52 protein-coding genes and 1 pseudogene (1 of these 53 cut by a window edge) are annotated in these 56,302 nt (G+C 68.4%); 20 read left to right on the top strand and 33 right to left on the bottom strand.

Annotation, left to right across the window (positions count from 1 at the left end):
• Positions 1-440 precede the first annotated feature (440 nt).
• Positions 441-923 carry a flavodoxin FldA gene (gene fldA, locus EJ105_RS11210; RefSeq protein WP_029557161.1) on the top strand — a complete coding sequence of 161 codons (483 nt, stop codon included), beginning with the start codon at positions 441-443 and terminating at the stop codon, positions 921-923.
• Positions 902-1,360: a DUF2023 family protein gene (locus EJ105_RS11215; protein ID WP_250166395.1), complete on the top strand. Its 459-nt coding sequence runs from the start codon at positions 902-904 to the stop codon at positions 1,358-1,360. The genes fldA and EJ105_RS11215 overlap by 22 nt, the downstream gene beginning before the upstream one ends.
• A gap of 165 nt (positions 1,361-1,525) precedes the next feature.
• Here EJ105_RS11215 and EJ105_RS11220 read toward each other — a convergent pair whose 3' ends face one another.
• Complete coding sequence (locus tag EJ105_RS11220; RefSeq protein ID WP_024277543.1) at positions 1,526-1,885, bottom strand: hypothetical protein; 360 nt, start codon at positions 1,883-1,885, stop codon at positions 1,526-1,528.
• Positions 1,886-2,176: 291 nt separating this feature from the next.
• Between EJ105_RS11220 and EJ105_RS11225 the strand changes: the two genes are divergently transcribed.
• The 3 genes from EJ105_RS11225 to EJ105_RS11235 all read left to right on the top strand — a co-directional run bounded on the left by EJ105_RS11225 (position 2,177) and on the right by EJ105_RS11235 (position 5,020).
• The gene (locus tag EJ105_RS11225) at positions 2,177-2,926 is read left to right on the top strand and encodes a transaldolase family protein (RefSeq protein ID WP_038193115.1); all 750 of its coding nucleotides are present in this window, start codon (positions 2,177-2,179) and stop codon (positions 2,924-2,926) included.
• 232 nt (positions 2,927-3,158) lie between these two features.
• Complete coding sequence (locus EJ105_RS11230; protein ID WP_250166396.1) at positions 3,159-4,295, top strand: Ppx/GppA phosphatase family protein; 1,137 nt, start codon at positions 3,159-3,161, stop codon at positions 4,293-4,295.
• Positions 4,292-5,020 (top strand): RlmE family RNA methyltransferase, encoded by a 729-nt coding sequence (locus EJ105_RS11235; RefSeq protein ID WP_250166397.1) that lies wholly within the window; start codon positions 4,292-4,294, stop codon positions 5,018-5,020. Before EJ105_RS11230 ends, EJ105_RS11235 begins: the two co-directional genes overlap by 4 nt.
• Here EJ105_RS11235 and EJ105_RS11240 read toward each other — a convergent pair.
• On the bottom strand, positions 5,017-6,456 hold the full coding sequence (locus tag EJ105_RS11240) for an MFS transporter (protein ID WP_250166398.1): 1,440 nt from the start codon (positions 6,454-6,456) through the stop codon (positions 5,017-5,019). The two genes, EJ105_RS11235 and EJ105_RS11240, sit on opposite strands and share 4 nt — an antisense overlap.
• A gap of 172 nt (positions 6,457-6,628) precedes the next feature.
• Here EJ105_RS11240 and EJ105_RS11245 point away from each other — a divergent pair, with 172 nt between their 5' ends.
• Positions 6,629-6,883 (top strand): hypothetical protein, encoded by a 255-nt coding sequence (locus tag EJ105_RS11245; protein WP_250166399.1) that lies wholly within the window; start codon positions 6,629-6,631, stop codon positions 6,881-6,883.
• Positions 6,884-6,918: 35 nt separating this feature from the next.
• Here the strand turns inward: EJ105_RS11245 and EJ105_RS11250 are convergent, their stop codons facing one another.
• The gene (locus EJ105_RS11250; protein ID WP_250166400.1) at positions 6,919-7,932 is read right to left on the bottom strand and encodes an NAD(P)H-quinone oxidoreductase; all 1,014 of its coding nucleotides are present in this window, start codon (positions 7,930-7,932) and stop codon (positions 6,919-6,921) included.
• 142 nt (positions 7,933-8,074) lie between these two features.
• On the opposite strand from EJ105_RS11250, the gene EJ105_RS11255 reads away from it, so the two are divergent.
• On the top strand, positions 8,075-8,257 hold the full coding sequence (locus tag EJ105_RS11255) for a DUF1192 domain-containing protein (protein WP_250166401.1): 183 nt from the start codon (positions 8,075-8,077) through the stop codon (positions 8,255-8,257).
• Positions 8,258-8,547: 290 nt separating this feature from the next.
• Positions 8,548-8,949 carry a hypothetical protein gene (locus tag EJ105_RS11260; RefSeq protein WP_250166402.1) on the top strand — a complete coding sequence of 134 codons (402 nt, stop codon included), beginning with the start codon at positions 8,548-8,550 and terminating at the stop codon, positions 8,947-8,949.
• Positions 8,950-9,047: 98 nt separating this feature from the next.
• Here the strand turns inward: EJ105_RS11260 and rpmE are convergent, their stop codons facing one another.
• Positions 9,048-9,272, bottom strand: a complete 225-nt coding sequence (gene rpmE, locus EJ105_RS11265) for a 50S ribosomal protein L31 (protein ID WP_024277552.1) — start codon at positions 9,270-9,272, stop codon at positions 9,048-9,050.
• A 97-nt stretch (positions 9,273-9,369) separates the two neighbouring features.
• Here rpmE and EJ105_RS11270 point away from each other — a divergent pair, with 97 nt between their 5' ends.
• Positions 9,370-11,184: an ABC transporter transmembrane domain-containing protein gene (locus EJ105_RS11270; RefSeq protein WP_394042102.1), complete on the top strand. Its 1,815-nt coding sequence runs from the start codon at positions 9,370-9,372 to the stop codon at positions 11,182-11,184.
• Positions 11,185-11,187: 3 nt separating this feature from the next.
• Here EJ105_RS11270 and EJ105_RS11275 read toward each other — a convergent pair whose 3' ends face one another.
• The 15 genes and pseudogenes from EJ105_RS11275 to EJ105_RS11345 all read right to left on the bottom strand — a co-directional run bounded on the left by EJ105_RS11275 (position 11,188) and on the right by EJ105_RS11345 (position 30,150).
• Positions 11,188-11,688, bottom strand: coding sequence for a GNAT family N-acetyltransferase (locus EJ105_RS11275; RefSeq protein WP_250166403.1), 501 nt, complete (start codon positions 11,686-11,688; stop codon positions 11,188-11,190).
• A 179-nt stretch (positions 11,689-11,867) separates the two neighbouring features.
• A complete protein-coding gene (locus EJ105_RS11280) occupies positions 11,868-12,467 on the bottom strand; it encodes a DUF2239 family protein (RefSeq protein ID WP_250166404.1) in 600 nt (199 codons plus the stop codon).
• Positions 12,468-12,544: 77 nt separating this feature from the next.
• Positions 12,545-12,910 carry a DUF1850 domain-containing protein gene (locus EJ105_RS11285; RefSeq protein WP_250166405.1) on the bottom strand — a complete coding sequence of 122 codons (366 nt, stop codon included), beginning with the start codon at positions 12,908-12,910 and terminating at the stop codon, positions 12,545-12,547.
• Positions 12,911-12,913: 3 nt separating this feature from the next.
• The gene (locus EJ105_RS11290; RefSeq protein ID WP_250166406.1) at positions 12,914-15,043 is read right to left on the bottom strand and encodes a TRAP transporter permease; all 2,130 of its coding nucleotides are present in this window, start codon (positions 15,041-15,043) and stop codon (positions 12,914-12,916) included.
• A gap of 100 nt (positions 15,044-15,143) precedes the next feature.
• Positions 15,144-16,121: a TAXI family TRAP transporter solute-binding subunit gene (locus EJ105_RS11295; protein WP_024277558.1), complete on the bottom strand. Its 978-nt coding sequence runs from the start codon at positions 16,119-16,121 to the stop codon at positions 15,144-15,146.
• Positions 16,122-16,251: 130 nt separating this feature from the next.
• On the bottom strand, positions 16,252-17,430 hold the full coding sequence (locus tag EJ105_RS11300; RefSeq protein WP_250166407.1) for an NnrS family protein: 1,179 nt from the start codon (positions 17,428-17,430) through the stop codon (positions 16,252-16,254).
• Between the two features lie 33 nt (positions 17,431-17,463).
• Positions 17,464-18,495 carry a GTP 3',8-cyclase MoaA gene (gene moaA / locus EJ105_RS11305; RefSeq protein ID WP_250166408.1) on the bottom strand — a complete coding sequence of 344 codons (1,032 nt, stop codon included), beginning with the start codon at positions 18,493-18,495 and terminating at the stop codon, positions 17,464-17,466.
• A 222-nt stretch (positions 18,496-18,717) separates the two neighbouring features.
• Positions 18,718-19,335 (bottom strand): annotated as a pseudogene (locus tag EJ105_RS11310) (carbonic anhydrase); the annotation flags it as partial.
• Entirely contained in the window at positions 19,322-19,711 is a 390-nt protein-coding gene (locus EJ105_RS11315; protein ID WP_250166410.1) for a hypothetical protein, read from the bottom strand. The gene EJ105_RS11315 and the pseudogene EJ105_RS11310, both read right to left, overlap by 14 nt.
• 9 nt (positions 19,712-19,720) lie before the next feature.
• The gene (locus EJ105_RS11320) at positions 19,721-20,563 is read right to left on the bottom strand and encodes a peptidylprolyl isomerase (RefSeq protein WP_250166411.1); all 843 of its coding nucleotides are present in this window, start codon (positions 20,561-20,563) and stop codon (positions 19,721-19,723) included.
• Between the two features lie 5 nt (positions 20,564-20,568).
• Complete coding sequence (gene narI / locus EJ105_RS11325; protein ID WP_250166412.1) at positions 20,569-21,342, bottom strand: respiratory nitrate reductase subunit gamma; 774 nt, start codon at positions 21,340-21,342, stop codon at positions 20,569-20,571.
• Between the two features lie 11 nt (positions 21,343-21,353).
• The gene (gene narJ / locus EJ105_RS11330; RefSeq protein ID WP_250166413.1) at positions 21,354-22,073 is read right to left on the bottom strand and encodes a nitrate reductase molybdenum cofactor assembly chaperone; all 720 of its coding nucleotides are present in this window, start codon (positions 22,071-22,073) and stop codon (positions 21,354-21,356) included.
• On the bottom strand, positions 22,073-23,623 hold the full coding sequence (gene narH / locus EJ105_RS11335) for a nitrate reductase subunit beta (protein ID WP_250166414.1): 1,551 nt from the start codon (positions 23,621-23,623) through the stop codon (positions 22,073-22,075). The genes narJ and narH overlap by 1 nt, the downstream gene beginning before the upstream one ends.
• Complete coding sequence (locus EJ105_RS11340; RefSeq protein ID WP_250166415.1) at positions 23,620-27,363, bottom strand: nitrate reductase subunit alpha; 3,744 nt, start codon at positions 27,361-27,363, stop codon at positions 23,620-23,622. The genes narH and EJ105_RS11340 overlap by 4 nt, the downstream gene beginning before the upstream one ends.
• A gap of 84 nt (positions 27,364-27,447) precedes the next feature.
• Entirely contained in the window at positions 27,448-30,150 is a 2,703-nt protein-coding gene (locus EJ105_RS11345; protein WP_284145412.1) for a nitrate/nitrite transporter, read from the bottom strand.
• Between the two features lie 300 nt (positions 30,151-30,450).
• Here EJ105_RS11345 and EJ105_RS11355 point away from each other — a divergent pair, with 300 nt between their 5' ends.
• Together EJ105_RS11355 and EJ105_RS11360 are read left to right on the top strand one after the other, a co-directional pair.
• Entirely contained in the window at positions 30,451-31,143 is a 693-nt protein-coding gene (locus tag EJ105_RS11355) for a helix-turn-helix domain-containing protein (RefSeq protein ID WP_029557186.1), read from the top strand.
• 287 nt (positions 31,144-31,430) lie between these two features.
• A complete protein-coding gene (locus EJ105_RS11360; protein WP_250166416.1) occupies positions 31,431-32,702 on the top strand; it encodes an MFS transporter in 1,272 nt (423 codons plus the stop codon).
• Between the two features lie 3 nt (positions 32,703-32,705).
• On the opposite strand, the gene EJ105_RS11365 is transcribed toward EJ105_RS11360, so the two are convergent.
• Positions 32,706-33,959 carry a lytic murein transglycosylase gene (locus tag EJ105_RS11365; protein ID WP_394042095.1) on the bottom strand — a complete coding sequence of 418 codons (1,254 nt, stop codon included), beginning with the start codon at positions 33,957-33,959 and terminating at the stop codon, positions 32,706-32,708.
• Positions 33,960-34,133: 174 nt separating this feature from the next.
• On the opposite strand from EJ105_RS11365, the gene mtnC reads away from it, so the two are divergent.
• Complete coding sequence (gene mtnC, locus EJ105_RS11370) at positions 34,134-34,811, top strand: acireductone synthase (protein WP_250166418.1); 678 nt, start codon at positions 34,134-34,136, stop codon at positions 34,809-34,811.
• Positions 34,812-34,846: 35 nt separating this feature from the next.
• Positions 34,847-35,176, top strand: a complete 330-nt coding sequence (locus EJ105_RS11375; protein WP_250166419.1) for a 2Fe-2S iron-sulfur cluster-binding protein — start codon at positions 34,847-34,849, stop codon at positions 35,174-35,176.
• 52 nt (positions 35,177-35,228) lie between these two features.
• Here the strand turns inward: EJ105_RS11375 and EJ105_RS11380 are convergent, their stop codons facing one another.
• From EJ105_RS11380 to EJ105_RS11400, 5 genes are all read right to left on the bottom strand, one after another.
• A complete protein-coding gene (locus tag EJ105_RS11380) occupies positions 35,229-35,579 on the bottom strand; it encodes a hypothetical protein (protein ID WP_250166420.1) in 351 nt (116 codons plus the stop codon).
• 17 nt (positions 35,580-35,596) lie between these two features.
• A complete protein-coding gene (locus EJ105_RS11385) occupies positions 35,597-36,061 on the bottom strand; it encodes an RNA-dependent RNA polymerase family protein (RefSeq protein WP_250166421.1) in 465 nt (154 codons plus the stop codon).
• 85 nt (positions 36,062-36,146) lie between these two features.
• A complete protein-coding gene (locus EJ105_RS11390; RefSeq protein ID WP_250166422.1) occupies positions 36,147-36,782 on the bottom strand; it encodes an FMN-dependent NADH-azoreductase in 636 nt (211 codons plus the stop codon).
• Position 36,783: 1 nt separating this feature from the next.
• Positions 36,784-37,221, bottom strand: a complete 438-nt coding sequence (locus EJ105_RS11395; protein WP_250166423.1) for a GNAT family N-acetyltransferase — start codon at positions 37,219-37,221, stop codon at positions 36,784-36,786.
• Positions 37,221-37,694 carry a carboxymuconolactone decarboxylase family protein gene (locus EJ105_RS11400; RefSeq protein ID WP_250166424.1) on the bottom strand — a complete coding sequence of 158 codons (474 nt, stop codon included), beginning with the start codon at positions 37,692-37,694 and terminating at the stop codon, positions 37,221-37,223. The genes EJ105_RS11395 and EJ105_RS11400 overlap by 1 nt, the downstream gene beginning before the upstream one ends.
• A 65-nt stretch (positions 37,695-37,759) precedes the next feature.
• On the opposite strand from EJ105_RS11400, the gene EJ105_RS11405 reads away from it, so the two are divergent.
• Entirely contained in the window at positions 37,760-38,308 is a 549-nt protein-coding gene (locus EJ105_RS11405; RefSeq protein WP_250166425.1) for a MarR family winged helix-turn-helix transcriptional regulator, read from the top strand.
• Between the two features lie 119 nt (positions 38,309-38,427).
• Complete coding sequence (locus EJ105_RS11410) at positions 38,428-39,177, top strand: haloacid dehalogenase type II (RefSeq protein ID WP_250166426.1); 750 nt, start codon at positions 38,428-38,430, stop codon at positions 39,175-39,177.
• A gap of 57 nt (positions 39,178-39,234) precedes the next feature.
• On the opposite strand, the gene uraD is transcribed toward EJ105_RS11410, so the two are convergent.
• From uraD to EJ105_RS11435, 5 genes are read right to left on the bottom strand one after another with little or no spacing between them, the layout of a single operon-like run.
• Complete coding sequence (gene uraD / locus EJ105_RS11415) at positions 39,235-40,113, bottom strand: 2-oxo-4-hydroxy-4-carboxy-5-ureidoimidazoline decarboxylase (RefSeq protein ID WP_250166427.1); 879 nt, start codon at positions 40,111-40,113, stop codon at positions 39,235-39,237.
• 14 nt (positions 40,114-40,127) lie between these two features.
• Positions 40,128-40,931, bottom strand: a complete 804-nt coding sequence (locus EJ105_RS11420; protein ID WP_029557200.1) for an ABC transporter permease — start codon at positions 40,929-40,931, stop codon at positions 40,128-40,130.
• Positions 40,932-40,940: 9 nt separating this feature from the next.
• On the bottom strand, positions 40,941-41,798 hold the full coding sequence (locus EJ105_RS11425; protein ID WP_250166428.1) for an ABC transporter permease: 858 nt from the start codon (positions 41,796-41,798) through the stop codon (positions 40,941-40,943).
• A 2-nt stretch (positions 41,799-41,800) separates the two neighbouring features.
• Complete coding sequence (locus tag EJ105_RS11430) at positions 41,801-42,844, bottom strand: ABC transporter substrate-binding protein (protein ID WP_250166429.1); 1,044 nt, start codon at positions 42,842-42,844, stop codon at positions 41,801-41,803.
• A 2-nt stretch (positions 42,845-42,846) separates the two neighbouring features.
• Positions 42,847-43,953 (bottom strand): ABC transporter ATP-binding protein, encoded by a 1,107-nt coding sequence (locus tag EJ105_RS11435; protein WP_250166430.1) that lies wholly within the window; start codon positions 43,951-43,953, stop codon positions 42,847-42,849.
• 132 nt (positions 43,954-44,085) lie between these two features.
• Between EJ105_RS11435 and EJ105_RS11440 the strand changes: the two genes are divergently transcribed.
• The 3 genes from EJ105_RS11440 to EJ105_RS11450 all read left to right on the top strand — a co-directional run bounded on the left by EJ105_RS11440 (position 44,086) and on the right by EJ105_RS11450 (position 49,972).
• Entirely contained in the window at positions 44,086-45,033 is a 948-nt protein-coding gene (locus tag EJ105_RS11440) for a LysR family transcriptional regulator (RefSeq protein WP_250166431.1), read from the top strand.
• 144 nt (positions 45,034-45,177) lie between these two features.
• Positions 45,178-47,724 carry an AsmA family protein gene (locus EJ105_RS11445; RefSeq protein WP_250166432.1) on the top strand — a complete coding sequence of 849 codons (2,547 nt, stop codon included), beginning with the start codon at positions 45,178-45,180 and terminating at the stop codon, positions 47,722-47,724.
• A 127-nt stretch (positions 47,725-47,851) separates the two neighbouring features.
• A complete protein-coding gene (locus EJ105_RS11450) occupies positions 47,852-49,972 on the top strand; it encodes a 3-hydroxyacyl-CoA dehydrogenase NAD-binding domain-containing protein (protein WP_250166433.1) in 2,121 nt (706 codons plus the stop codon).
• Between the two features lie 78 nt (positions 49,973-50,050).
• Here the strand turns inward: EJ105_RS11450 and EJ105_RS11455 are convergent, their stop codons facing one another.
• Entirely contained in the window at positions 50,051-51,244 is a 1,194-nt protein-coding gene (locus tag EJ105_RS11455; protein WP_250166434.1) for an acetyl-CoA acetyltransferase, read from the bottom strand.
• Positions 51,245-51,259: 15 nt separating this feature from the next.
• A complete protein-coding gene (locus EJ105_RS11460; protein ID WP_250166435.1) occupies positions 51,260-52,720 on the bottom strand; it encodes a 3-oxoacyl-[acyl-carrier-protein] synthase III C-terminal domain-containing protein in 1,461 nt (486 codons plus the stop codon).
• A 158-nt stretch (positions 52,721-52,878) separates the two neighbouring features.
• Here EJ105_RS11460 and EJ105_RS11465 point away from each other — a divergent pair, with 158 nt between their 5' ends.
• Entirely contained in the window at positions 52,879-54,114 is a 1,236-nt protein-coding gene (locus EJ105_RS11465) for an NAD(P)/FAD-dependent oxidoreductase (RefSeq protein ID WP_250166436.1), read from the top strand.
• A 244-nt stretch (positions 54,115-54,358) separates the two neighbouring features.
• On the opposite strand, the gene EJ105_RS11470 is transcribed toward EJ105_RS11465, so the two are convergent.
• The gene (locus tag EJ105_RS11470; protein ID WP_250166437.1) at positions 54,359-55,033 is read right to left on the bottom strand and encodes a TetR/AcrR family transcriptional regulator; all 675 of its coding nucleotides are present in this window, start codon (positions 55,031-55,033) and stop codon (positions 54,359-54,361) included.
• A 490-nt stretch (positions 55,034-55,523) separates the two neighbouring features.
• Here EJ105_RS11470 and EJ105_RS11475 point away from each other — a divergent pair, with 490 nt between their 5' ends.
• Positions 55,524-56,302: the 5' portion of a phenylacetate--CoA ligase family protein gene (locus EJ105_RS11475; protein WP_250166438.1), read on the top strand. Its footprint extends 547 nt past the window's final position; only the first 779 of its 1,326 coding nucleotides appear in the window; it begins with the start codon at positions 55,524-55,526; its stop codon lies beyond the right edge, outside the window.

The following is a 56,302-nucleotide window of genomic DNA, read 5'->3' on the forward strand; positions in this document are numbered from 1 at the left end:
GCGAGACGACCGTGACGCCGGCGGACCCTGAGATGCCCTCGGTCGGCAAGACCCTCCACGTCGCAAGGTCCCGCCGGCGTCCCCGATCCCAATCCCAAGGGATCGACAACGCAACATGCAATCCACGCCGGGCCGACCGGCCGATACCCGGTGAGGTGTTCCCGGCTCGGCCATGACGGCGCGGCGAGATGGTCCGGCTGCCAAAAGACCTTCTCTTCAGCAAACCTCCCTCGCAGCCCCTGCGTCACCGCTCGATACGCGCACCATCGAGGCATTCCAATGTCGGGCGCCCCCTGTTGTCTTCCGTGAAACCTTGATGCCATGATGTTCATGCGATGCATTTGCATCGTCGATGACTGTTTTAGAGGTGGCCGGAGCCTCGCATCATTCGCGAAGTCTGCGGCGCGTTATTTTGAATCATTCCATAAAGAGACGAGGACATGATCGTTAACGTGATCTTCGGCTCCGACGGCGGAGCCACCAAGGGCGTTGCGTCCCGGATTTCCAAGAAGTGCCAGGGCCGCGCGGTGGACATCAAGACGGCGAGCCCGGCCGATTTCGAGAATTGCGAACTGCTCATCCTCGGCTCGCCCACCTATGGCGACGGCACGCTCCAGACCGACTGGGAGGAGCATATCGACAAGCTCCGCGGCGCCCGGCTGAAGGGCAAGAAGGTGGCCCTGTTCGGCACCGGCGATCAGGAGAGCTATCCCGGCTCCTTCGTGGACGCCATGGGCATCCTCTATGACGAGGTGACGGCGCTGGAGGCGGTGGTGGTCGGCTTCACCGACACCAAGGGCTACGACTATCTCAACTCCACCGCCGAGCGCGACGGCAGGTTCGTCGGCCTCGCCCTCGATCAGGACACCCAGTCCGGTCTCACCGACAAGCGAGTGACCGCATGGCTCAGCACCATTCTCTAGAAGTTGCCTGCGATCCGCCGCACGAGGCGGAGGCCGGCTGGCCGCCCGCGCCGGTGCGCCTTGCGGTGCCGGAGGAGGCAGGCGCCATGCAGCGCCTGTTTCACCATCATCTCTACGAGCTGGGGCGGGGCGTGCGGCCGCTGTTCCTGATGACGCTGGCGACACGAGAGCTGCCGCCGCTTCTGGCGCGGCTGGAGCGGGCCGGCATCGACCATTTCGTGCAGCAGGTGAGCCCGGCCAAGGCCAATCTCTTCTTCGGCCGCGACGCCTTCGTGGCGGTGGCGCGGGCGTTCGTCACCCGGCCGCTCAACGCCCTGACGGCGGAAGAGGACTTCATGCTGGGGACCCTGCTCGGCTACGACCGCGAGCAGCAATGCCGCCGCTACCTCACCCGCTCCGGTCGCGGGATGGACCGGCCGGCGCTGGCGGCGGAATAAGTCTCTCTTCCTGTGTCATCGCCCGGCTGGTCCGGGCGATCCACGGTATGGCTGGTTCCCGTCTTCGGCCATCGCACAAGCGGAGCGATGGATCGCCCGGACAAGCCACGGGACATGACGGCTAAAGGCGATCGCGTTCCGGCCGGCGAAGGCCGCGCGCTCCCCTCAGACCGCGCCCTCGGCATGGCGGGTCGCGAGCGGCAGGGACGCGGTGGCGAGGAAGGAGCGGTAGCGCCGCCGGGCATCCATGGCGGTGCCGTTGTCGGAGATGGCCGCTTCCTGCAACTCCGCCAGCGCCCAGGGGGTCGGCTCCACAGGCACGGCGACGATGGCCGGCGCGGCGCGGGTGGTGATCTCGATCACGTCGTGGGGGGTGAGGGCCTGGAGGGCATGGGCGGCAAGCTGGCGCTGGTAGGCCCGCCGCTCGGGCGACAGCTCTTCCCACGGCTCCAGCAGCGGATAACGCTGCTGCGAATAGGCGTGCATCGCCCGCGCCATCCGCTCCACCATGTCCGTCGAGACCATGCCCGCCCCTCGATGCCCTGACCCTTTGGGTGTGACGGTATCAAGGTGCGCAACCCGAGCGCGTCCCCGTCCTTCCGTCACCGGGAGGATGACCCGGCGGTTCTTTCACGGAGGTTGCCGCCGGTCCGGCTGACACCGCGCATTCGACTCATGGTGAACACCCCCTTAACGTCACCGATACCCCTCCCGGCAACCTCGGGTGACACCCGGTTCGAATTGTGAGTCCGGGCGGTGTCCAATTCGCCGCAAACGGCCTATAGGATGGCCGAAATCGTCAAGGGAGCCGAAGAGATGTCCGTGAAGCTGAGCGACCTGAAGGTGAAGCTGTTCACCGACGGCGCCGACAAGGCGCAGATCGTGGAAATGGCGAAGCAGCCCCACATCGCCGGCTTCACCACCAACCCCTCTTTGCTGCGCAAGGCCGGCGTAACCGATTATGAATCCTACGCCCGTGACCTCGTGGCGGCGGTGCCGGACCGGCATATCTCGTTCGAGGTCTTCTCCGACGACATCCCCGAAATCCGCGCCCAGGCCCGCGTCATCGCCACCTGGGGCGAGCATGTGCATGTGAAGCTCCCGGTCTCCACGACCCGCGGCGAAACCTTGTACGAACTGGTGCGGGACCTCGTTCAGGACGGCGTGAAGGTGAACCTCACCGCCATCTTCGACGTGCCCCAGGTGGACGAGGGCGTGAAGGCCCTGGCCGGCGGCGCCCCTTCCATCATCTCGGTTTTCGCCGGCCGGCTGGCCGACCTCGGCATCGACTACAAGCCGGCGATTTCCCGCGCTGTCGAGCTGTCCCGCGCCACGCCGAACGTCGAGGTCATCTGGGCCTCCACCCGCGAGGTGTGGAACGTGATCGAGGCGGACGAGATGGGCTGCCACATCATCACCGCCCCCGCCGACGTGCTGAAAAAGCTGCCGGCGCTGGGTTCGCGCACCGCCGCCGAGCTGTCCCTGGACGCCGTGAAGGCCTTCCGCGCCGACGCCCTCGCCGCCGGCCTGACCCTCGATCTCAAGGGCCGCGCCGCCGCGGAGTGAGTTTTCACCCCCGCCTGATTACGAACAGGGCACGCCGCGGCATTGCGCAGCAGCGTCGCGCTGTTACACTGGCCGCAAGGCGCAGCCGGCCGCGGACCTTCGCGGCTGGCCTGAGCGCACGGGACCGCCTTGCGGCGAGGGACAGGACATGAGGGACGAGACGCACGGGCCCGCCGGGGGTCCGGAGCAGTCTTGCCGTAGCGGAAACGTTGCCGAGGCAACGGATTCTCCGTTGCGTGCGGGGACGGGTGATGGTCCGAAGGACCAGCCTCCTGCCGCCCGCCCTTGCGCCACTGCCGCTCCGTCTCAGGATCGGCGGACCGAATCGCGGGCACCGAGCCCGCACGGCATTTATGCCGCCATCGACCTCGGCACGAACAATTGCCGCCTCCTGATCGCCCGCCCGACGGCCCGCAGCTTCCGCGTGGTGGATGCCTTTTCGCGCATCGTCCGCCTCGGCGAGGGGCTTGGCGCCTCCGGCCGGCTGTGCGACGGCGCCATGGAGCGGGCGCTGGGCGCGCTTGAAATCTGCGCCACCAAGATGGATCTGCGCGGCGTCACCCGCGCCCGAATGGTGGCGACCGAAGCCTGCCGGTCCGCCGTCAACGGCGAGGATTTCTGCTCCCAGGTGGAAGCGCGCACCGGGCTGACGCTGGAGGTGGTGGACCGCCGCACCGAGGCGGGTCTCGCTGCCACCGGCTGTGCGCCGCTGGTGGACCCCTCCTGCGAGGGGGCCGTATTGTTCGACATCGGCGGCGGGTCCACGGAAGTGGTCTGGCTCGGCCGCCGTTCGGCCGGCGATGACGGCCCGCCCCGCGCGCGCATCCGCTCCTGGGTCTCGCTGCCGGTGGGCGTCGTCTCCCTGTCGGAGCGCCACGGCGGCGTGAAGGTATCGCCGGACGTATTCCACACCATGGTGGACGAGGTGTGCGCCATGCTCGATGGCGTGCGACAGAGCTGGGGCGTGCGCGCTCCCGCCCGGCTGCATCTTCTCGGCACCTCGGGCACGGTGACGACGGTCGCGGGCATCCATCTCGGTCTCGACCGCTACGATCGCGCCCGTGTCGACGGGGCCTGGCTCGGCGCCAGCCACATCGAGCAGGTGGTCGAGCGGCTGATGACCATGAGCTTCGAGGAGCGGGTCGCCAATCCCTGCATCGGCGCCCAGCGCGCGGATCTCGTGCTCGCCGGCTGCGCCATCATGGAGGCGGTGCGCCGTATTTTTCCCGCCGACCGGCTCCGGGTGGCCGATCGCGGGCTGAGGGAGGGGATGCTGGTGCAGATGATGCGGGCGGACGGCGTGTGGCGGAACGGCCGCTCGGCTGACGGGTTCCATGCGAACGCGCCGAACGGAAGCCGCCCAGCGTGACCACCCCACCCCGCGGGCCGGACGGCCGGCCGTTGAAGGTGCGCGTCAAGACCTCGCGCGGCCGCACCACATCCCAGCAGAAATGGCTTCAGCGCCAGCTGAACGACCCATATGTGGCCCGCGCCAAGCGCGAGGGTTGGCGTTCGCGCGCCGCGTTCAAGCTGATCGAGATAGACGAGAAGGTGAAGCTCCTGAAGCGGGGCATGCGCATCGTCGATCTCGGCGCAGCTCCGGGCGGCTGGAGCCAGGTGGCGGCGCAGAAGATCGGCCTGGAGCAGGGGCAGGGCAAGATCGTCGCCATAGACTTGCTGGAAATGGACGCCATTCCCGGGGTTGCCTTCGCCCAGATGGACTTCCTCGCCCCCGACGCCCCGCAGCGGCTGATGGAGATGCTCGGCGGGCAGGCGGACTTCGTGATGTCCGACATGGCGGCCAACGCCACGGGCCACAAGAAGACCGACCATTTGCGGATCGTCGGCCTCGTGGAATTGGCGGCGGACTTCGCCCGTCAGGTGCTCGCGCCCGGCGGGGCCTTCCTCGCCAAGGTGATCCAGGGCGGAACCGAGGGCACGCTGCTCGCCAACCTCAAGCGGGATTTCGCGCTGGTGCGCCACATCAAGCCTGCTGCCAGCCGCGCCGATTCGGCAGAACTGTATGTCCTCGCCACCGGCTTCCGGGGAAAAGCCGATGCAGGGGCGGAAGAAAGCGACGAGGCGGAGAGTTAGTCTGGCGGCACTTCGCTGCGCGGGTCGTCCAGGTCCGGCTTGCGGGCGGTGAGTGAGGCGCCCGCATCCTTCGGCAGGGGAATGAAGAAGAAGATGCTGAGCGCGCTTACCGCCGCCACCACGAGGAAGGCAGCGGAGAAGTCGCCCTGCGTCACCGCCACCTCGCCACGGGACGCCCGCATGGTTTCCAGCACAAGTCCCGCTACGGCGACGCCGAAGGAGAGCGACACCTGCTGCGCCACGCTGGCGAACGAGGTGGCCCGGCTCATCTCGTCCGGCTCGACATCGGCATAGCTCAGCGCGTTCAGCGCGGTGAACTGCAGCGAGCGCAGGAAGCCCCCGACCAGCAGCAGCGACGCGATGAGCCAGTGTGGCGTCAACGGCGTGAAGGCGGCATTGATCGCGATGAAGCCACTGCACAGGAACACGTTGGCGAGGAGAACCCGTTTGTAGCCGATCCGCCGCAGCAGTTTGGCGGCGGTGAACTTCATGGCCATCGCCCCGGCTGAGGCGGTGAAGGTGAGCAGGCCCGAGGCAAAGGGCGAAAGGCCGAATGAGAGCTGCAGCATTAGCGGCAGCAGGAAGGGCATGGCACCGATGCCCACGCGGAACAGGGAGCCGCCCACCACGCCGGCGCGGAAGGTGCCGTGGCGCAGCAGCTTCAAATCCAGCACGGCGTGTGGTGTGACCCGCGCATGGCGGACATAGAGAAACAGGAAGAACGCCCCCGTGGTGCCGATGGTGAGCGCCGCCCACTGCGGCACCAGCACCTCCTGCCCCAGCACGGCGAAGCCGAAGACGAGGCCGGCGAGACCGACGCCCGACAGGATCAGGCCCTTGAGGTCGAGCGGCGGTACGTCCTCCTCGCGCACGTTCTCGATGAAGCGGGTGGCGAGGAACACGCCCAGCACGCCGATCGGCACATTGATGAAGAAGATGAGGCGCCAGTCGAAATAGGTGGTGATGAAGCCGCCCAGCGGTGGGCCGAAGACTGGGCCCAGCAGGGCGGGAATGGTGAGCCAGGCGAGGGAAGAGACCAACTCGGACTTGGGCACCGAGCGCAGGATGACGAGCCGCCCCACCGGCACCATCATGGCTCCGCCCATTCCCTGGATGATGCGGTAGAGCACGAAGTCCGCCAGCGACGACGACAGCCCGCACAGGATCGAGCCGATGGTGAATATGACGATCGCGGAGCGGAAGACCGTGCGCGCGCCGTAGCGGTCGGCGGCCCAGCCGCTGGCCGGGATGAAGACGGCCAGCGAGAGCAGGTATGAGGTCAGCGCCAGTTTCAGCGCCACGGGGTCCTCGCCGAGGTCGGCGGCGATGGCGGGCAGGGAGGTGGCGATGACGGTCGAGTCCACCTGCTCCATGAAGAGCGCGCAGGCGACGATGAGCGGGATCAGGATCTGAGGCGGGAGCGCCTTGAGCTGCATCGGCTTACCCTTGGGCCGGCCCGTTCGGGCTCCGGCGTTTCCCCTTCCCCGCAATAGGCGGAGGAGACGCCCGGATCAACCAGCGTTCGGCGCATGGTCTCGCCCCGATCCTTGCAGCACGGGCAGGGCACACCATATGGACATCGGGCCTCAAGGAGGGCCCGGGAAGGCCATGATCTACATTCTCGCCGCTCTGCTGCCGCCCGTCGGTCTGCTGGTGAACGGGCAGCCCATCTCGGCCATCATCAATCTGGTGATGATCGTGCCCTGCATCCTGCTCGGGCTGGTTTTCCCCTTGATGTTCCTCGTGCCCTCGGCTCATGCGGTGATTGCGGTGCACATGAAGCGCACCGATCGCCGCCAGCGGGAGGTTCTGGAGGCCATCCAGCGCTCGGGCGGCGTACCGCCGCGCGACTGGCGCCCCTGAAGGCAGAGGCGGGGACGCCCCCGCCTTCTCTGGGACTATTCCACCACCAGAACGATCTTGCCCACGTGCGCGCTCGCATCCATGCGGGCGTGCGCTCCGGCAGCGTCCGTGAGGGGGAATGTCTCGTCCATCACCGGACGGTACTTTCCGGCGGCGATCAAGGGCAGCACATGCTCGACGATGGCTGCGGAGATGGCCGCTTTCTCGGCGACCGGGCGCGAGCGCAGGGTGGAGCCGGTGTGGGTGAGGCGCTTCAGCATGAGGCGCATGAAGTCCACCTCGGCCTTCGCGCCCTGCTGGAAGGCGATCTGCACGATGCGGCCGTCCTGCGCTGCTGCTTCGTAATTCTTCTGGATGTAGGGACCGCCGATCATGTCGAGGATGACGTTGGCGCCCTTGCCGGCGGTGAAGCTCTTCACCTCGGCGACGAAATCCTGCGTCCTGTAGTTCACCGCGAGGTCGGCACCGAGCTTCACGCAGGCAGCGCACTTTTCGTCCGATCCGGCGGTGACGACCACGCGGGCACCGAGCGCCTTGGCCAGCTGGATCGCTGTGGTGCCAATGCCGCTCGCTCCGCCGTGCACCAGCAGCGTCTCTCCGGCTTTCAGCCCACCACGGTCGAACACGTTGCTCCAGACGGTGAAGACGGTCTCAGGCATGGCCGCTGCCTCGGCCATGGAGAGACCTTTGGGAACCGGCAGGGTGGTGGCCTCATGGGCGGGGCAATATTCCGCATAGCCGCCGCCGGTGACGAGGGCGCACACCTTGTCGCCGATCTTGTAGGTGCTCGCACCCTCGCCCAGCGCCACCACGGTGCCGGCGATCTCCAGTCCCGGAATGTCGGAGGCGCCGGGCGGCGGCGGGTAGAGCCCCTTGCGCTGCATCACGTCCGGCCGGTTGATGCCTGCTGCCGCAACCTTCACCAGCACCTCTCCCGGCGCGGGCTTCGGCACCGGCCTGGGGCCGGGCACCAGCACTTCGGGACCGCCGGGGGCGCTGACGGTGATGGCGGTCATGGTCTCGGGCAGGGGGACAGCGGCGCTGGACATGGAAAGCTCCGGTGGGGCACCCGGCACGAAGCTCTTCCCAGCCCGGCCACGGCGCGCAAAATAGGGCGATCATACAGGAGGCACCCGCGCCTGAGGCAGCGGCGGTCGCCGCGGAGAATAGGGAAGGGGAGGAGCAAAGCCAATGGATGAGGAGATCAAGCCGAAGCCCGTCGATCCCTTGGCGGTCGCCGACGTGTCGCGTCTGTCGGTGGACGAGATCGAGGCGCGCATTGTCACGCTGAAGGCGGAGATCGCGCGGCTGGAGGCGGCGCTCGCCTCAAAGCGTGCCTCACGCGCGGCGGCGGATGCGGCGTTCAAGCTGTAGGGACGGAAATGGCAGTTGGACCCTGCGCTTGCGCCGGGGCCTTTAGCGCGGAATGGGCGCGGCTAGCCGGTTAGCATTAACGCGGCGTTAATATCCGGCGCGCATTCTGATGTTGTCCGTCGGAAAAGATCCTCCCCGGACTTCTGGCAGCTCTCCCTGTCGGACTGCGAGCCGCCGCAAGGCGGCTCTTCTTTGGCCAGCCCCCGATATCCCCAGTCTGATCAGTGCAGTTCCCCTTTACGGGGATGCCGGCGCTGCGCTTCATGCCGGTCCAGTCACAGGAGCGGCCGGTGGACGAGGCGCGGGACAAGAGAGACGGGATGACGCGAGGCTTCGAACGCCTCGCCGCGGCCGAGATACGCCTCGCCGGGTCTGCTCTCTCCGCAGCCGACCGCGAAACCCTCGCGCGCCTGCGCTCGGATATCGCGGCAGGTCTTGTGCTGCTGCTCAGCCGGGCAGATGGCTGCATCTCCCGGGCCGAGATGGCGGCCGCGGCAGCGCCGCTGAAACTGGTCCTTCCCGCAAACGTGATCGGGCGCCTGCCGGCCGCCGCGCGTCTCGCTGCGCTGGAACTTGTCGCCCTCGCCGAGGCGGTCAGCGCCGGACTCGCGGTGGCACAGGCGGCCGCGCCCCAAAACGAAAAGCCGCGACGGCGGCAGGACCGCCCGCGGCTTGAACTCGTCATTCCCTGAGCCGGTCCCCTTGCGCGAACCGGTTGTGCGCTTGCGTCGCTGCGGCGGAGGCGCGCAGCTTCGCAGCGGCAGCGAGGGACCTGAAGGCCCCTCCGGCCTCAGCCCTTGAGGAGCGCGCCGAACTTGTTCTTGAAGCGGGACACGCGGCCGCCGCGGTCCATCAGCTGCTGGCTGCCGCCGGTCCACGCGGGATGGGTGCGCGGATCGATGTCGAGCTGGAGGGTGTCCCCCTCCTTGCCGTAGGTCGACCGGGTCGTGTACTCGGAACCGTCCGTCATCACCACCTTGATGAAGTGGTAATCGGGGTGGATGTCGCTCTTCATTGGTTCAATCCTTTATCGCCACGCCCGCCCCGCCGGGGGAGGCAGCGTCAATTTCGGTTCCTGACGGAAGTGGCGGGTCTATAGCCGAGTGGATGCCTTGACACAAGCCGACACCTCATCTGCCCCTGTCGACAGCCCCGAAACCCGCGCCGACGCTGAGAAGCGCAGGCGCGACCTGAAGCCGCTGGCGGGCCTTGCACCCTATCTGAAGCGGTATCGCGGCCGGGTGGCGGGGGCGCTCTGTGCGCTGCTGGCCGCTGCGCTCGCCACGCTCGCGCTGCCCATCGCGGTGCGGCGCATGATCGATTTCGGCTTCGCCGAGGACCATGCGGGGCTCGTGGACCAGTATTTCGGTGTGCTGGTGGCGGTGGCCGCGGTGCTCGCGCTCGCGTCCGCCTGCCGATACTACCTCGTCACCACCCTCGGCGAGCGGATCGTTTCGGACCTGCGCACGGCGGTGTTCGCCCGCCTCGTGACGCTGGACGGCGCCTTCTACGATTCGGCCCGCTCGGGCGAGCTCACCTCCCGGCTTACTGCCGACACCACGCAATTGAAGTCCGCGGTTGGCGCCTCCGCCTCTACGGCCCTGCGCAATCTCATGATGTGCATCGGCTCGGTGGCGATGATGGTCGTGACGAGCCCCCGCCTCTCCGGCCTCGTGCTGGTGGCCATTCCCATCATCGTGCTGCCGTTGATGGCTTCAGGCCGCAAGGTGCGCCGTCTGACCCGGCAGGCGCAGGACACCCTCGCCGATGCGTCCGCCTATGCCGCCGAAGCGCTGAACAGCATGCGCGCGCTGCAGGCGGCGAGTGCCGAGGGCGTGGCGCGGCAGCGTTTCGACGGCGCTGTGGAAGAGGCCTTCGGTGCCGCCCGGCAGGCGACCCAGGCCCGCGGCTGGCTCACTGGTATCGCCATCTTTCTGGTGTTCGGTTCGGTGGTGGCGGTGCTGTGGGCGGGTGCCCAGTCGGTGCTGGCCGGCACGATGACTTCGGGCGCTCTGGGCCAGTTCGTGCTCTATGCGGTGCTCGCTGCTGCCTCTCTCGGCAACCTTTCCGAGACCTGGGGCGAGATGTCGGCCGCCGCCGGCGCTGCCGAGCGCATCGGCGAACTGCTCAAGGTCGAGCCTCAGGTGCGCCCGCCGGCTCGCCCGGTGTCGCTACCGGGGCGGGTGAGCGGTGCCATCCGCTTCGACGAGGTGTCCTTCTCCTATCCCACGCGGCCCGATCAATCGGCGCTCGCTGCCATCGCCTTCTCCATCCGGCCGGGGGAGCGGGTGGCCCTCGTCGGCCCGTCAGGGGCTGGCAAGAGCACCGTGTTCCAGCTGCTGGAGCGTTTCTACGACCCGCAGGCCGGGCGCATCCTGCTCGACGACATCGATATCCGCGAGGCGGATCCCGTCGCCGTGCGGCGGCAGATGGCGCTGGTGCCGCAGGAGGTGGCCATCTTCGCCGACAGCGTGCGGGCGAACATCCGCCTCGGACGCCCCGAGGCCACCGACGCCGAGGTGGAGGAGGCCGGCCGCGCAGCGCTGGTGGATGAATTCGTCGCCCGCCTGCCGCAGGGCTGGGACACCATGGTGGGCGAGCGCGGCGTGATGCTTTCCGGTGGCCAGCGGCAACGCATCGTCATCGCCCGCGCCATCCTGCGCGGCGCGCCCATTCTCCTGCTCGACGAGGCCACGAGCGCCCTCGATGCGGAAAGCGAGACACTGGTCCAGACCGCGCTGGAGCGGTCGATGGAAGGGCGGACCACCTTGGTCATCGCCCATCGCCTTTCCACGGTTCTGTCGGCCGATCGCATCCTGGTGATGGAAGCCGGTCGCATCGTGGACGAGGGCACCCATGCGGAACTGGTCGCCAAGGGCGGCCTCTACGCACGCCTCGCGCAGCTCCAGTTCCACGCGGCGGCGTAGGCCTCAGGCGCCACGCCACTCCATCCGGTACGTCAGGCGGCCGGACATGGGATTGGCGCCTTCGGAGACGATGGCGAGCCCCATCTTCTCGTAAAAGCGCACGGCGCGTGGGTTGTCCTGGTTCACGTCGAGGGCGACGAGGGCAGGGGAGAGCCGGCGCGCCTCCGCCATGAGCGCCTCGGCCGCGCCCTTGCCCCAGGCGCGAGGCGCTACTGCGAGCTGGTCGAGATAGCCCGTGCCGGGATGGATGACGACGAAGCCGGCGACGGGGCCGTCCTTGTGCCCCTCCCGTGCCACGCGGATCAGCGCGCCGCCGGCGGCCAGGCTATCCAGATGGCTTTCCAGCCAAGGCAGGCGTGCGGGAAAATCGATATCGGGCATCGTCTTCGCCCAGGTCTCCACCCACAATTGCGCCATGGCTGGCCGGTCCTGAGGCGTCGCCGCAGCGAGAGCGTAGGCAGGAACGGGCTCTTGGGGCGGTTCTTGGGCGGTCTGGTCGGACATGGCGGCTCCGGCGGTTGCCCCACACTGCGCCTGTCCGGTTGCCGTCGCTTTAATGCCTCCGCGGTTCAGGCCGGCAGCGGTTTCTCGATTAAAGGAAAGCAGGCGTGAATCGCGCAGTGCCCCCGTTCGGCGGTCGGCCTCCCGTGTGGGTCCCAGATGGGTGGTGACTGGCGCGGGGATCAGTCCGCCTCCGGCTCGTTGACCGCGTCGAAGGCGAGGCGGATGGCGTGGTCGCGCACGTCGGGCGGCCAGCCGGCAGTCGTCTGCTCCAGCCCTGCCCGGTCGTCGGCAAACAGGGCGCGGGTGGCCTCCTCGTAGCCGGGGAGGTCGCCGGCCAATGCCTGCATGAAATGATAGGCCGCGGTCTGGGCTGCGCGCCGGTGCTGCTGCGGTGCGCCTCGCCGCCGGGCCTCATCCACCAAGCGGCGCAGCGTCGCTGAGGCGCCGCTCGGCTGGGCGGCGAGCCAGTCCCAGTGCCGCGGCAGCAGCGTCACCTCGCGTGCGACGACGCCCAGCTTCGGACGGCCGCGGCCCTTGCCGGGTGCCTTGGGCTCGGTGGCATCCGGTGTGGAGGGGGCATCGAGGCGGGCGAGGATTTCGGGATCGCTGCCGCGCAGGTCGAGATCGATGAGCCGCCCGGTGGCATCGTCGAAGACGAGCACGCTCTCTCCGGCCTCGGTTGCCGCCTTCGCCGCCAGCGCCACGTCGGCGAGGGGACCACGCCGGAGGAGGCGCGTTCCGGCAAAGGCGGTGCATGGTCTGGCGGGGGAGGGGGACACGGGTAGACTCCTGCTTTGGGCAGGAAAATACCCGGATGAAAATATCTGTCCAGCCCGATCATCCGGCAGCCAGCGGCTTATTCGCAGATGGTCAGAGTCACCGGATCAGCATCGGGCGGCACCAGTTCGGCCATGGAGTGGCAGGTGCCGGCGATGCAGACCTGCCAATCGGCCGTGGCGCCGGAGCGGCGCAGGATCACCTCCCGCTGCGGCGCCAGTGTGGGATGGGCGACGTAGAAGCCGCCCTTCAGCACGGCGCCCTCCGGCGGCTCCATACCGGCGCCCGAGCCTTGGACACGCACCTCGGTGAGCATGAGGCCGTCGGAGGTGGCGCGCCAGTCTTCCTGCCACGCGCTCTTCTGCACCGAATGGGTCCAGGCGAGGGTGATGGCGGCGGCGAGCCGCACCACCGTCGCGCCCGTCGCCAAACAGACAAGGGCCACCCCTTAGGCCACGGCCGGACGCGACCGGTTCTTCCAGTAGTGCCAGCCGATGAAGGCGGCAGAGGCGGCAAAGCCGATCTCGTCGGTCATGGGCAGTGCGAGGATGAGCAGCGCCGCAGCGGCGAAGGCGATGATGCGCTCGATGACGTTGAGCGGCGCCAGCAGATAGCCGGTGGCGGTTGCGGCCCATAGGATGATCGCGACAATTGCCTTCACGAACACATAGGCGACCGCCGGCCAGAAGCCGATGAGATCGGCCATGGGGTCTCCGTTCTGCAGCATCAGCGCGGGAGCATAGACCGCCATGAACGGCACCACATATCCCGCCACCGCGATGCGCGTCGCGATCCAGCCGATGGTTTGTCCCGACGCCCCCGCGATGGGCGCCGCCGCGAAGGCGGCCAGCGCCACCGGCGGCGTGAGGTCGGCCATGATGCCGAAATAGAAGACGAACATATGAGAGACGATGAGCGGCACCCCGAGCGCCAGCAGCGCCGGGCCGGCGATGGAGGCGGTGATGATGTAGTTCGGGATGGTGGGTAGCCCCATGCCGAGGATGAGGCAGGCGATCATGGTCAGCACCAGCGACAGGAACAGCGAGTTCTTGCCCACCTCCACCACGAACGTTGCGAAGGTGGTGGCGACGCCGGTCAGGGTGAACACGCCGATCATTGTGCCCACCAGCGCGCAAGCGATGCCCACGGGCAGCGCGTTGCGGGCGCCGTCCGCCATGCTCTCGATGCTGATGCGCAGCGTCTCGCGCCCACCCTTCACGAAGAACAGGATCGCCACCAGCACCGCGATGACCGTGGCGACGCCGTTGATGCCGTATTCGACGAAGCTCGCCGCCGACAGGCCGAGCACGATCCAGAACACTACCCTCAGCCCGTAAGGCCCGATCAACCGGGCCACCGGCGCGCCCAGCACGATGAGGGCGGTCAGCGCGAGACCCACCGTGCCAGCGAACAGCGGCGTGTAGCCGGAGAACAGCAGCCACACCAGCGCCGCCAGCGGCAGGATGAGGTACCAGTTGTTCTTGAGCGCCAGCCATGCATTGGGGCACTTGTCCTTGGGCAGGCCGGAGAGGCCGTCCTTGCCGGCCTCCAGATGCACCATGGCGAAGACGGTGAAGAAATAGAGGAAGGCCGGGATCACCGCCGCGGTTGCGATGGTGGCATAGGGGACATCGATGGTCTCAGCCATGATGAAGGCGACCGCTCCCATCACCGGCGGCATGATCTGCCCGCCCATGGAGGCGGTGGCCTCCACCGCGCCGGCGAAGGCCGGCTTGTAGCCGAAGCGCTTCATGAGCGGGATGGTGAACTGTCCCGTGGTGACCACGTTGGCCACGCCCGAGCCGTTGATGGTGCCCATCAGCGCCGAGGAGATCACCGCCACCTTGGCCGGGCCGCCCTTGGCGTGGCCCACCGTGCCCATGGCGAGGTCGTTGAACAGCTGGATCATCCCGGCGCGCTCAAGAAAGGCGCCGAACAGGATGAACAGGAAGATGAAGGAGGAGGAGACGTAGGTGGGCGTGCCGTAGATGCCCTCGGTGCCGAGGAACATCTGGTCCACCACCTGCACATAGTCGAACGGGCGGTGATCGAGGGGCGCGGGCAGGTATTCGCCGAACAGGCCGTAAAGAATGAAGCCGCCGCACATGATGGGCAGCGAGGCGCCCATGAGCCGGCGCGAGCCCTCGAAGACCAGGGCCACGGCAATTGTGCCGACCACGATGTCTAGGGTGGAGGGGTCGCCCGCGCGCTGGATCAGCGCGGCGTAGAACACCCAATGATAAAGCCCGACGATGAAGGAGAAGATGCCGAGGCCCCACAGCACGAGGCGCTCGGTGCCGGTCTTGTGGTTGGCGGCGATGGCGAAAACCACCAGAAGCAGGAAGCCCACATGGATCGAGCGCACCACCTGGCTGGCGAGCGGGCTCCAGGCCGCCGTGATGACCTGGAAGGTGGAGAAGGCCACCGCAATCCAGAACACCGTGCGGCCCCACGTCCCCGGCCCCCAGGTGAGGTCGAGCAGCGCGTCATCCACCACCACGGGCGCGCCGTGCTCGGGATTGTTGACGTCGTGGCTCACCGGCGGGGCGGTCTGCGGGGTGTGGAGCGAGGAGGTCATGGATCAGGGCTCGCGGCGGCTGGCACGGTCTGGAACGGGAAACGGCGGCGCTGGAGCGCGCCGCCGGCAAGGCAATCGAGCGGGCGTGTCGCCCCCCGGATCAGGGCGTGACGCCCTTTTCCTTGAAGAACTTTTCCGCCCCGGGATGGAACGCCACCGGCGAACCCTTCATGGCATTAGCGAGGGTGATGGACTTCGCCGCGGAATGGGCCGCGGCCAGTTCCGGCAGGTTCTCGTAGATGGCCTTGGTGATGGCGTAGACCTCGTCGTCCTTCAGATCGGACCTGGTGACGAGGAAATTCGGCACGGCGGCCGTCGCCACGTCCGCGCTCTGGCCCTCATACGTACCCGCTGGGATGGTGGTCTTGAGATAGGGTGCGCCGATCTTGTCGATCACCGCGCCGGGCACCTCCACCACCACGATCGGCACAGAGTTCGCGAGATCCTTGATGGAGGCGACGCCGAGGCCGGCGGACTGCAGCGTGGCGTCGAGCTGGCGATTCTTCATCAGCTCCACGGATTCGGCGAAGGGCAGGTATTCGATCTTTCCGAGGTCCTCATATTTGAGGCCGGCCGCATTGAGAATGGCGCGGGCATTGAGTTCCGTGCCGGACTTGGGCGCGCCCACGGAGAGGCGCTTGCCCTTGAGATCGGCGATGGTCTTGATGCCGGAATCCTTGGAGGCCACGATCTGGATGTAGTTGGGATAGATGCCGCCCAGCGCCCGCACCTTGGTGAGCGGGGTCTTGAAGCCGGCCTCTTCCTTGCCGGCCGCGCCGTCGGCGAGGCTGTCCGCGAGGGTGAAGGCGACCTCGCCCTTGCCCTGCTGGATGAGGTTCAGATTCTCCACCGACGCCTTGGTCGCCTGCACCGAGGGGCGGGTGCCCGGCACCTTCTCGCCGATGACCTTCGAGATTGCGACGCCAAGCGGATAATAGACTCCGGACGTCCCGCCGGTGAGGACGTTGACGAACTCGGCCCGTGCGGCCGCCGGGGCGAGGGCGAGCGCGCAGGAGAGGGCGGCTGCGGCGAGATGGGCGGGTCGAAAGGCTTTGGCTGCGGCGGACAGGCGCTGCATTGGCGTGCTCCCTTGTTATCGATCGTTGCAGGGAGGCTACCGTCTCGCACCGTAAAGGCCAGCGCCTTTCTGACTCTTGCGACTAAAGTCGTATGCGTGGTTGCCGGGTATGGCCAAGCTTCATCCGACCTCAGCTCCGTCGTACCAGCATCGGCCCGTAGATGACGACGAAGCCGGCGAACGCGACGCACCAGAAGGCGGCCGCGGCCAGCATGAGCGGTGCCATCCATTGAGGGAGGCAAGCCATGGCGACGCGCGCCACAAGTGCTGCAACGACAAGGAGATAGACCGCGACGGTGCCGGGCGTTGCGGCTAGCGCCTGGCCGGAATGGCCGAGGGTCGCCCGTGTCATCATGGCCAAAGTCATGCCGCCGATGCCACCGATGGCCCACACGTGGAGCCCGACGGCGGGTGGCACATGATCCGGCGCCAGCGCCGTCGCTCCGGCCGCGAGGAAACCCAGCGCCACCAGCAGGAAGGCGCCGTGCAGCACCAGAACCAGCGGGTCGGCGAAGGTCCGCCAGCCGCGCCAGCGGGCGAGCCGGGCCAGGGATGCAAGGCCGCCCGCGATCAGCGCGATGCCCGTCAAACCCTTGTCGGGAAAGGCGATCCAGCCAATGAGCGCCAGCGCGGAAATGCCGAGCGCATAGGCATCCCAGCGGTCGAACGGCGCGGGCCGTTGTTCATTCGGCCGCCGGGCCAGCCAGTTGCCGGTGAAGCTCGGCACCACCCGGCCGCCGAACAGGAGGATGAGGAAGACGATCAGTGCCAGAGCCGCCCGCCCCGCATGGTCGGCATCGCCGGTGAAATGGGCTTCCAGATGGAAGGCGAGATTGGCGCCGGCGAGCAGGCCCACCACAGCTATAACTTTGAGATTGCGCCAGTTTTTCCCCGCCGTGACCTCCCGCGCCACGACCAGCGCGAAGACGGCGAGAAAGGCCACGTCGATCACCGCCGCCGTGGCCCAGCCGATCTTGGCGGAGACGAGCACGGCGGCGCGGCCCGCAAACCAAAGCAGGACAAGGCTTCCGAGAGCATTTCCCGCCACCGGCAGGCGGCCGGTCCAGTTGGGGATGGCGGTGAGGAGAAAGCCGGCGATGACGGCGGCGCCGTAGCCGAACAGCATCTCGTGGGCGTGCCATTCCACAGCGGAAAATGCAGTCGGAATAATGACTTCGCCCAGAAACGCCGCCGGCCAGACGGCGATGGCGACGAGGGCGAACAGGCCGGCGCCGAGGAAGAAGGGGCGGAAGCCCCGGCTCAGCACGGCGAGGCCGGTGAAGGCGCGGACAGTGGCGGCGGTGCGCATGGCTATAGTCCTGAAATATAGAAAGAATTTTTCTCAGCCACCCAGCGCCGACATATGCCGTGCCAGGGCCGGGGCGCCGCCGCGGGTGATGACGAAATCGTGCCCGCGGGGCTTCGCGCGGATGGCATCGGCGATGGCCTCCACCATCGCTGCCTCGCCGCCAGTGCGCAGGCAAGTCTTTAGATCCACTGCATTTTCCTGGCCGAGGCAGGTGTAGAGAACACCCGTCGCGCCTACCCGGATACGGTTACAGCTCTCGCAGAAGGAGTGGCTCATGGGGGTGATGAAGCCGATGCGGCCTCCGGTTTCCGCGACGCGGGCGTAGCGGGCGGGGCCGCCGGTGCGCTCCGGCGTGTCGATCAGGGAAAAGTGCTGCTCTATCAAGGCCCTGAGCTTGTCGAGCGGCAGGTATTGATCGACCCGGTCCACCCCCACGTCGCCCAGTGGCATGGTCTCGATGAAGGTGATGTCCATGCCATGCCGGTGGGCGAATTCGATGAGTTTCACCACGTTGCCGGGTGTGGAATCGGCGAGTGCCACCACGTTCAGTTTCACAGTCAGTCCGGCATTCAGCGCCGCGCGGATTCCGTCCATCACGACGGCCAGCGATCCGCGCCGGGTGACTCGCTTAAAGGTATCAGGGTCCAGCGTGTCGAGGGACACATTCACCCGCCGCACCCCGAGCCGCGCGAGGTCGTCCGCGTGGCTGGCGAGCTGGGTGCCGTTGGTGGTCAGGGTCAGCTCCTTCAGCGCGCCGGAGGCGAGGTGGCGGGAGAGGGAGGCGACGAGGTCCATGATGCCCCGCCGCACCAGCGGCTCGCCGCCGGTGAGGCGCAGCTTGGTGACGCCCTGGCGGATGAAGGCGGTGGCGAGGCGGTCCAGCTCCTCGATGGAGAGCACCTCGTTGCGCGGCAGGAAGGTCATGTCCTCCGCCATGCAATAGACGCAGCGCAAATCGCAGCGGTCGGTCACGGAGAGGCGCAGATAGGTGATGCGGCGGCCGAACAGGTCGATGAGCGCGCAGGGCGACGCCGGCACAGGGCAGGGGGCGATCTGGGTGGGCATGAGTCAGGCCTCCTCCGCCGCGCGGGCGGATGGCAGGGGAAAGGCGCCGCAGGTACAGGCGCCGACGCCACAGGCGCCGAGGGCGGGAAACACTTCCGCGTCCATCTCCAGGAAGGCGGCGATGGCGTGCCGCCGGGCGGCGGTCATGGGCTCGGCCGGGGCGGCGATGAGATCGTCGAGAGGCGGCAGAGCGGCGAAGTCTTCGGGCGAGGAAATGGTGGTGCCGAGGTCGCGCAACAGGCCGTCGCCGATGCCGTAGATCCAGCCGTGCACCGTCACCTGATGGCCGCGCGCCCAGGCGGATTTCATGACCGGCGTGGCGGCGAGGCGGCGCATCTGCAAGGCGACGTTCAGCTCGCACATGCGGTCGATCTGCCGGGCGGCATCGCCGGCCGCCGCGATGTCCCGGCGATGGCGGCAATAGAGATCGACGATGGGGGCGAGCCAGTGGTCCACCAGCGCGCTGCCGCCGGTGCCGGCGGCATTCTCCAGCGCGCGCCGCACACCGCCGCAGCCATAATGGCCGCAGACGATGACATGGCGCACGCCCAGCACTTCCACGGCGAATTCCAGCACCGCCAGCATGTTCATGTCGCTGGAATGGATGACGTTGGCGATGTTGCGGTGGACGAACAGCTCGCCGGGGTCGAGCCCCACCACGTCGTTGGCCGGCACCCGGCTGTCGGAGCAGCCGACCCACAGGAAGCGCGGCGCCTGCTGCTCGGCGAGGCGGCGGAAGAAGGTGGGGTCCTCTTCCGTCTTGGCACGCGCCCAGGCGAGATTGTTGTCGAACAATTCATCGAGGATGCCGTCCGGGCGGAGGCGCTCAGCCGTGCCCATGGTGGCCCCCACCGTGCCCTCCACCCCCACACCCGCCCCCTCCGCCGCAGCCACAGCCGTCATGGGCAGCGCCTTCGGCTTCACGGGCGGCGGCCGCCGCATCGTCCTTCAGGGCCCACTCGGTCATGGTCCTGAGGCAGGTGGCGGCGGGGTCGGTGCTGCGCTCCAGCGCGGTCATCAGCGCCAGCCAGTCCTCGTCGCCCGCCTGATCGCCGAAGCGGGCGCAGGCGGAGGCGGCATAGTCCGCCGCGCTCTCCCCATAGGCCGCCCCGGCCGCATCGGCGCGGGCGACGAGGGAGAGATCGCCGAGGCCGAGGAGGGTTTCCTGCGCAAAGCGTTCATCGCGCAGGCGCCGAAGCAGGCTTCCGAGCAGCATGGCGGGCCCCTATTGCACGAGGGGCGATGAAGCCCCGTCCATGGATATGCCGCGAATGTCGGCGCGGCCGATGAGCAGGCTCACATACTGACGCATGGCGGCGTGCCAGGAGGACAGCTCCAGATGGCCGGCAATGGCCTCCCGCACCATCTCGAACGGCAGGTCTCGCCCCTCAACCCGATGAGCAAGACGCACGATGTGGAAGCCGTAGCGCGTCTCCACCGGCACGGGGTGGATGGCGCCCGGCTCCATGGCCGCCAGCGCCGCCTCGAACTCCGGCACGGTCTGTCCCTTGCCGATCTGGCCGAGGCTGCCGCCCACCTCGCGAGAGGGGCAGGCGGAGGTTTCGCGCGCCGCGGTCTCGAACGCCACGGCGCCCGAGAGAAGGGCTTTGAGCAAAGCGTCGGCCTGCTCCCGCGCCGCCTGCCGGGCTTCAGTGTCGGCCGGGTCGGCGGCGATGAGGATGTGCGCCACCTCATAGAGGTCGCCGGTGCGGAAGAGGGCGGGGTTGCGCGCGAAATAGCGCCGGCAGGTGGCCTCGTCCGCCGTGGGCACCTTCACCTCTTCCTCGAGCAGGGCGCGGATGACCGCCTCTTCCTCGGTTTCGCGACGGTCCTCGTCGTCCTCCTCCGGCACGGCGGCGATGCCGAGGCGGTCGGCCTCGGCGAGGAGCAGCTGGCGCACCACGAGGGCATGGGCGGCGGCCTGCCATGCGGCGGCGGGGTCGGCGGCCGCATGGTTCTGCGCCTCGCGGGCGATGTCGGCGCGGGAGATGGCGATGCCATCCACGCGGATCTCCTGCGGCCGACGGCCGGCAGGGCGGGGGGCGGTGAGGGTGACGATCTCGACCATGGCTCTCACTCCGCCGGATTGCTGAGGGGGCGGGCGGCGGGGCGCACAGCCGCGGTCGCCGGCAGCGGGCGCGCGGCGACCGGCTTGCGCACGGGCCGGCGCGAGCGCACCACCTGATAGCCGGGCCGGCCGAGATACCAGACCGGCGCGCTCCACACATGCACGAGGCGGGTGAAGGGGAAGACGAGGAAGATCGTCATGCCCAGCACGAGGTGCGCCTTGAAGATGGGGCTCACGTCCGCGACATAGGCGGCCGCCGCCGGCTGGAGGGTGAGGATGCCCTGCGCCCAGTTCATGAACTTCACCATCTCGTGCCCATCCATGTGATGGAGCGAGACGAAGATGGTGGAGAGGCCGAGCGTGAGCTGCACCCACAGCAGCAGCAGGATGGCGGTGTCGCCGAAGCTGGAGTTCGCCCGGATGCGCGGATCGAACAGCCGGCGGTGGGCCAAAAGCGCGATGCCGATGAAGCACATCACCCCGGCGATGCCGCCCACGGTGATGGCGAGGCCCTGCTTGAAGGAATGCGAGATGCCCAGCGCATCGAACACCCAGATGGGGGTGAGCAGGCCGCCGGCATGGCCGATGAAGATGATGAGGATGCCCACATGGAAGAGGTTCGATCCCCAGCGCAATTGCCGCTTGCGCAGCAGCTGCGAGGAGCCGGTCTTCCAGGTGTATTGCTCGCGGTCGAACCGGATGAGGCTGGCGACGAGAAACACCGTGAGGCAGAGGTAAGGATACCAGCCGAACAAGGCTGAATTGATGGCCTGCGACATGGTCGTCTCCTTCAGGCGGCAGGTTGAGGCGCCGGGTGGCGCACATCGCGCTGGGCGGCGCGCAATTGGGTGCGGAAGCGATCGACGCCGCAGGAGGCGGCATCGCCGGGGCCGAAGGTGACGGCGGTTTCCTCCCACTCCTTGTCCAGCGCATTGAGGTCGAGGGCGGTGAGGTCTTCGGTGTGGGGCACGGGCTCCTGTGTGGGTGCCAACACCGCTTCGGCACCGGCAAGGTGGCGCACGGCGGTGAGCACGGCGGCATAGAGCGAGCCGCGCTCGCCAAGGCGCTCTTCCAGGGTAGCGAGGATGTGGTCCACATCGGCGAGCAGCGCCTGCGCCTCGGCCTCGGGCCGGGTGGCGAGGAACTCCAGGAACAGGGGCAGGAAGTCCGGCAGCTCGTTGGCGTCGATGGCGAGGCCGCCCTGCGCATAGAGCGCCGCGAGGTCCACCATGGCCTGCCCGCGGTCGCGGCTTTCCCCATGCACATGCTCGAACAGATGCAGGGACAGGCGCCGCGTGCGGTCGAAGAGGCTCACATAGGCCTCTTGCAGGTCATAGAGGTCCTCGCCCGCCAGCGAGCGCAGCAGCGGCATGAGGCCGAGGCGGGTGGGGGCGTCCAGCCGGCCGTCTTCGGTGAGCGCCTCGGCGAGGTGGGGCGCCGCATCCTGCAACGCCGCCTCGGGATAGAGGAGGAGGCGGGAGAGGGCCTTGAGGGTGAGATTGTCGGCCATCACTCCACCTCCATCGGTGTCTTATTTCGGGGGGGCTTGGTGCGCCGGCCGGGCGTGTGGGTGGGGCTGCCGAACAGGTTCACATCGCTGTCCCCGCCCGAGCAGCCGTTGCCGAAGGAGAAGCCGCACGAGCCGCGCAGGTCGAACGGGTCTTCCCCCGCCTCGCGATGGGCGGTGGGGATGACGAAGCGGTCCTCGTAATTGGCGATGGCCATGGTCTGGTACATGTCCTCGATGTCCGCGCCGGTGAGGCCGACCCTGGTGGCAATGCCCCCGTCGATGCGGCCGTCCACCGTCTTCGCCCGCATGTAGGCGCGCATGGCGAGCATGCGTTCGAGCGCGAGGGCGACCGGCTCCTCGTTGCCGGCGGTGAGGAGATTGGCGAGGTAGCGCAGCGGGATGCGCAGGGAGCGCACGTCCGGCATCTCGCCATCCATGCCCATCTTGCCGGCGGTGGCGGCGGATTGGATGGGCGAGAGCGGCGGCACGTACCAGACCATGGGCAGGGTGCGGTATTCGGGATGGAGCGGGAAGGCGACCTTCCACTCCATGGCCATCTTCCAGATGGGCGAGACCTTCGCCGCCTCGATCCAGGCATCGGGCACGCCATCGGCGCGGGCCTGGGCGATGACGGCGGGGTCCTTCGGATCGAGGAAGAGGTCGAGCTGGGCCTGGTAGAGCTTCTTCTCGTCCTTCACGCTGGCCGCTTCCTCGATGCGGTCGGCGTCATAGAGCAGCACGCCGAGATAGCGGATGCGCCCGACGCAGGTTTCCGAGCACACGGTGGGCTGGCCCGCCTCGATGCGGGGATAGCAGAAGATGCACTTTTCCGACTTCCCCGAAGACCAGTTGTAATAGATCTTCTTGTAGGGGCAGCCCGAGACGCACATGCGCCAGCCCCGGCACTTGTCCTGATCGATGAGGACGATGCCGTCCTCCTCCCGCTTGTAGATGGCGCCGGAGGGGCAGGCCGCCGCGCAGGTGGGATTCAGGCAGTGCTCGCACAGGCGCGGCAGGTACATCATGAAGGTGTTTTCGAACTGGCCGTAGATCTCGGCCTGCACACCCTCGAAGTTCACGTCCTTGCGGCGCTTGGCGAACTCGCCGCCCAGGATCTCCTCCCAGTTCGGCCCCCACTCGATCTTCTCCATCCGCTCGCCGGAAACGAGGGAGCGCGGGCGGGCGGTGGGGAAGGCCTTCGATTCCTTGGCCGTGTGCAGGTGCTCGTAATCGAAGGTGAAGGGCTCGTAATAATCGTCGATCTCCGGCAGGTCCGGATTGGCGAAGATGTTGGCGAGTACCCGCCATTTCGCGCCGATGCGCGGCTCGATCTTGCCGTTCTGCTTGCGGCGCCAGCCGCCGTTCCACTTCTTCTGGTTCTCCCACTCGCGCGGGTAGCCGACGCCGGGCTTGGTCTCCACATTGTTGAACCAGGCGTATTCCACGCCCTGGCGGCTGGTCCACACGTTCTTGCAGGTGACGGAGCAGGTGTGACACCCGATGCACTTGTCGAGGTTCAGCACCATGGCGATCTGGGCGCGGATCTTCATTGGGCCATCTCCTTTTCGGAAGCGGCCGGCAGCTCGTCCTCGAGCCAATCGACCTTGTTCATCTTGCGCACCACCACGAACTCGTCGCGGTTGGCGCCGACCGTGCCGTAATAGTTGAAGCCGTAGGATTGCTGGGCGTAGCCGCCGATCATGTGGGTCGGCTTCAGCACCGTGCGCGTCACGGAATTATGGATGCCGCCGCGCTTGCCGGTCATTTCCGAGCCGGGGGTGTTAATGATCTTCTCCTGCGCGTGATACATCATGGCCATGCCCGGCATGACGCGCTGGGAGACCACGGCGCGGGCGGTGAGCGCGCCGTTGGCGTTGAACACCTCCACCCAGTCATTGTCGGCAAGGCCGGCCGCGTGGGCATCGTCCTCGCTGATCCAGATCACCGGCCCGCCCCGGTTGAGGGTGAGCATGAGAAGATTGTCAGTATAGGTGGAGTGGATGCCCCACTTCTGGTGCGGGGTGAGGAAGTTGAGCACGATCTCGGTATTGCCGTTGGGCTTGGCATTGCGATGGCCGGGGATGGTCTTCAGGTCCACCGGCGGCTTCCAGGTGACGAGCTCCTCGCCGAAGGCCCGCATCCACAGATGGTCCTGATAGAGCTGCTGGCGGCCGGTCAGCGTGCGCCAGGGGATCAGCTCGTGGACGTTGGTGTAGCCGGCGTTGTAGCAGACCTTCTCGCTCTCGATGCCCGACCAGGTGGGGGACGAGATGATCTTGCGCGGCTGCGCCTGCACGTCGCGGAAGCGGATCTTCTCGTCTTCCTTGGGCAGCGCCAGATGGGCGTGCTCGCGGCCGGTGTTCTGGGAGAGGGCCTCCCACGCCTTCACCGCCACCTCGCCATTGGTCTCCGGCGCCAGCATGAGGATGACCTCGGCAGCGTCGATGTCCGTTTCGATCTTCGCAAGGCCCTTGGTCGGACCCTCGCGGTGGGTGCCGTTGAGGGCGCGCAGGGCGTCCACCTCATGCCCGGTCTTCCAGCTGATGCCCTTGCCGCCGTTGCCGATTTTCTCCATCAGCGGGCCGAGGGCGGTGAAGCGGGCGTAGGTCGCGGGATAGTCGCGCTCCACCACGGTCACGCTGGGCATGGTCTTGCCGGGAATGGGCTCCACCTCGCCCTTCTTCCAGTCCTTCACATCCAGCGCCTGCGCGATCTCGGCGGGCGTGTCGTGGAGGATGGGGGTGAGCACCGTGTCGGTCTCCACCCCCAGCACCTCGGGCGCGACGGCCGAGAAGGTGCGGGCGAGGCCCTTGTAGATGTCCCAGTCGGAGCGCGCTTCCCACGCCGGGTCCACGGCTGCGGACAAGGGATGGATGAAGGGGTGCATGTCCGAAGTATTCAGGTCGTTCTTCTCGTACCAGGTGGCGGTGGGCAGCACGATGTCCGAATAGACGCAGGTGGTGGACATGCGGAAGTCCAGCGTCACCAGCAGATCGAGCTTTCCGGTGGGCGCTTCCTCCTGCCAAGCGACTTCCGTGTTGCGCACCGCGCCTTCGCTGCCGAGGTCCTTGCCCATCACGCCGTGCTGGGTGCCGAGCAGGTGCTTGAGGAAGTATTCGTGCCCCTTGCCCGAGGACCCCAGCAAATTGGAGCGCCAGACGAAGAGGTTGCGCGGCCAGTTGTCCGGATGATCCGGGTCGTGGCAGGAGAGTTCCAGCTCGCCGCTCTTCAACGCCGAGGCGACATAGTCCTTCACCTCCTTGCCGGCGGCCTTGGCCTTGGCGGCGATGGCGAGGGGATTCTGCTTCAATTGCGGCGCAGAGGGCAGCCAGCCCATGCGCTCGGCGCGGACATTGTAGTCGATGAAGCTCTTGTCCCACTCGCCCTTGGGCGCGGTGGGGGAGAGGATTTCGCCGGCGGTCAGCGTCTCGTAGCGCCACTGGTCCGTGTGGGCATACCAGAAGGAGGTGGCGTTCTGGTGCCGGGGCGGGCGCGACCAGTCGAGGCCGAAGGCGAGCGGTTGCCATCCGGTCTGCGGCCGCAATTTCTCCTGCCCCACATAATGCGACCAGCCGCCGCCCGACTGGCCGATGGCGCCGCAGAACACCAGAAGGTTGATGACCCCCCGGTAGTTCATGTCCATGTGATACCAGTGGTTCATGGCTGCGCCGATGATGATCATCGAGCGCCCGTTGGTCTTCTCCGCATTGGTGGCGAACTCGCGCGCCACGGTGATGATGGCATCGCGCTTCACGCCGGTGATGCGCTCTGCCCAGGCCGGGGTGAAGGGCACATCCTCGTCATAGGAGACGGCGACATTGCCGCCGCCGAAGCCCCGGTCGAGGCCGTAATTGGCCATCATGAGATCGTAGACGGTGGCGACCTTCATCACGCTGCCGTCCGCGCCCTGGATGAGGCGGACGGGCAGGTTGCGGGTCAGCACCTCGCCATGGTCGGTGGAGACGAAATGCTCGGTGGCGCGGCCGCCGAAATAGGGGAAGTCCACGGCCGCGATCTCGTCCGCATGGTCCTCCAGCGAGAGGCGCAGGCGCAGGGCGCGGCCGGTGCCGTCCTTCTCCTCCAGATTCCATTTCGCCTGCTCGCCCCAGCGGTGGCCGATGGAGCCCACGGGGGCCACGAGATCGCCGCTCGCCTCATCGAAGGCGACGGTCTTCCACTCGGGATTGTTGGTCTCGCCGAGGCCGCCGGGCAGGTCCGATGCGCGCAGCATCCGCTCCGCCACGAGACGCCCGTCGCGCTCCACGAGCCGCACGAGGAAAGGCATGTCCGAGTAACGACGCAGGTAATCGTCGAAGTAGGGCACCTGCCGGTCAAGGTGAGATTCGCGCAGGATCACATGGCCCATGGCGAGGGCCAGCGCGGCGTCGGTGCCCTGCTTGGGGTTCAGCCAGATGTCGGCGAATTTGGTGGCCTCGGCATAATCCGGCGTCACCACCGCGCTCTTGGTGCCCTTGTAGCGCACCTCGGTGTAGAAATGGGCGTCCGGCGTGCGCGTCTGCGGCACGTTGGAGCCCCACACGATGATGAAGCCGGCATTGTACCAGTCGGCGCTTTCCGGCACGTCGGTCTGCTCGCCCCAGGTCTGGGGAGAGGCCGGCGGCAGGTCGCAATACCAGTCGTAGAAGGAGAGGCACACGCCGCCGAGCAGCGAGAGATAGCGCGCCCCCGCCGCGTAGGACACCATGGACATGGCCGGGATGGGCGAGAAGCCCGCCACCCGGTCCGGGCCATGGGTGCGGATGGTGTGGGCGTTGGCGGCGGCGATGATCTCGTTCACCTCGTCCCAGCTGGCGCGCACGAGCCCGCCATGGCCACGGATGGAGGTGTAGGAGGCGCGCTTTTCCGCATCGCCGACGATGGAGGCCCAGGCGGCGACCGGCGGCAGCTTCGCCCGCGCCTCGCGCCAGAGCTTGAGGAGGCGCCCGCGCACCATGGGGTGCTTCACCCGCGCGCCGGAATAGAGATACCAGCTGTAGGAGGCGCCACGGGCGCAGCCGCGGGGCTCATGGTTCGGCAGGTCCGGGCGGGTGCGGGGATAGTCCGTCTGCTGGGTTTCCCAGGTGACGATGCCGCCCTTCACATAGATCTTCCACGAGCAGGAGCCGGTGCAGTTCACGCCGTGGGTGGAGCGCACGATCTTGTCGTGCTGCCAGCGCTTCCTGTAGCCGTCCTCCCACGAGCGATCCTCGTGGGTGACGATGCCGTGGCCGTTGGCGAAGGGCTCGGTCTCGCGGCGGAAGAAGGTGAGCCGGTCGAGGAAATGGGACATGGGTAGAGCCTTCCGTGTGTTTTCGCTCAAGCGCCGCGCGGGCTTGACCAGCGGTTCGCGAGCCGGGCTCGCGAACCGCTGGTGCTACGCGGCCGCAGCCGGACGGGGAGTGGCGCGCGGGGCGATCCCGCGCTCGATGTCGTGGAGAAGGCCGCCCTTGCGGGTGTAGACGGCCCACGTGATGACAAGGCAGCTCACATAGAAGCCGAGGAAGGCCCAGAGCGCCGCCTCCGGCCCGCCCGTCAGGGCGATGGAGGTGCCGTAGCCCTTGGGGATGAAGAAGGCCCCGAAGGCGGCAATCGCGGAGGTGAAGCCGGTGATGGCCGCCGCCTCCTTCTCCGCCTGCTTGCGGCGCGCCTCCGCGTCGGCGGCGGGCATCAGGCGGTCCATCTCCTTCGCCATGATCGCGGGGATCATCTGGAAGGTGGAGGCGTTGCCCACGCCGGTGGCGAAGAACAGCACCAGGAAGGCCGCGAAGAAGGCCGAGAAGGCCCAGGGCTCGGCGCGCATGCCGATGGCCCACAGCACGCCCGACACGCCCGCCATCATCAGCACGAAGACGAACAGCGTCACCCGTCCGCCGCCATAGCGGTCCGCCAGCCACCCCGTGCCGGAGCGAGCGAGCGCGCCGACCAGCGGGCCTAGGAAGGCGTAGGAGAGCGCGTTCACTTCCGGGAAGAGGATGTTGGTGAGGAGGGGGAAGCCCGCGGAATAGCCGATGAAGGAGCCGAAGGTGCCCGTATAGAGCCAGCACATGATCCAGTTGTGCTTGCGCTGGAAGATCACCGACTGCTCGCGGAAGGAGGCGCGGGCGTCGGCGATGTCGTTCATGCCGAACCACGCGCCGAAGGCCGAGAGGACGATGAAGGGCACGAAGATGAAGCCGGCATTCTGCAGCCACATGGGCGCCGGCCCCGCCGCCGCCTTCACCATGGCCGGATCACCGCCGAAGGTGCCGAACAGGCCCATGGTGATGACCAGCGGCACCACGAACTGCACCACGCTGACCCCGAGGTTGCCGAGGCCGGCATTCAGCGCCAGCGCGTTGCCCTTCTCCGCCTTGGGGAAGAAGAAGGAGATGTTGGCCATGGAGGAGGCGAAGTTGCCGCCGCCGAAGCCGCATAGCAGCGCGAGGATGAGCAGCACCACATAGGGCGTGTCCGGGTTCTGCACCGCATAGCCGATGCCGAGCGCGGGGATGATGAGCGACCAGGTGGTGAGCGTCGTCCAGAGCCGCCCGCCGAAGATCGGCACCATGAAGGAATAGAAGATTCGCAGCGTCGCGCCCGTGAGACCGGGGAGCGCGGCGAGCCAGAACAGCTGGTCGGTGGTGAATTTGAAGCCCACCAGCGGCAGCTTCGCCACCACCACCGACCACACCTGCCAGATGGCGAAGGACAACAGCAGCGCCGGGATGGAGAGCCACAAATTGCGCCGGGCGATGGCGCGGCCGGTGGAGGCCCAGAACGTCTTGTCCTCGGGCCGCCAGTCGGTCAGCACCGCGCCGGCCTTGCGGGCGGGCAGGGCGGGCGTCGGCATGCCCTGCATTTCCGGCAGCTCGGGCAGGGTGGCCAGCGCCGGAGCAGAGGCTTCCTTTTCCATATGCCGGATGGCGAGGTGCATCCAGGCCAGCGCCCCGACCGCGATGACGAACAGCAGCATGAAGCAGCTGGTCCACAGGCCGGTGAGGTCGTTGAGCACGCCGAAGGCAAGCGGCAGCACGAAGCCGCCGAGGCCGCCGATCATCCCCACGAGGCCGCCCACGGCGCCCACATTGTTGGGGTAATAGACCGGGATGTGCTTATAGACCGCGGCCTTGCCCAGGGCCATGAAGAAGCCGAGCACGAACACCGTGACGGTGAAGCCGGCGACGCCCATTTCCATGTGGAAGGTGATGGGGCCGTTGATGCCGCGCACCACATAGTCCGTGGGCGGATAGGACAGCACGAAGGTGGCGAGGACCGAGACGAGGAAGGTCCAGTACATCACCCGCCGCGCGCCGTAGACGTCGGAGAGATGCCCGCCATAGGCGCGGAACAGGCTCGCCGGCACGGAGAAGGCGGCGGCGATCATGCCCGCCTGCTTGATGTCGAGGCCGTAGACCTTCACCAGATACTGCGGCAGCCACAGCGCCAGCGCGACGAAGGCGCCGAAGACAAAGAAATAATAGAGCGAGAAGCGCCACACCTGGACGTTCTTCAGCGGCTCCAGCTCCAGCCACGCGCTCTTCGGCTTGATGCCGAGGCGGCGGCGCTCCACCAGCACCGGATCATCCTTGGTGGTGACGAAGAAAAGCACCGCCATCACCACGAGGGCGGCGGCCCACACCTGCGCCACCATCTGCCACCCGAAGGCGACGAGCACGAAGGGGGCCAGGAACTTGGTCACCGCCGCGCCCACGTTGCCGGCGCCGAAGATGCCGAGCGCCGTGCCCTGCTTGCCCGCCGGATACCAGCGCGAGACATAGGCGACGCCCACCGAGAAGGAGCCGCCGGCGATGCCGACGCCCAGCGCCGCCAGCAGGAACTGCGGATAGGTCGCGGCATAGGTGAGGAGGAAGGTGGCCACTGCCGCCGCCAGCATGGTGAGGGCGAAAACCACGCGCCCGCCATACACGTCCGCCCACACGCCCAGCGCCACGCGGATGAGCGAGCCGGTGAGGATCGGCGTGCCGATGAGGAGGCCGAACTCGGTGTCCGAGAGGCCGAGATCCTGCCTGATGCGGATGCCGATGATGGAGAAGATCGTCCACACCGCGAAACACACGGTGAAGGCGAGGGTGCTCATGGAAAAAGGGCGCGCCGCTGGTCGCTTTGGCTCGCCTCGAAAGGGGTGTGCATGGCTTCAACCCGCCAGTTGCAAAGTCGCGGCTGGACCGCGCGTCGCAACCTGCGGCGGGGGCGCCGTGGCTTCTTTGATCTGTATCAGTAATAGACTTCGGTCATCAGAAAACAGCGGAGACTTATTGGATGATCCGGAACGAAATATCTTTATTGCTGTCTCAACTTTACAAGCTTTGACGCGGCAATTGACATTTGTCAAGTGGCGAAGGTGATGGCATGGTAGGGGTGACGAAACGAGGTGCGCATGAGGCCTGACGACGCCGCCGTGATCCGAAGCCTGCCGCTGTTCGCCGATGCCCGCGAGGAGACCTTCGCGGAGCTGGTGCGCACGGCGTTTCTCCAGCGATTCCCGCCGGGGGTGACGCTCATCAACGAGAATGACGAGGCGGACTTCCTCCATGTGGTGGTGGAGGGGCAGGTGGAGCTGTTCGCCACCTTCGGCGAGCGCGAAACCACCATGAGCATCGTGGAGCCGGTGGGCACCTTCATCCTCGCGGCGGTGCTCAATGCGCGCATCTATCTCCAGTCCGCCCGCACCCTGCAGAAATCGCAGGTGCTGATGATCCCGGCCGAGAAGGTGCGCGATGCGATGGGCACGGACGCGGCCTTCACCCGTGCCGTCGTCACCGAGCTGGCCCGCGGCTATCGCCGGGCGGTGAAGGAGGTGAAGGGGCAGAAGCTGCGCACCGGGGCCGAGCGCCTCGCCAACTGGCTGCTCCAGCGCGCCGAGGCGGAGGGGGCAGGGCGCATCACGTTGCCGTTCGAGAAACGGGTGCTCTCCTCGCTGCTGGGCATGACGCCGGAAAATCTCTCCCGCGCCTTCGCCGTGCTGAAGACCCACGGCGTGACGAGCCGGGGCGCCGTCATCACTCTCGCCGACCGCGCGGCGCTCGCCGCCTTCGCGCGGCCCGATCCGCTCATCGACGGGCCGGAGTGAGGGGCGGCCGGCCCCCGCATCCTTCGCCTCGCGCCCCGCGCTTCGTGCCGGCGGCCCCATGGCCTCACTGCCGTCGTGCTCCGGCTCGACCGGAGCACCCATCCGGCCGTTTGTCCCGGCGGAGATATGGGCCCTCCGGTCAAGCCGGAGGGCGACGGCGGGAATGGATGGCGCTTGTCGGCGAAGCGAAGTCCGCGCTGGTCGTGCTTGGCTCTTGATTAAGACCGCCTGTCTTGCCCATGGTGCTCCTGGCCGGTGACTCACCGCGCACGGGCAGGGGGCGATCCATGGCGGCGACGCGGTTCCACAGGGTGGTGATCTTCCTGCTGTTCGCCATCACGGTGGTGAACTACATCGATCGCGCCGCCATCTCCTATGCCATCCCGGCCATCGAGCAGCAGCTCGGCCTCTCCAAGGCCGCCGCCGGCACCATCCTCGGCGCGTTCGGCCTCGGCTATGCGGTGACGACGCTCATCGGCGGCTTCGCGGTGGATCGCTACGGCGCGCGCATCGTGCTGAGCATCGCGGCGGTGCTGTGGAGCCTGTCCATCGGCCTCACCGGCCTCGCCTCCGGCTTCCTCACCCTCTATCTCGCGCGCACGCTGCTGGGCATGGCGGAGGGGCCGAACTTCTCCGCCGTCACCGGCGCGGTGGAGCGCTGGCTGCCGCCGGCCCGGCAGGCGAGCGCGCTCTCCTATGCGCTGGTGGCAGTGCCGGTGGCGCTCGCCTGCGGCGGGCCGATCGTGACGCAGCTTCTGGCGGCGCTGGGCTGGCGCGGCACGTTCGCCGTGCTGTTCGCGCTCTCGGTGGTCTGGGTGCCGCTCTGGTACGTCCTCTTCCGCGACGACCCGGCCCAGTCGCGCCATGTGAATGCGCAGGAGCTGGCCTTCATCCGCGAAGGCCAGAAGGCCGAGGCCGCGCCCGTCCGCCGCTGGCCGCGCATGAGCGAGGTGCGGGTGCTGCTCACCAACCGCACGCTGCTGGTGAACTACTGGGCCTTCTTCGTCTTCGGCTACTTCCTGTTCTTCTTCATGGCCTGGCTGCCTAGCTATCTCCAGCAGTCCTACGGGCTGAAACTTGCCGCCGTGGGCGCCTTCACCGTGCTGCCCTGGCTGTGTGCCGCCGTGGCGCTCTGGGCGCTGGGACGCTGGTCGGATCACCTCCTGAAGACCACCGGCCGGTTGCGCGTGTCGCGCTCCTACCTCATCGCCGGGACGCAACTGGTGGCGGCGCTCGCGGTGGTGCCGGTGGCGTTCAGCGCCAGCCTGCCGGTGGCCATCGCCTGCATCTCGCTGGCGGTCGCCGCCTCCATGGGGGCGAACGCGGCCTATTTCGCGGTGAACGTGGACATCGTGCCGGAGAAGGCGGCGACCGCTTTGGGCATCATGGATTTCTGCTTCGCGCTGGCCGGCTTCGTCGCCCCCGTTATCACCGGCTTCGTGCTGTCGCTGCGCGGCTCGTTCGCCGACGGCTTTGGCCTGATGGCGGTGCTGGCGCTCTCCTCCGTCGTCCTCGTCCTCGCCTTCCACCGGCCGGACGAGGACCGGGCGATCCCCTGAGCCTCAGCGCCCGGCATTCATGGCGTTCAGCACCGCCTCGCTCGGCCAGCAGTCCACCTTGAGGCCGGCGGACTTCTGGTAGGCGCCGAGCGCCGCGCGCGTCTGCATCCCGGCCTTGCCGTCGATCTTGTCGGAATAGAGCCCCAGCCGCGCGAGGTGCTTCTGCATGGCCTCCACCGATTTCGTCTTGAGCTGGGAGGAGACCGACCACGGCGTGCGGAAGGGCGAGGGGTCCGTCATGCGGTCGGAGAGGTGGCCGACGAATAGCACGTAGAGGTCGGAGAAATTGTACTGCTTGATGACGAAATAGTTCGCCGTGGTGAGGAAGGAGGGGCCGTAGGTGCCCTCGGGCTGCAACAGCGATGCGGGCTGCGCCACCTCGGTGGCGGAGAGGCGGCGGACGGGGGCGTAGCGGGCGCGGATCCACTCGCTGATGGGCTGCTTCACCTCCGGCACGCCCATGGTGCAGTCGGCATTCACCGGCGCCAGCACCTCATAGGCCCAGCGCACGCCCGGCTGCCATCCCTTGTCGGCGAGCTGCTTGGCGGCGGAGGCGAGCGCGTCCGGCACCGAATGCCAGATGTCCGCATGGCCGGTGCCGTCGAGATCAACGCCGTGTTTCACGTAATCGGAGGGCAGGAACTGGGTGAGGCCCGTCGCGCCGGCCCAGGAGGCGCGGAAATCCTTCCGGCTCACGTCGCCGTCGTTCAGCATCTTCAGGGCGAGGATGAACTCGATGCGGTACTGGTCCTTGCGTCGTCCGGCATAGGCCTGCGTCGCCAGCACCTTCAGCGCGTCGTGGGGCGAGGTGTAGCGGCCGAAATCGGTCTCGCGGCCCCAGATGGCCAGCACCACGGGGGCGGGCACGCCGAACATGGCCTCGATGCGGTCGAGGGGCGCCTTGTATTTCTGCATCAGCCGCTGCCCCTCGGCGGCGAGGCGGGCGATGGTGGCCTCCTTCACATAGGCGGCCGGCACCTGCACGAACTCGGCCTGTCCGCCGGCACCGGTGGAGGGGCGGCCGGGCAAAGCGAGGTCGGGCAGCTTGTAGTCGGGCTCGAGGCCGGCCGTCTCCCGCTCGAAGGTGGCGCGCGACACGCCCGCCGCCTGCGCCTCCGGCCACAGGGAGGCGATGAATTGCGTGAATGCAGCATCCGCCGCCTGCGCCGGTGCGGCAGCGGCGATGGTGAGGGCCAGGGTCCAGGCGATCAGCTCGGCGAGGAGGCAACGGCAACCGGCAGGCAAGGGACGGCTCATCGATCAGGGGAAAGCAGCGCCGGAGGGTAGCATGGCCCCCAGCCGCCGCCAAAGCCGATGGCTGGCACGGCGGGTGCTTGCCTTCCCTTCAAACCCGATCGGCGTGCCGGGGAAGGGCCGCATTGGCGCGTTCCCGACACGGGCGCATTCCGGGGGTAAGGCAGAGGCGGTGTCATGGCCATAGAGGCGGTGCTGATGGACATCGAGGGCGTTCTCGGCCCCCAGTCCTTCCTCGATGAGACGCTGGTGCCCCATGCCCGCGAGCGGCTCGGCGCCTTCATCGCCGAGCACGGCGAGGAGGACGAGGAGATCGAGGGGGCGCTGGACGAGGCCGGCCGCCTCATGGGCGGCTTCTCCCTCAAGCCCCGCGAGGCGGAGGCGCTGCTGCTGCGCTGGATGAAGCAGGGCCGCAATCCGACGCCGCTCAAGATCATCCAGGGCCGCATCTGGCAGGAGGGCTATGCGGCCGGCGCCTTCCGGGCGGAGGTCCATGGCGATGCCGGGCCGAGCCTTGCCGCCTGGAAGGGGCAGGGGATGAAGCTCTTCACCTTCTCCTCCTCGTCGGAACTGGCGCAGAAGCTCTGGCTCTCTTCCGCCGGCTTGGATGCGGAGCGCCTGCTGGACGGCTTCTTCGACACCCGCATGGGTCAGAAAATGGAGGAGGAGGCCTACAAGGCCATCGCCCAGGAGATCGGCCTCGCCCCGGCGCAGATTCTCATGCTCTCGGGCAATGTGGACGAGCTGGACGCCGCCGCGTCCGCCGGCCTCGCCACGGTGCGGATCGCGCGCGAGGGCGGCGAAAGCGGAAGGCACCCGGCGGCGGCGGACCTCGCGTCCGTCATCCTGCCGTGAGCCGGCGTTCGGACGTTTGGGCGGGGGGCTGACTCTTGGCGCGCTTCACCGTGGAAACCCGCAGCGGCGCCCGCCAGGAGGTGACGGGGCGCGATGGCGCGACGCTGCTGAAGGCCATCCGCAAGGCCGGCATCGAGGAGCTTGCCGCCCAGTGCGGCGGCGGCTGCGCCTGCGCCACCTGCCATGTCTTCGTCACCCTGCCGGAGGGCGTGACGGCGCCCCCGATCAGCCCCGGCGAAAGCCGCATGCTCGCCACCAGCCAGAACCGCACCCTCGCCTCCCGCCTCGCCTGCCAATTGAAGCTGGAGCCCGCGCTGGACGGCATGACGGTGGTGATCGCGCCGGAGGAGGCGGGGGACTTCTGAGGGCATTTTCGAGCGAAGTTGATACCGGTTCGCGTGCGCCAGTGGCGCGCCCTCACTCCGTCGCGAGGCGTTCGGCGAGTTCGTGCACGTCGTCCCAGCTCAGGCGATGGGGGGCGGCGCCGGTGTCCACGTCCACCCCTTCCGCATGGACGGCGGCGGAGAAGTCGCCGTCCATGCCGACGGGGCTGAGATAGAGGAAATCCGTGCGCCGCCAGTCGTGGGCGACGGCGGTGAAGGCGCGCGACAGGGTGCGTCCCTCCTCCAGCGTCAGGTCGTAGTGCAACGCCCCGCTCAGCGTCATGCGCAGCATGTCGCCGAGGAGGCGGTGGGACACGCGCCGGACGAAGGGATAGGGGGCAACGGGGTCGGGGACGCCGGGGGCGGGAACGAGGGGATCGGGCATGGCGAAATCCTCACCGCTCAGAGCGACCTGACCTCTTCCGCCCTGGCGACGAACTCCAGCCTGTCCGCCGCGTCGAAATCCGCCACCGGCACCGCGAAGACAAAGCGGTTCGCGTACCAGAAATTGCCGAAGGGCAGGAACAGGCTGCCGGAGGCGAAGGTGGCAAGCGGCGTGTCGCCCGCCTTCAGCACCGCCTCGAAGCCGGGGCCGGCCTCGGCGGCGGCGGTGTTGTCGCCAAACACCTCGAACTGCACGATGAGCCGCACCAGCGGCGCGCCGGCCTCCTCCGTCCTGATGGCAATGACCTTCAGGTCCTGGAAGCGCCGGCCGATGGTGCCGTCCGCCAGCAATTGCGGGAATTCGTGCACGCGCCCCTTCTTCACCGCGAGACCTTCGGCTGGCAGCACGCCGAGGTCGGCGAGCCCGGTGGGCTTGGCGGGGGCCAGTGTCACGCTGGTGCGGGTTTCCTGCAATGCCGGCAAAATACGCTCCTGTCGGGCGGGTCGTTGGAAATGCGACAAAAATCGACATTGCCCGCCCAGAAGCACATTGCGCGCCAGATCGCCCTCATGCGCCCGGAGGGGCGGCCGCGCGGGCGACGCAGGCCGCGCTCCACGGCCGAGCCGCGGCGCGGGCGGCTGCCACCTTTTCCGGGCCGCGGTTCATCTCCTCCAGACACAGGATGTCGAGGCTCGACAGGCCGATGGTCGCCAAGACATAGCGCAGATAGGGCGTGAGGAAGTCCACCTGCCCGGCCGGCGGGTCCCCCAGTCGCCCGCCGCAGGAGACGATGGCGAAGGCGGGCCGGTCGGCAAGGAGGCCCTGCTTGCCGGTTGGAGTGGAGCGGAAGGTGCGGCCGGGGCGGACCACATGGTCGATCCAGGCCTTGAGCGCCGATGGCACGGTGTAATTGTGCATGGGCGTCGAGATCACCAGCACATCGGCGGCCTCGACTTCCGCGATCAGCGCCTCGGACCGGGCCAGCGCCTCTTCCTCGGCCGGTCCGCGCATGTCCGGGGCCAGCGCGTTGGCGCGGGCGAAGTCGGGGCCGGGGTGGGGGAGCTGCGTGTGGGAGAGGTCGCGGCGGGTCACTGTCCATCCGGGCGTGGCGGCCGTGACTGCGCCCGCGAGTTCTTCCCCCACGGTCCGGCTGAACGATACCGTGCCGCGGGGACTGGCGGAGACGTGGAGCAGGCGCCGCATGTCATCCCGCTCCGGGAAGCGGGATGTTGAACCGCAGCGCCATGGCGAGCAGGCCCTGGCGATAATAGAAGCGGTGGCCCAGCGCGTTGTCGAGGCCGGTATCGAGCACCAGCTTGGCGCAGCCCTGCGCCGCGCCGCGCGCCTTCAGTTCGTCCATCAGCCGCGCCCCATGGCCCCGGCTGCGTTCCGCCGTCTCGGCAACGAGGTCGTCCACATAGAGGAAGCGGCCGTGGATCAGGCTCTCCGTCACGCGGTAGCCGGCGAGCGCGACGGGCGCGCTTCCCGCCCACAGCGCGAGGATGCGGTAGCCATCCGCCGACTGCCGCCGCCAGCGCCGGGCCAGTTCCTCGGCGGAGGCCAGATGCGGCCGCAGCTGGCGCATCAGCGGATAGCACAAAGCGATCTCGGTCTCGCCGACGTCGCGGAGTTCGGCGGGCATCACGCGGCCCTCGCCAGCGGCGGGGCGAAGCGCAGGGCGACGGCGATGCGGTTCCACTGGTTGATGGTGCCGATGGCGACGGTGAGGTGCATCGCCTCCTCGGCGCTGAACACCTCCAGCAGGTTCGCATAATCGGCATCCGAGGGCGGTCCCCCGGCGGTCAGCGTCAGGGCCTCGGTCCAGGCGAGGGCGGCGAGCTCGCGCGGGGTGAACACGCCGGCCTCGCGCCACGCGGCGACGAGATCGAGCTTTTCCGCGGGAACCGCGAGCCGGCGCGCCACGGTGAGATGATACTGGATGCAGAAGGCGCAGCCGTTGATCTGGGACGCGCGCACCTTGGCGATCTCGGTCAGCGGCTTCTCGAGGCCGGACTCGTCGACGCTCTTGCCCAGCGCCAGCAGCGCGGCATAGGCGGCGGTTTTGGCAAACGCTTCGTAGGGCAGGCGGGGCTCGTGGGGGTTAGGGGCGCTCATGCTGGTTCCCGGAGTGGCGATGTGATAATATCAAAGCTCGAACAATATATTCGAGTTCTGATATTATGCGCAAGCCCGTCTCCCCGACCCTTCCCGCGCCAGCCCGGAATCTCGTCCCGGACGAAAGTCCCGCTCCGGGCAAACTCCCGGCTCCAGGGCATGGGAAGCGTGGGGAGGACGGGCACCTCGGCTACCTGCTGCGCCAGGCCAATGTGGCCTTCCGCACCCGTCTGGAGCGGGCGCTTGCCGACACCGGCGTCACCCAGCCGCAGTTCGTCGTGCTGACCATGATCGACGCCTATCCCGGATGCTCGGGCGCCGACCTCGCGCGGCTGTCGTTGCTGACCCCGCAGACCGTTTCCGTGATCGTTTCCAATCTCAAGCGGGACGGCCTGCTCCAGTCCGGCCCGCACCCGGTGCACGGGCGCATCCGCTGCCTGAGCCTGACCGTCCCCGGCAACGATGTGCTCGCCCGATGCAAGGACAGCGCGAATGCGCTGGAGGCGGAGATCGCCGCGCCCCTGTCGGCGTCCGAGGCGGCGGTGGTGCGCCGCTGGCTGGTCAGGGTCGCCACCGGAGGGACCGAGTCGCTGGCGGGCGCCGCCGACGATTGAAGCCCCGTTGGGCGCGGTTCGACGAAGTGGTCTTTCGCGCCGATACCGGACTGGGCAATGATGCGCCGGCCGGCAAGAGCCTTCACCGACCGACACGCGCACACAGCGGGAGGAACGACATGATCAAGGCCGTCGTGTTCGACGCCTACGGCACGCTCTTCGACGTCCAGTCGGTGGCCGACGCCACCGAGGAGGCATATCCCGGCCGGGGCGAGTACATCACGCAGGTCTGGCGGCAGAAGCAGCTGGAATACAGCTGGCTCCGGGCGCTGATGGGGCGCTATGCCGATTTCTGGAGCGTCACGCGGGAGGCGCTGGCCTACACCCTCGGAACGCTGGGACTGGAGCCGGACGAGGCCTTCCTCGCCGACATGGCGCAGGCCTACAACCGCCTCACGCCCTATCCCGACGCGGCCCGATGCCTCGCCGGGCTGGCGCCGCTCAAACGCGCCATCCTCTCCAACGGCGCGCCCGACATGCTGCGGGCGCTGGTGGCCAATGCGGGCCTCGCCGACAGCTTCGACGCCGTGATCAGCGTCGATGCCAAGCGCGTGTTCAAGCCCCATCCCGAGGCCTATGCGCTGGTGGAGGCGGTGCTGGGGGTGACGCCGGCCGAGGTGCTGTTCGTGTCCTCCAACGGCTTCGACGTGGGGGGCGCGAAGGCTTTCGGCTTCCGCGTGGCCCGCGTCGCCCGCCTGCCGCGGGAGGCGCTGGCGCGGGAACTGGCCTCGGGCGCCATCGCGCCCCTGACCGTGTTCAAGGCGCTCAGGATGCAGGAGGAGACCTATGCGGAGGCGCCGGATTTCGTGGTGCCAGCGCTCGGCGACCTGCCGCGGCTGATCGCCGAGACGGCCGGCGGGATGCGGTGATGGACGGGCGGGCCGGCGGCCGGAGGCCTGCCGAAGAGCGCGGCTCCGCCTTTGCCCTCAGCTGCCGCGATAGGTGGTGTAGGAGCCGGGCGAGAGGAGGAGCGGCACGTGGAAATGCTCCTCCGGATTCCATACCGTGAAGGCCACCCGCACCTTGCCGAGATAGGCGCGGGCGGTGGTGGAATAGCCGTGGCGGGCGAAATAGGTGGGCGTGTCGTAGCGCCACTCATAGGTGCCAGCGGCAAGGTCGCCGCCGCCGAGGAGATGGTGGTCGCAGGCGCCGTCGTCATTGGTGACGAAGGAGGAAAGGCACGTCATGCCACCGTCGCTCTCCCGCCGCCACAGCTCCACGCCCAGCCCGCCGGCCGGCGCCGCGCGCACGGTGTCGAGCACATGGGTGGAGACGCTGCCCGTGGGCGCGGCGCGCACACGGTCGAGCAGCCGCATCCAGGAGATGGCCGCGACCTCCGCCAGCGCCTCCGTGCGCTCCGCCTCGGGGCTTGCCGCGAGGCGCCGCTCGAAGGTGGCGAACAGGGTCTTCAGCGAGGCCTTGCGCACCGCGAGGATGAAGGGATAGCCGAAGCGCGCCTCATAGGCGGCGTTCAGTCGGTCCAGCCGGGCGCTGATCTCGGCATCGAGGGCATCGAGGCCGAGGGCGGTCTGCTCGGCGGTGGATTCCGCCGTGGTGCCGCGCCGCAGGGTCTCGGGAGAGAGGCGGGGATGGCCGTTGAGGAAGTCCGCCAGTGCCGGCGCGGGTAGCGCCTCGATGCCGGCCAGCATTGCCTTGTGCAGGGCGGTGAGGGTGGCGAAGGGGCGCGCGGCGGCAGCGTTCCGCGCCACCCACGGGGCATTCTCGAACACCGGGCCGAGGGCCGCCGCGAAATCGGCGGCGGTCATGGCATTCAGCGCGTCGAGGCGCAGGAGGTCGTTCTGCACGTCCCGTCTCCCGGTCATTTCATGAAGCGTGAGAAGCCGGCGACGCGCTCCATCAGCACCATCATCAGCACGGTGGCGATGATGATGACGCCGCAGGCGGAGGCGGCCCGGCTGTCGAGCTGGTTCTGGATGATGTCCCAGAGATAGATGGGCAGCACCTGCGTGCGGGCATCCTGAAGGAACAGCGATACCGGCACGTTGTCGAACGAGGCCATGAAGGCAATGAAGGCGCCGGAGGCGACGCCCGGGCTGATGAGCGGCAGCGTCACCGTCCGGAAGGTGTGCAGGCGCGATGCGCCGAGGCTGCGCGAGGCATCGAGCAGGGCCGGATCGAGCTGGGCGAGGCTGGCCAGCGTGGTGCGCAGCACGAAGGGCACGCACACCACGATATGGCCGATGGCGAGCGTCAGCGTCGAGGGCCGCATCCCCAGCATGGAGAACAGCATCAGCGCCGCGAAGCCGAAGGCCAGCGCCGGCAGGATCAGCGGCGACATGAACAGCGTCTCCAGCCCCCGTGCCACCGGCCCCTCGCTGCGGGCGATGCCGAGCGCGGCGGCCACTCCCAGCACCACGCAGGCGGAAACGCTGATGACCGCCACTTTCAGGCTCACCCACAGGGCCGCCTGCAATTCGTTGGCGTCGATGAGCGCCGCGTACCAGCGCAGCGAATAGCTGGCGGGCGGGAAGTGCAGCGCCTCCTCGCCGGTGAAGGAGAGGATGAGGATGACCAGCGTCGGCCCCGCCAGCGCGATGACGCAGATGAGGGAAAGGAGGCCGAACACGGTGTTGAAGGAGAGGGTCTGCCAGTCGCGGAGCATGGCGTCCTCCTAGCTGTAGAGCCGGGCCGCGCGGCTGCGCGACAGCGCCACCAGCATGGCGACGATGAGCAGCACCGAGACCATGAAGATGACCGACACGGCGGCGGCGAAGGGCCAGTTCTGCAAGTCCATGGCCTGCTGGAAGATCATCATGGGCATGAACAGCAGCCGCGAGCCGCCGATGAGCGACTGGGTGACGAAGGCCGTCACGCAGGCCGTGTAGGTGAGGATCGTTCCGGCGATGATGCCGGGCAGCGACAAGGGCAGCGTGACCTTGAAGAAGGTGCGCCACGCCCCCGCGCCCAGCGCCTGCGAGGCGCTTTCCAGATTGGGATCGATGCGCTGGAGCGTGGTGATGAGCGGCAGCACCATGAGCGGCATCTGCACCTGCGCCAGCACGATGACGACGCCGGTCTCGCTGAACAGCAGCTTGAGCGGCTGCGCCGAGAGGCCCAGCGCCAGGATCGCCTCGTTGACGATGCCGTGGCGGCCGAGAATGACGATCCAGGCGAAGGTGCGCACCACCACGCTGGTGACGATGGGCAGCACCACGAGGAAGATCAGCACCGCCTGCCAGCGGGCCGAAACCCGTGTGCACAGCCAGGCCAGCGGATAGCCGAACAGCAGGCACAGGAGCGTTGCCTTCGCCCCGACGAGCAGCGTGTCGCGCAGCACGGCGAGGTTGAGGCCGTCGGTGAGGAAGGCGGCGTACTGGCCGAGGCCGAGCGTGCCGGTCATCTGCCGCTCGGTCTCGAAGCTGATGGCGACGAGCAGGCCGAGCGGCGCGATGAAGAACAGCGTGAAGAAGGCCGCAAGCGGCAGCGCGAGCGCCCAGTCCTTGGGTTTGGGATTAAGGGCGCCCGCCATGGTCACACCCGGATGTCGCGGTTGAACTGCTGGGTCCAGGCGGCGCGGTTCTGGTTCACCTTGGCCCAGTCGAAGAACACCATCTTGTCGAGGTCGGCCGGGGTCTTGGCGATCTGCTGGGCGACAAGCCCGGCATAGGGCACCTTGCTGGAGGTGGGGATCACGTTCCACGGCGACTTCTGCATCTCGCCCTGCACGTCCGGCGAGATCTGGCTGTCCACATAGGCATAGGCCAGCTCCGGCTTCAGCGCGCCGGCGACGATGTGCATGGTGGTCTTCCAGGCCGGCGTGCCGGTATCGACGCGGACGAACTCGATGGGCACGCCCTTGGCCTTCAACTCCTCGGCGAAGTTGAAGTTCTGCACGCCGATGTCGATCTCGCCCTGCTGGAACAGAGCGCCGTGGGCGCCGAAGTTGGCGGAGACGGCGGCGAGGTTCGGCAGCAGCGTCTTCAGCTTCTTGAAGCCCGGCTCCATGTTCGCCTCGGTGCCGCCGGCCAGCCGGTTGATGTCGAGCAGGAAGGCGAGGCCGAGGGTGGAGGCGAGCGAGGTGATGCCCACCCGGCCTTTGTACTCCGGCTTCCAGAGGTCGTCCCAGGAGGTGGGCGGGGTCTTCACGGTCTTCGGATTATAGGCGATGCCGATGGCCTGCATGGTGATGGCCGGGCCATAGGCGCCCTGGAACTTCGGGTTCAGCGCCGCGAAGTTCGGGGATTTCGCCAGGTCGTATTTGGCGATGAGGCCGGCATCGATGGCCTCCAGCGCCGGGCCTTCGTCCAGCATGGCCACGTCGAACGGGGGCTGGTTGCCCTTGGCGGCGGTGAGCTTGGCGATCTGCTCGGTGGCCAGCATGGGCGACTGCACCACGCTCGCCCCGGTGCGCTTGACGAAATAGGGCGCGAGGATCTGCTTCTGCACATTGGCCCAGGTGCCGCCGAAGGTGGCGGCCACCAGCTCGTCCGCGGCGAAGGCGCCGCGCGGGGCGAAGGCGAGGCCGGCGGCGGCCGCGGAAGCAAGGAACCCTCGCCGGGACATTTCGAACGTCATGCTCAATTCCCCTTCTTGTGGGTGTCGCCCGAATGGTCCGGGAACAGGCCGGTGATGCGGTTGGGCTTGAAATGGAGGAAGACGGAGCCTTCGAGCGGGGCATCCGCCTCGCGCTCCTGCACCACCTTCACCGACGAGCCGTCGATGAGCGCCACCTCGTAGATGAGGGCGGGGCCGATGGGCATGACGGCGGTGATCTCGGCGCCGATGGCCCCCGCGCCGCCGGTGGCGCTCACTCGCATGCCCTCGGGGCGCACCGCGACGAGAACCGCCGCGCCCACGGGCAGCGGTGTCTCCCGTCCGGTCTCGATGACCATGCCGTCGGCGAGGCGGACAGCCGCGCCCGTGGCCGAGGTGCCGGCCACCGTGGCCCTGAGCAGGTTGGCGGTGCCGACGAAGGTGTTCACGAACAGGGAAGCCGGCCGGTCGTAGATGTCCGAGGGCGGGGCGAACTGCTCCAGGTTGCCGCGCGAGAGCACGGCGATGCGGTCGGACATGCCGAGCGCTTCCTCCTGGTCGTGGGTCACCATGACCGTGGTGATGCCCGACTGGCGCTGGAGGCGCTTGATCTCGATCTGCATGTCGAGGCGCAGATTCTTGTCGAGGGCGCTGAACGGCTCGTCCAGCAGGAGAATGCGCGGCCGGATGGCGAGGCAGCGGGCGAGCGCCACGCGCTGCTGCTGGCCGCCGGAGAGTTCGCGCGGGAGACGGTCGCGGAAGGCGGCCATCTGCACCACGTCCAGCATCTCGGAGACCACCGCGTCGGTCTCCGCCTTCGGCCGGCCGGCGGCGATGGGGCCATAGGCGATGTTCTGCGCCACGCTCATGTGCGGGAACAGGGCATAGTTCTGGAACACGATGCCGATGCGCCGCCGGTTGGTGGGCAGATGGGAGATGGAGGCGCCATCCACCAGCACGTCGCCCGAGGTCTGGCGCAGGAAGCCGGCGATGATCTTGAGCAGGGTGGTCTTGCCGCAGCCCGACGGGCCGAGCAGCGAGACGAGTTCGCCGGGGCGGATGTCGAGATCGATGGCATTGGCGGCCACCACCTGCCCGAACGCATGGGAAATGCCCCTCAACGTCAGCGCGTGCCCGGCGGACTGGCTCATGGTGGAAGCCTCAAGGTGCATCTGATCGGGACGCCCCATCGCCCCTGCGGGGAAGATAGTCGTCCTCGCGGCCATTGCCGTCCATCGCAGATTTGATACTTTTCCATACGCAAAATGCGTATGGAGGCAGTGGTGCCGGCATCCCTCGTTCCCGCGGCCCTGCGCTATGCCGAGCAGGTGGCACGCTCCGGCTCCATCCAGCGCGCGGCCAAGGACCTCAACGTCGCCGCCTCGGCCATCAACCGGCAGGTGCTGCAACTGGAGGAGACGCTGGGCGTGCCCCTGTTCGAGCGGGTGGCGAAGGGCATGCGCCTCACCCCCGCCGGCGACGCCCTCGTCACCCTCGCGCGGCGCTGGATGGCCGACGAACGCCGCACCGCCGCCGAGCTGCGCCAGCTTCAGGGGGTGGATCAGGGCCATGTACGGGTGGTGGCCATGGACAGCCACGTCAACGGCATCCTGCCCGCCCTCATCGCCGATCTCGACGCCCGCCACCCGCGCATCTCGCTGGACGTGGAGGTGGCGAGCACGGACGCCGCCGTCGCCGCCCTCATGGCCGGGGACGCGGACATCGCCGCCATCTTCAACCTGTCGCCCCGGCGCGACATCCATGTGCTGTGGTCGGCGGAGCTGCCCTTCGGCTGCGTCATCGCGCCGGACCATCCCCTGGCGAGCCGCGGCTCCATCAGCCTGCAGGAGGTGGTGGCCCATCCCATCGTGCTGCAGAGCCGGGCGCTGATGATCCGCCGCTATCTGGAGGCGCGGCACGGCTGGCTGTTCACCCAGGAGCGCAAGACGGTGGAGACCAATTCGCTCCAGCTGGTGAAAATCCTCGCCCGCGAGAAGGGCTATGTGGCCTTCACCTCCGAGCTCGATGCGGCGGCGGAGCTGATCGCCGGCACGCTGGTGTTCCGCCCTGTGCGCGACAAGGGCGCCGAGCCGCAGATGGTCTCCATCGCCATCGATGGGCGAAAGCCCCTGACGCGGGTGGGGCGCATCGTGGCGGAGGCGCTGAAGCGCCTCACCGGCCGGATGATCGACGATGTCCGTCGCGCCGGCACCGCATCCGCGCCGGACTGATGCCGGCCGCGCATGCGGCCTCTCCCGCACGCTGGCGCGTCATGCGGCCAAGGTCGCACGAGAAATCGCCTGTCGGACGGGGTTCCAATCGGTATGTTGAGAGGGGGCGGTTGCTTTGCGGCCGTCGGGCAAGGCGGAGGGGTCATGTTTCGCGTCGTGCGGCGGGTCGTTGCGGTCCTGCTGGTGCCGGTGTGCGCCGCACTCCTCGCGCTGGTGCTGGCGGCCAACCTGCCACAGGCGGAGGGACTGCGCCGGTCGCTGGCGGAACAGGGGCTGACCCATCTGTGGGGCGAGCCCGTGAGCGTGCGCGGGGCCGTGACGGTCTCCCTGTGGCCCAATGCGGCGGTCGATATGGACGGCGTGGAGGCGCACGGCACCGATGGCGCCAACGCCCGGACCGATCGTCTGACCGTCGCCATCCCGCCTTATGCCGAACTGGTCAGCGGCGGCCTGCGCTACAGCCTCGTGGTCGAGGGGGGAGACTTCGACGTGCCTTTCGCCAGCGGCGAGGCGGCCCGCCCCGGATCGCTGCTCGAATCCCCCATCCACGTGCTGTCCCTGCTGCCGCACCTCACCATCCGCGACACGGTGGTGCGCTTCACGGACACCATGAACGGCTGGCTGTTCGATCTCAGGGTGAAGGATCTCAGGAGCGTGGCCGAGGCGGGGCGCAACGTGCTCGTCGCTGACGCGGCCCTGAACGGCCAGCCCCTCACCCTCGGTTTCGCCTTCGACCTCGAGGTGGAGAAGGAGGAGCGGGAACGCCCCTATGGCGCTCGTATCACGCTGGCCACCGCCGGAGGACCCGACGCCCCCGGCCTTTCGGCGCGCTTCGACGTGCGTGCGCCGACCAAAAGGTTCGACCATGGCCTCGTGATGAAGTTCGATGCCGACGCCAAGAGCCTCGCCAAGGGGCTTACCCTCGCCGGCATCGCCCCCTCCATCGACGGCACCGGCAAAGTCAGTGCCCGCTTCAAGGCCGAGCCGGACCGTTTCAGCTTCCACGATCTCGACCTCGTCCTCACCCTGGCGGACGGCGAGCGCATCTCCGTCACGGGCCAGGCCGACGACCTCGCCACCCTCGCCGGCGCCGACCTCAAGGTGGTGGCCGATCTCGCGACCGCCGCGCCCCCCGCCGTCTCCCTGCGCGAGATCGTCGTCACCCGTCTGACAGGGGACTTCCGAAGCCGCGCCGAAGGCATGATGCTGGAGGAGATCCTCATCTCCACCAACGCGTTCGACCAGAGCCTGAGGGAGATCGGCCCCATCAACGTGCGTTCAGTCACGCGCGACGCGGAGGGGCATGTGGCCTTCCGGGGTATCTCGGTGATCGCCGGCCCGCCCAGCCGCCCCATCGCCCGGCTGGAGGGCAATGTGGACGATATCCTCGGGTTTGCCGGCGTCGAGCTGGCGGGCGGTGTCGACATCCCGGTCGCCAGCGTCGTCGCGTTGCCGCCCGAGGCCCAGGACAAGCTCGGACGCATCGTCGGCAGCCTCTCCATGTCGGACGCCGGGGGCGGGCTCGGGGTGGATTCCTTCGCCGCCCGCATTGAGGGCAGCGCCCTGGTCTCGGCGACGCTTGCCCTGGTGCTGGACGATCTCGGCAAGCCCGGCGTCGCGGCCACCACCCAGGTGGATGCGCGGCTCAAGGTGCCGAACTATTCCGCCTTCGTCGCGGCCTTCGGCGACACCTCCGATTTCCGCGGGCAGGTGACGTTCGAGGGGCGCCTGAGCGGCAACACCGATGCGCTGACCATGGAGGGGCGCACGGACATCGGCCGCACCCGCATCGACGGCACCCTCTCCAGTCTCGCCGCGCCCGGGGGCCGGTCGGTGGTGAAGGGCAGCATCACCTCGCCGCTGGTCTATGCCGACGAGCTTCTCGCCTTCATGCGTCCGGAAGGCCAGCGGCGGCGCAAAACGGTCAAGGTGATCGGCAACCGGGAGCCGGAAGGCGGCAGCCAGATCGACCTGATCGGCACGACGGATGCGGACGTGGCCATCTCCGCCACCCGCCTGCAGGGCGGCGGCGACAGCGCCACCGGCGTCAAGGCCCGTCTCGTGGTGAACAACGGCGCCCTGCGCGTGGACCCGCTGCGCATCGGCTATCGCGGCGGCGTCATCTCCGCCGTCATGGCGAGCGAGGGGCGCTCCGTGCTGCGCACCAAGGGGTCGGGGACGGGCTGGCCGCTGGCGACCCTGTTCGGGCATGGCTCGCCCATCTCGGTGTCCGGCACGCTGAGCGTCGTCTTCGATCTCACCACCCGGATGGATGCGGACAACCCGCTCGCCACCCTCGGGGGCACCCTCACCGGGCGCGTCGGCCGCGGCCGCATCGGCACCGGGCTTCTGGACCTCGCCGGCGTGGGCATCCTCGCGGGTATCTTCACCTCCTCGGTGCAGAAGGGCGAAAGCGTGCTGCGCTGTGCCAAGGTGCCCCTCCAGTTCCACAAGGGCGTCGGCCGCACCAATCCGGTGATCGTGTTGAATACCGAGCATGTGCAGGCCCTCGCCCGTGGCACGGTCGACCTGGTGCGCAACCGCATCGACCTGCGGGTGGCGCCACGCCCGATCACGGCGCCCGATGGTCCGCCCGGCCACAGCTTCACCGTGAAGGGCTCGCTCAGCAGCCCCGCCATCGCGATGGCCTCCGCCGGCAACGAGCCCCACGGCCGCTACAGTTGCGAGTGAGGCGGCGGGCTCTCGGCTGAGGTCCTGCCGCTTGTCGTCTTGGAAATAATAAATCGATCGTTTAATCTTTGAATCGCCGGCAAGGCCCGGCGACACAGCCGCCGCACGCCATCCTCAGGAGCGACCCATGACCGACCAACCGCCCGCGGCCCCGCGCGGCGCGTCCCCGCCTGCCGAAAGCGTCCCCGTGAGCATCACCCGCCATGGCGCCGTCGCGGTTGTCCACATCGACCATGCGCCTGTGAACGCGCTGTCGCGTGGCGTGCGTCAGGGGCTGATCGATGCGGTGCGGTCGCTGGATGGGGATGCGTCCGTCTCGGCGCTGGTGCTGAGCGGTGGGCCGGGGCGGTTCATCGCCGGGGCGGACCTCAAGGAGATGGCGCTGCCGCCGGATGCGCCTTTCCTGCCTGAGGTGGTGGGGGTGATCGATGCCTGCACCAAGCCTGTGGTCGCGGCGCTGGATGGCGCGGCGCTGGGCGGGGGATGCGAGATCGCGCTGGCCTGCGATCTCAGGCTCGGGTCGGCGAAGGCGCTGGTGGGGCTCACCGAGACGCGGCTCGGGATCATCCCCGGTGCGGGGGGAACCCAGCGGCTGGTGCGGCTGGTGGGCGTGGCGCAGGCCATCGCCCTGGTCTGCGAGGGGCGGGTGCTGAAGGCCGGCGAGGCGCTGGCGCTGGGCCTCATGGATGCGGTGGTGGAGGGCGATCTCCTCACTGAGGCCATCGCCCGCGCGCCGGCGGTGGCGAAGCACCGGCTTTCGGCCCTGCCTGTCCCCGCCGGTGATTCGGCCGGGGAGGCGACGGCTGCGGCCAAGGCCCTCAAGGGCGCCAAGGGTGTGCCGGCCATCGCCGAGGCCATCCGCGTCATCACGGCGTCGAAGGACGCAGACTTCGCCTCCGGCCTCGCCCTTGAGCGCGCGGCCTTTCTTGCCCTGCGCGAGAGCCCGGAAGCCAAAGCCCTGCGCCATCTCTTCCTCGCCGAGCGCGAGGCCGTGAAGGTGCCGGGGCTGGAAGGGGCGAAGGCACGCTCGGTGTCATCAGCCGCCGTCATCGGCGCCGGCACCATGGGCGCGGGCATCGCCGTGGCGCTGCTGGACGCCGGATATCCGGTGACCTTGGTGGAGCGGGACGATGAGGCCGCGCAGGCCGGCGTCGCGCGCATCGATGCCCTCTATGCCAGGCAGGTGAAGAGCGGCCGTATCGACGAGGCCCGCAAGGCCGAGCGCCTTGCCCGCCTCACCCCGGCCTCCGACTATGCCGCGCTGGCCGATGCCGACCTCATCGTCGAAGCCGCCTTCGAGGACATGGGCGTGAAGACCGACATCTTCCGCCGCCTCGACAGCATAGCGAAGCCGGGCGCGGTGCTGGCCACCAACACTTCCTATCTCGACCTCGACGCCATCGCCGACGCCACCTCCCGGCCGCAGAATGTGGTGGGCCTGCACTTCTTCGCCCCCGCCAACATCATGAAGCTGCTGGAGGTGGTCAAAGCCACCCGCACCGCGCCGGATGTGCTGGCGACCGCGCTTGCCCTCGCCAAGAAGATGGGCAAGCAGCCGGTGGTGGCGGGCAATTGCGACGGCTTCATCGGCAACCGCATCTATGCGGTGTACCGGCGCCATGCGGAATATCTGGTGGAGGACGGGGCAAGCCCCGAACAGGTGGATACGGCGCTGGAGGCCTTCGGCTTCGCCATGGGTATCTTCGCGGTATCGGACATGTCCGGCCTCGACATCGCCTACGCCATGAGGAAGCGCCGGGCGGCGACGCGGGACCCCAACGAGCGCTACGTTTCCATCGCCGATACGCTGGTGGAGGCGAGTCGGCTGGGCCGCAAGACCAATGGCGGCTGGTATGCCTACGACGCCGCCGGCAACCGCACGCCTGACCCCGCTGTCACGCAGATCATCGCGGACACCCGCGCGGCCAAGGGCATCCAGCCCCGCGCCTTCACCCAAGAGCAGATCCAGCTTCGGTTGCTCGCGGTGATGGCCAACGAAGGCGCGAAGGAACTGGCCGAGGGCATCGCGCTGCGGGCGTCCGACATCGACCTCGCCTTCGTCAACGGCTACGGCTTCCCGCGCCTGAGGGGCGGGCCCATGCACGCCGCCGACACCCTCGGCCTCGCCGCCATCCTCACCGAGATCAAAACCGCCCACGCCACCGGCGGCGCCGGCTCCGAACCGGCAGAACTCCTCGCCCAGCTCGCGGCCGAGGGGAGGACTTTCGCAGACTGGCAGAAGGCCTAAGCCGCTCACCGACAATAAAAAACCCCGCCGCCGGCATGTGCCGGGCGGCGGGGCAGTCAGCGGGCCGCCACGGTCGGATCAGGCGGCACCGACAATGGTGATGGAGCACACGTTCTGCGCTGGCGCGCCGCCCAGATTGTGGGTGAGGGCGAGGCTCGGATTTGCGAGCTGGCGTTCGCCGGCCTGTCCGGTCAGCTGGAGCCAGCATTCGTAGAGCATGCGCAGGCCGGACGCGCCAACGGGATGGCCGAAGCACTTCAGGCCGCCATCCACCTGGCTGGGCATGGCGCCATCCGCATCGAAAGCACCGTCCAGCATGCGCTTCCAGGCGGTGCCTTCGTCGGCGAGGCCGATGTCCTCCAGGGTCACCAGCTCGGTGATGGAGAAGCAGTCGTGCAGCTCGGTGAAGCTCAGCTGCGTGCGCGGATCGGCGATGCCCGCCTCGGCATAGGCCCGCCGGGCGGCGATGCGGGCGGTGTGGACGTAGGAGCCGTTCCAGCTGCTGCTCTGCACCTCCCAGCCGTTGGAGGCGACGAGCTGGATCGCCTTCACCAGCACCGGTGTCTTGCCGAGGCTTCGCGCGATCTCCGGCGTGGTGACGATGGCGCAGGCGGCGCCGTCGGAGACCGGGCAGCAGTCGAACAGGCCGAGCGGGTCGGCCACCAGCGGCGCATTCACCGCCTGCTCGACGGTGATGGCCTTGCGCAGATGGGCGTTCTTGTTCTTCACCGCATTGGCGTGGCTCTTCATGGAGGTGTGCCCCATGGCCCGCTTGAGGTCGCCGGCGGAAATGTTGTGGCGGGTGCCATAGGCCCGCGCCAGCTGGGCAAAGTTGCCAGGATTCGTGTGTGTCGGCAGATACATGGGCGCGAAGGTGCCGCGCGACGCCGGGGGGAGGCCGGCAAAGCCGGTGTCCTTCAGCTTCTCGACACCCACCGCCAGCGCGATATCCACCGCGCCCGACGCCACCGCATAGACGGCGCCGCGAAAGGCTTCCGTGCCGCCGGCGCAGAAGTTTTCCACGCGGGTGACGCCGATGTTCGGCAGGCGCAGGGCCTGGGCCATGGGGGTGCCGGCCTTGCCGGCGCCGATGTCGTCATAATGGGAGGAATACCAGGCCGCGCCGATCTGGTCGGGGGCGATGCCGGCATGGCCCAGCGCCTCCAGATAGGCTTCCGCCATCAGCTCTTCCTGCCCCACGTCCCAGCGCTCGCCGAAGCGGGAGCAGCCCATGCCGAGGATCGCGACCTTGTCCTTGATTCCGTTGGCCAATTTGTCGCCCTCCGGTCAGGCTGCGGCGGACGGCGCGGGGGCCGCGACCGCCTTCCAGAAATAGCGGCGGAAGCCGGTGCGCTCGTCCAGATCCTTGATGCGGAAGACGAAACGCACCGCGTCACCGGGCGAGAGCCGCTCCGCGTCGGGGTCGGTGAAGTCCATCATCAGGCGGGCGCCGCCGGGGATGTCGACGAGGCCGTAGCAATTGGGCGGGCTGCGGGAGAAGGCGAGGCGGTCGGCCGTGGCGGTGGCAACCGTGCCGCCGAGGTCCGCAAGGGGCCATGGCTGCTGGGTTTCCGCGAACAGGCCCGTCTCCGCGACGGCAAGGCGGGAGGGGGGAAACTGCACTTGTCCCGTCTCGGGGCTGCGGCTGCCGACAAAGCCCAACAGGGCCTCGGCATTGCGATAGGCCGTGGTCAGCGCCTCGTTGACCGGGAAGCGTCCGCGCAGGCCGCGCTCCCACGGCATGAGGCCGCGAAAGATGGGGAGTTTCAGATAGTTGGCCTCGGCGATGCCATCCGCCAGGACGGCCGAGGCGGCGGCCGGGAAGGCGCTGATGGCGTCGGTCGCCTCCAGCACCAAAGCGGTCGCGCCCTGCCCGAACTGGGCGACCAGCACCCGCTCGCCGGGGCGCATGTCTTCCATGGCCCGCGCTAGCATGACGAGGGCGTGGGCGGCGCCGGTATCTCCGCATTCCAGATCAAGGGGTTGCGCGAGTTTTGCGCGGGAGAGGCCGGCCGCCTGCGCCACCGCCTTGGCCGCGCCGGGGATGACGCAGGGGAGGACGAAGTGGTCGACGTCGGCGGCGGAAAGCTGCGCCTTTCCAAGGGCTTCTGCGATGGCGCGGGGCACGAGGTCGAGGAAGCCCTCTTCCCGCACCCAGCGCTCCTCCCAATCGGTCGCCAGCGGCCGGTCGGGGGCGCGATAGCGCTCGATGAAGGGGGCGGAGAGGCTGGCGCCGCCGCGATAGGTGAGGAGGTCCGGTCCGCACCCGACGAGGGCACTGACACCCCCATCCGCATAGCGCATTTCGGCGGTGCCACCCGGGGTATTCAGCGGCATGTCGGCGGCTGTCAGCAATGCCGGTTCGGAAGATTCAAGAGCGGCGTGCAAAGCGAGCAATCCGCACCGCATGGTACCTCCCACATCCTGCGTCCGGGTCGCCTCCGGGAGGCGCAGGGCGGCATGGACGAGGGCCGCCTGCTGCGGCTCGGCGAAGACCGGGGTGGTGGTGGCGAAGGTGAGGGCGCGCACAGCCGTTCGTGCCTCTGGCACCCCGTTGCGCTCGGCTTGCGCCAGACAGGCGCGGGCGGCGGCGACGGCCATGGTGATGGGGTCTTCGTCCCAATCGGCCAGGGTGCGGGCGCCGCGGGTCTCCCCACGGGGGCAGAGCCAGCCCATGGCGGCGGCCATGGCGGCGCGCTGGAGGCGCAGGCGCGGCAGATGGATTGCGAGTGCTGTGATGCCCGTCATGTGGTGCCCGTCTGTGCGGCCGGGGGAGGGGGCTTCGCCGGCGTCCACGCGCCGAACGTCGGGGCCGACGGCGCGCGGGAAAGCCGATTGCCGCCCGCATTTCGGCAGTATAATAATCAGAACGTTCGGTCAATCAATATCCAGAAACGGGGGACGCCATGGACCAGGAGCACGCCGGTGAGGATCACATCTGCATCGTCGGGGCCGGCCAGGCCGCGGCCTCCCTCGCGCTGCGCCTGCGCCATGGCGGCTATTCCGGTGCGCTGACCCTCTTCGGCGACGAGCCGCACCCGCCCTATCAGCGCCCGCCGCTCTCCAAGGCCTATCTCAAGCGGGAGTGGACGGTGGACCGGCTCTATCTGCGCCCCGCCGAATTCTGGAGCGGCCTTGGCGTGGATGTGGTGACGGGCGCGCCTGTCACCACGCTCGATCCGGTTGCCCGCACGCTGGAGGTGGGCGGGCGCAGCGTGGCGTGGACCAAGCTGGCGCTCGCCACCGGCACGCACCCCCGCCCGCTGCCTCCCGAATTCTCAGGTCTCAAGGGCGTTTACGAGCTGCGCAGCCTTGCCGATGCGGACCGGCTGGCGGGCGAGATCCGCCCCGGCCGGCGGCTCCTCGTGCTCGGCGGCGGCTATGTGGGGCTGGAGACGGCGGCGGTGGCGGCGATGGCCGGGCTCACCGTTACCGTGGTGGAGCGGGCCGCACGCATTCTGGAACGCGTCGCCTGCGCCGAGACCTCGGATGCCATCCGCGCGCTCCACGCGGGCCATGGCGTGCGTATCCTCGAAGGCCGCAGCGTGGCCGGGGTGGAGGCGCGGGATGGTGCTGTCGCGGCGGTGGCGCTGGATGACGGCACGCGCCTGGAGGTGGATGCGGTGCTGGTGGGCATCGGCGTCCTGCCGCGCGACGAGCTCGCCTGCGCGGCTGGTCTCGCTTGCGAAAACGGCATCGTGGTGGACGTGCACGGCCGCACCTCAGCGTCCGGCATCTGGGCGGCGGGCGATTGCGCGGCCTTCCCGTTCCATGGCGTGCCGACGCGGCTGGAGAGCGTGCAGAATGCGGTGGACCAGGCCGAATGCGCCGCCGACGATATGCTCGGCCACCCGCGCGCCTATGCGCCGGTGCCGTGGTTCTGGTCCGACCAGTACGACATGAAATTGCAGATCGTCGGCCTCAACCGCGGCTATGACGCAGTGCTGCGTCGGCGGTCCGAGAGGGGCGAATCGCTCTGGTATTTCCGCGACGGGCGGATGATCGCGGTGGATGCCCTCAACGATGCGCGCACCTACATGGCGGCGAAGAAGCTGCTGGAGGCGGGGGCGGTTCTCACGCTGGACGAGGTGGCGGACGAGGGGTTCGACCCGGTGGCGCGGATGAAGCGGGCGGCGGCGTGAGGGGGTGACGCTTCGAATTGGCTTTTCCGGGGCCATCCCGAGGGCCTCAGAAGGCTGTCATCCCCCGGCTTGTCCGGGGGATCCACCCCGTCATTCGCATCGTGCTCAAGGCTTTGGAACCAGCCCGGCCGCAGGGTGGATGCCCCGGACAAGCCGGGGCATGACGGCGCGAGAAACGGGGGGCGACAGTGCGGGAACGTAGCCGCAAGCTCCTGCTCAGGCGGCTTCCGATTGCCTCCCGCCCTCACTCCTTCGCGCCGCGCCCCTCATGTCGCGCCGCATGGCGGCCCTCCGGCTTGGCGTGCGCCGTGCCGCCGTTCGCCGGTGCGGGGGCGTTGGAATAGCCCTTCACGAACAGGTCCACCGTGCGGTCGGCCAGTTCGTTCGGCGTCACGGCTCCGTCGGCGTGGTACCACGTATAGGTCCAGTTGATCATGCCGAAGAACAGCATGGTGTCCACGTGGGCCGTGCTGGAATGGGCGAGGTCCGGCCGCAGCTGCAACAGGATGTCCCGGACATAGGCGATCAGCTCGCGCTGCTTGGCCACCAGCACCTTGCGCGTCTCAGGGGCGAGGAACTCGGCGCAGGTGAGCAGGGCCACGTGCTGGTCGCGTGAGACGGAATAGACATCGAGGAACAGGCGGGTGAGCTGGCGGAAGCGTTCCTCCGGGTCCTGATAGCCGTAGAGGGTCTGCCGGCACTTCATGAGGAGGCTTTCCACATGCGAGGTCAGCATGTCGGAAAGGATCGCTTCCTTGGAGGTGAAATAGTGATAGAGCCGGGACTTGGAGCACTCGCACGCCTCGGCGATGTCGCCGATGGAGGTGGCCGCATAGCCGCGCTGCGCGAACACGGACGCCGCCCGTTCGAGGATGGTGTCGTGAATGTTGTCGTATTCGGCTGAGCGCGTTCTCGCCACGGCGGCCACACCTGCAAGAATGTTCCGATCATTCGGTCTATAAGCGCATGGGGCGGCGGTGCCAAGGGCGGCTGGCGCGGGAGGGGCCTGTCTGAAGCCGTTCAAAAGCGCGCGCAGGGCGGGGCGTGGCTTATCCTTCGGGTAGAATAAGCGTGCGGCCTCTTCCCGCCGTCATGGCCGGGCTTGTCCCGGCCATCCACGCCGAGCCGATTTCACGGGTGTTTCAGACCTGTTTCCGGCCCGACCACGTGGATGCCCGGGACAAGCCCGGGCATGACGGCTGCACAGGATCTCCGGGCCTTCCCCCACCCCGCCGCCGCAGGTGCCTTCCCCGCCTTCCCCATGGTAGCCTCGCCGGGCATCCGGGCATGGAGGTTGATGCAGATCAAAATCGCCGTTTACATAGACCATTCGTTCGGTCTATTAATTCGCCAACCGAGAGCGGCCACAAGAGCCGCGTGTTTCAACGGTCGGATGGGGGAGGAGCCACATGCAGCATCCTGAGGTGGAGTCGCTCGACCGCGACGGTATTCTGAAGCTCCAGCGTGAAGGCCTTGCCGGCCTCGGCGCGCGTCTGGCGCAGTGCGACACCTGGAAGGCGCATTTCGCGCAGGCCGGCATGACGCCGGAGGATCTCGCCTCCGAGGACGGCCTCGCCAACGCGCCGTTCATGGACAAGTCGCTGCTGCGCGACCTCTATCCCTTTCCCTTCCTCACCGTGCCCATGGACAAGGTGGAGCGCTTCGTCGCCACGTCGGGCACCACCGGCCTGCCGGTGACGTTCGGCATGACGAAGAACGACCTGCACAGCCTGCTGCCGTCGCAGATGGCGCGCCTGCTCACTGCCGCCGGCGTGAAGCCGGGCTTCCGCGCCTATCAGGGCTATGGCTACGGCCTGTGGATCGGCGGCCCGGCGCTGGATGCCGGCTTCTCCGCCGTGGGCTGCACCAATTTCCCCATTGGCCCCGGCCGCGGCGAACTGGCGGCCCGCTGGCTGCGCGACCACGCCTATGACGTCGCCTCCATGTCGCCCTTGTGGCTGATGACGCTGGTGCAGGCGGCCAAGCACCAGGGCATCAACCCGCGCACGGACTGGACGCTGAAGGTGGCCATCCTCGGCGGCCAGTCGGTCTCGGCCGAGTTCCGTGCGCAGCTGGAAGCCGAGATGCCGGAAGGCTTCATGAGCCACAACATCTACGGCACCACGGAAGCCGGCGGGCCGATCCTCGCCATCTCCACGCCCTTCACCCACGCCGACGACGAACTCCA

This window comes from Xanthobacter aminoxidans, from assembly GCF_023571765.1.
GTDB classification, from domain to species: domain Bacteria; phylum Pseudomonadota; class Alphaproteobacteria; order Rhizobiales; family Xanthobacteraceae; genus Xanthobacter; species Xanthobacter aminoxidans.

Excerpts from the sequence above, each read along its gene's own strand:
- EJ105_RS11460 (WP_250166435.1), bottom strand. The coding sequence starts at position 52,720 with ATGACGGGCATCACAGCACTCGCAATCCATCTGCCGCGCCTGCGCCTC.
- narJ (WP_250166413.1), bottom strand. The coding sequence starts at position 22,073 with ATGGCCGACAATCTCACCCTCAAGGCCCTCTCCCGCCTCCTCCTCTAT.
- EJ105_RS11395 (WP_250166423.1), bottom strand. The coding sequence starts at position 37,221 with ATGCCCGCCGAACTCCGCGACGTCGGCGAGACCGAGATCGCTTTGTGC.
- EJ105_RS11245 (WP_250166399.1), top strand. The coding sequence starts at position 6,629 with ATGATCTACATTCTCGCCGCTCTGCTGCCGCCCGTCGGTCTGCTGGTG.
- EJ105_RS11390 (WP_250166422.1), bottom strand. The coding sequence starts at position 36,782 with ATGCGGCGCCTGCTCCACGTCTCCGCCAGTCCCCGCGGCACGGTATCG.
- EJ105_RS11290 (WP_250166406.1), bottom strand. The coding sequence starts at position 15,043 with ATGACCTCCTCGCTCCACACCCCGCAGACCGCCCCGCCGGTGAGCCAC.
- EJ105_RS11295 (WP_024277558.1), bottom strand. The coding sequence starts at position 16,121 with ATGCAGCGCCTGTCCGCCGCAGCCAAAGCCTTTCGACCCGCCCATCTC.
- narH (WP_250166414.1), bottom strand. The coding sequence starts at position 23,623 with ATGAAGATCCGCGCCCAGATCGCCATGGTGCTGAACCTCGACAAGTGC.
- EJ105_RS11300 (WP_250166407.1), bottom strand. The coding sequence starts at position 17,430 with ATGCGCACCGCCGCCACTGTCCGCGCCTTCACCGGCCTCGCCGTGCTG.
- EJ105_RS11355 (WP_029557186.1), top strand. The coding sequence starts at position 30,451 with ATGAGGCCTGACGACGCCGCCGTGATCCGAAGCCTGCCGCTGTTCGCC.
- EJ105_RS11240 (WP_250166398.1), bottom strand. The coding sequence starts at position 6,456 with ATGCAGCTCAAGGCGCTCCCGCCTCAGATCCTGATCCCGCTCATCGTC.
- rpmE (WP_024277552.1), bottom strand. The coding sequence starts at position 9,272 with ATGAAGAGCGACATCCACCCCGATTACCACTTCATCAAGGTGGTGATG.
- EJ105_RS11465 (WP_250166436.1), top strand. The coding sequence starts at position 52,879 with ATGGACCAGGAGCACGCCGGTGAGGATCACATCTGCATCGTCGGGGCC.
- EJ105_RS11340 (WP_250166415.1), bottom strand. The coding sequence starts at position 27,363 with ATGTCCCATTTCCTCGACCGGCTCACCTTCTTCCGCCGCGAGACCGAG.
- EJ105_RS11435 (WP_250166430.1), bottom strand. The coding sequence starts at position 43,953 with ATGAGCCAGTCCGCCGGGCACGCGCTGACGTTGAGGGGCATTTCCCAT.
- EJ105_RS11345 (WP_284145412.1), bottom strand. The coding sequence starts at position 30,150 with ATGAGCACCCTCGCCTTCACCGTGTGTTTCGCGGTGTGGACGATCTTC.
- EJ105_RS11410 (WP_250166426.1), top strand. The coding sequence starts at position 38,428 with ATGATCAAGGCCGTCGTGTTCGACGCCTACGGCACGCTCTTCGACGTC.
- EJ105_RS11365 (WP_394042095.1), bottom strand. The coding sequence starts at position 33,959 with ATGAGCCGTCCCTTGCCTGCCGGTTGCCGTTGCCTCCTCGCCGAGCTG.
- EJ105_RS11215 (WP_250166395.1), top strand. The coding sequence starts at position 902 with ATGGCTCAGCACCATTCTCTAGAAGTTGCCTGCGATCCGCCGCACGAG.
- EJ105_RS11360 (WP_250166416.1), top strand. The coding sequence starts at position 31,431 with ATGGCGGCGACGCGGTTCCACAGGGTGGTGATCTTCCTGCTGTTCGCC.
- EJ105_RS11255 (WP_250166401.1), top strand. The coding sequence starts at position 8,075 with ATGGATGAGGAGATCAAGCCGAAGCCCGTCGATCCCTTGGCGGTCGCC.
- EJ105_RS11445 (WP_250166432.1), top strand. The coding sequence starts at position 45,178 with ATGTTTCGCGTCGTGCGGCGGGTCGTTGCGGTCCTGCTGGTGCCGGTG.
- EJ105_RS11400 (WP_250166424.1), bottom strand. The coding sequence starts at position 37,694 with ATGAGCGCCCCTAACCCCCACGAGCCCCGCCTGCCCTACGAAGCGTTT.
- EJ105_RS11315 (WP_250166410.1), bottom strand. The coding sequence starts at position 19,711 with ATGCTGCTCGGAAGCCTGCTTCGGCGCCTGCGCGATGAACGCTTTGCG.
- mtnC (WP_250166418.1), top strand. The coding sequence starts at position 34,134 with ATGGCCATAGAGGCGGTGCTGATGGACATCGAGGGCGTTCTCGGCCCC.
- EJ105_RS11275 (WP_250166403.1), bottom strand. The coding sequence starts at position 11,688 with ATGTCCGACCAGACCGCCCAAGAACCGCCCCAAGAGCCCGTTCCTGCC.
- EJ105_RS11220 (WP_024277543.1), bottom strand. The coding sequence starts at position 1,885 with ATGGTCTCGACGGACATGGTGGAGCGGATGGCGCGGGCGATGCACGCC.
- EJ105_RS11420 (WP_029557200.1), bottom strand. The coding sequence starts at position 40,931 with ATGCTCCGCGACTGGCAGACCCTCTCCTTCAACACCGTGTTCGGCCTC.
- EJ105_RS11380 (WP_250166420.1), bottom strand. The coding sequence starts at position 35,579 with ATGCCCGATCCCCTCGTTCCCGCCCCCGGCGTCCCCGACCCCGTTGCC.
- moaA (WP_250166408.1), bottom strand. The coding sequence starts at position 18,495 with ATGCCCACCCAGATCGCCCCCTGCCCTGTGCCGGCGTCGCCCTGCGCG.
- EJ105_RS11225 (WP_038193115.1), top strand. The coding sequence starts at position 2,177 with ATGTCCGTGAAGCTGAGCGACCTGAAGGTGAAGCTGTTCACCGACGGC.
- EJ105_RS11425 (WP_250166428.1), bottom strand. The coding sequence starts at position 41,798 with ATGGCGGGCGCCCTTAATCCCAAACCCAAGGACTGGGCGCTCGCGCTG.
- EJ105_RS11405 (WP_250166425.1), top strand. The coding sequence starts at position 37,760 with ATGCGCAAGCCCGTCTCCCCGACCCTTCCCGCGCCAGCCCGGAATCTC.
- fldA (WP_029557161.1), top strand. The coding sequence starts at position 441 with ATGATCGTTAACGTGATCTTCGGCTCCGACGGCGGAGCCACCAAGGGC.
- EJ105_RS11250 (WP_250166400.1), bottom strand. The coding sequence starts at position 7,932 with ATGTCCAGCGCCGCTGTCCCCCTGCCCGAGACCATGACCGCCATCACC.
- EJ105_RS11430 (WP_250166429.1), bottom strand. The coding sequence starts at position 42,844 with ATGACGTTCGAAATGTCCCGGCGAGGGTTCCTTGCTTCCGCGGCCGCC.
- EJ105_RS11320 (WP_250166411.1), bottom strand. The coding sequence starts at position 20,563 with ATGGTCGAGATCGTCACCCTCACCGCCCCCCGCCCTGCCGGCCGTCGG.
- narI (WP_250166412.1), bottom strand. The coding sequence starts at position 21,342 with ATGTCGCAGGCCATCAATTCAGCCTTGTTCGGCTGGTATCCTTACCTC.
- EJ105_RS11450 (WP_250166433.1), top strand. The coding sequence starts at position 47,852 with ATGACCGACCAACCGCCCGCGGCCCCGCGCGGCGCGTCCCCGCCTGCC.